This window comes from Ilumatobacter fluminis (assembly GCF_004364865.1).
Taxonomy (GTDB): Bacteria; Actinomycetota; Acidimicrobiia; order Acidimicrobiales; family Ilumatobacteraceae; genus Ilumatobacter; species Ilumatobacter fluminis.
The window spans coordinates 2,540,226-2,597,654 of the sequence record NZ_SOAU01000001.1 but is presented as its reverse complement, the minus strand read 5'-3'; the positions used below and the strand labels follow the sequence as shown (position 1 = coordinate 2,597,654).

Here is a 57,429-nt window from a genome sequence, read left to right as displayed (position 1 = left end):
GGTGGCGGAGGTGCTGGTCGTTGCTTCGAGGCGTTCGGGTGCGGTGAGGCGACGGGGGGTCACCGGGCCTCATGCCCCCGGTTCTCGGTGAGCTGGGTCCGGGATACCGGACGGCAGCCCGCGAGAACGGTGCGTTGGCTCAGGAGCCGGGTTTCTCGGCGGCCTGGGTTCGGGATGTCGGACTACAGCCGCCGAGACCGTTGGTCGCAACGGTGACCCGGGGTCAGCCGAGGTCGGGCCAGACTCGCTTCTGGCGGCGGCGGAGGCCGGCGGCGCCGAGCTTGCGGCGTTCGCCCAGTTCCCACTGGCGGCGCCAGCCGTTGTACTCCGGGCCCGTGAGCGCCGGGTTCGTGCCCTGCGCGGCCCGCTTGGTGGCGGTCCAGTAGTCGGTCAGTGCCTCGTCGCCGAGACGCGTCACCGCTGCCTCGATCCGGCTGTTGAAGCGACGCGTGTTCTCGTCGTCGGCCTGTCGGAGCGGGGCGCCGAACACGACCTTGGTGCGCCCCGGCTTCGGGCGCTTCATGCCCTTGCCGTAGATCGCGCCCGTCCCGTCGATGAACACCGGCACGACCGGCGCACCGGTGCGGGCCGACAGGTACGCGGCGCCGCCCTTGAACTCCTGACCCCAGCCGTCGGGGGAACGCCCGCCCTCGGGGTAGATCAGCAGGCTGTGGCCGTCGGCGATCAGGTCGCGGAACATGTCGCTCGACTTGCGGCTCGTGACCTCGCGGTCGATCGGGATCGCATTCAGCGCGAGCGCCGACATGGCGGCCTTCCAGTGCGAGTCGAAGAAGTAGTCGGCCGCTGCCGCCACGACGAGTTCACGACGCCAGCAGCGGGGGATCGCGCTGATCATCAGCCCGGTGTCGAGGTGGCTGTGATGGTTCGGGGCGAAGATGACCGGCGGTGGCTCCTCGAGTTTGCTCAACGAGTCGAGGCGGTCGAGGCCGGTGATGTCCGGCATCGCGACGCCACCGATGAGGAGCCGCAACGGCCCTTCGGTGATCACGCCGCGCGCCGCGCGTGCCAACGGACGCCGCGCCCACTCGGTGTCGTAGTCGGCGCCCAGCTTCGACGGCTCCTCGGGCACCTCGACGCCTTTCGGCACGTTCGGGGCGCGGTACGGGAACCCGTACGACCGCAACGGCATTGCGGCCTTGCGGGCGGCGTTCTCGGCCCGTCCGGCGAACCGTTGCCCGGCTCGGAGGTATCGCTTCGGCAGTTCCACGACGGATCAGCGCCCGATCACTGGACGTCGGCGACCAGAACGCCGGGGACGTGGAGGTGGGAGATGCTGGGGGAGCGGCCGACGACATCGGTGGCGATCTCGTAGGCGTCGTCCATCGTGCTCGCCGGCGTGAAGCCGAGGCGGCGCACGGTCGGGGCGTCGCCGCCGACGATGATGACCTTGCCGGCCCACTGCTGTCCATGTGCGCCCCAGTACCAGGCGTAGAACGGGTGCACGCCGTGGTAGGCGTTGCCGGTGCGGTACAGGTGCTTGTACCACTCGTCCTCGGCGTACTTCTTCTCGTACTTCTCGGCCATGACGACCGGGTCGGTGGTGTCGGCGAGCACCTCGTCGAAGAAGTCGATGTAGCTCGGGTGGTGCACCGGGTTGAACTCGCGGTACGTCGGGTGCGTCATGATGATCACACCGCCCTCACGGACCAGCGGCTTGTTGCGGTACATGTTGAACATGTAGCCGAGCCCCATGCACATCACGAGGATCGGGTTCATGATGCCCTCGGGGTTGTACGGGCAGATGAACGGGATGCCCATCGTGAGGATGTCGGTCTGGCCCTCGACCGGCACGAGATGCTGCTCGTAGACGTGTTCGAGCGTGATCTCGTGCACGCTCGGCGTGTAGCCGGCCTGCACGCTCGTCATCTCGTACGGCGCCTCGATCGAGTGGAAGATCTTGCGCTTGGCCCGGTTGGGCATGCGCTTCAGCGACTTCTCGGTCGCGAGGTAGAGCGCCCGGTCCTTCGCCGTCCACTCCCACTCGCGCTTGCTGAGGAAGCCGAAGGTGTCGGGGAAGGCGTTGGTGTTGATCGACGTCTCGACCTGGAAGATCTTCGGACCGTTGTCGCGCAGCACCTTGCCGAGCCGCCAGATGCTCTTGTGGAGCGCCGAGTGGTCGCGGTGACCCATCAGGCTCTTGGTCTCCTGGAGGTGGGTCGGCGTGTGGTGGTTGGCGAGGCAGCGGTACGAGGCGAAGCCGGTGGTGATCGACTTCCACCCGCCGTCCATCGCCACCTGGTTCACGTTGGCGTAGACGACGAGGTCGCTGTCGGCGACCCGCTTGTTGATCTCGAGCACCTCGCCGTGGTCGGTCTCACCGAGCACCGCCAGGTTGTCGGGATCTTCGGCGTCGTGCTGGTACAGCAGGCCACGTGGGTGGAACGCGTCGAAGATGCGGTCGCCGAGCACGTGGCGGAGCTCGTAGTCGTGCATCCGGCGGTGCAGGCCGAGCGCAGCGATGATGTGGATGTCGTCGACGCCCGCCTCGGCGGCGTGGTCGAGAACGGCCTCGATGATCCGCTGGCGGATGTCGGGGCGGCGCATCTTCGGCAGCGACAGGCTGGCGTCGTCGAAGCAGATCGTCAGCTTCATGTCGGGACGCAGCAGGGCCGGCAGCGGCTCCATGTCGTGCGGGTTCAGCAGCGCATCGCGGATGTGGCCGTCGGGGTCGTCGAGACCGGGGAGGGGCTCGGCGGGATAGATGATGCGGCTGCGGTCGGCGGGCAGCTTCTCGAGGCTGAACCCCTCGCCGCGCCAGAACAGCACCGGCGGCGTCGACTTGTCGACGTCGAGCACGAATCCAGGACGGGGCATGTCAGGTGTCTCCTCGGAGGTCGAAGGCGATCTTCACGGCGCCACGGCGGCCGGCTTCGGCGGCGTGGGCCAGGGCATCGACGTGGTCGTCGAGCCGGTAGGTGGCCGACAGCAGTCGTTCGGCCTCGTAGTGGTTCGCGGTGTCGATCGCGAGATCGAACGTGCGAGCCGTGCTGCCATCGGGCAGCGTCTCGGTGCCGTAGGTGTAGGCGCCCTTGAGTTCGGTCTCACGGTGCCAGAGCCCGGTGAGGTCGACGCGCACCTCGGCCGGCATGCCGAGCAGCACGACCCGACCGCGCGGCCGGGTGATGCGGAGTGCGTCGGTGATCGAACCGCTGTTGCCCACGGCGTCGATCGTGACATGGGCACCGGAGCTGAGCACGCCGCCGATGATGTGGCAGCCGGCCGCGCGGCGGACCGCCCGGTCGAGCTTGCTCGCCTGCACCACCTCGTCGGCGCCGAGCGCCGTGGCGAGTGCGATCTGGTGCGGGTACCGGGCGCCGACGATCACGTGGGCGTTCGGCAGATACCGCTTGAGTCCGGCGATCGCGGCGAGCCCCATCGTGCCGGCGCCGAGCACGGCCACGATCGGGTCGGCGACGTCGGCGATGGTGGGGGCGGCGAGCAGCGCAGCGTGCACGCCACCGGCGATCGGCTCGATGAGGACGGCGCGCTCGTCGGGCATGGCGTCGTCGAGGCGGTGCAGCTGCGTCTCGTGTGCCCAGAACCACGGTGCCCAGCCCCCGCCCGTGGAGCAGCAGAAGCCGGTCTGGATACCGGGCTCGAGCCGGCCCGTCGCCAGGTGTGCGTAGTCGTCACCGTCGCCGGGTGAGGCGCCCTCGAACGGGGGCGCGAACCCTCGGGCCTCATGGCCGAGCACCGGTTCGATCGCCACACGAGTGCCGTCGTCGAGTTCGCCGACCACCTCGTGGCCGGGCACGAACGGAAAGCTGACGTAGTCGTCGAAGTAGGTGGAGGCGTGCCCTTCGACCAGTGACAGGTCGGAGCCGCAGATGCCCGCCAGGCGGGTCTGCACCCGGTGCCATCCGTCGCCGGGGCACTCGGGATCGTCGATCGTGCGGTACTCGAGCGGCCCGATACGAGCCGACGTGGCGGGCGCGACAGCGGACGCGACGCGGGCCAGGCCGAACTTGCCGGCCGAACGCCGGATCTGGAGCGCCTTCATCGTCCGCCTCCGCTCGACACGAACCGGCGGCGACGTTCACGGTCGTTCAGCATCGGCCCGATCGGCAGCAGCGGCTTGGGTGCGCCATCGGCCTTCGACCAGTGCTCGACGAGCCAGCCGCGCTTGCGGGCGATGGTGGCGAGCCGGGTCTCGGGGTTGACGGCGACGGGGAAGCCGACGGCCTCGAACAGGGGCAGGTCGGACGACGAGTCGGCGTACGCCACGCACTCGTCGAGACGGAACCCTTCGGCGGCGCAGTAGTCCTCGAGCAGCTGGGCTCGTGTCTCGCCGGTGGGCGGGACCGACTTCATCTCGCCGGTGTAGCGGCCGTCGTCGGTCGTGGTCATCTCGGCGGCGATGATCTCGTCGAACAGGGGCTTGAGCGGCGCCACGTTGAACTCGAGCGCTCCGGTGATCAGCACCGTGCGGTGGCCGGCGGCTCGGTGCTCGCGTACGCGCCGCATGCCCTCGGGGAAGCTCTTGGTGAGGATCAGTTCGTGCATCATCGCCTGCACGTCGAGTTCGATCTGCTCGATCGGAGCGTCCTCGTACCGGCGGTAGAAGTGGCGCAGGAAGTCGGTGCGGTCGCGGCGGTCCATCCGCAGCAGCCCGGGTGCCTCCGACAACGTGCGCAACACGTAGCGAACCCGCTCGGGCGTGTTCAGACGGCGCGTCGCGAGGAACGAGTAGCTCTCGACGACGTTCGAGGCGATCAGGGTGTTCTCGAGGTCGAACGCGGCGACGTGCCGCTTGGGGTCGAGCACCTGCTTGCGGAGCCGGACCATGCGGTCGGTCGAGCGCGACTTGCCGGGCGTCGTCTTCACACGTGCGTGCTGCACGATCGCCGGCAGGTGGATGTTGGTGGCGTAGTGCTCCCAGTCGACGATGCGCGGATCGAGCTGGAAGACCTCGTGGTCGACGTCGTCGAGCATCCGGTCGACGGCCAGCAGGTTGTCGACCTGGTAGATCGCCTCGCACTCGGTGTAGAGGCCGTACAGTTCGACGTACTGCGTCGCTGCCTCGACCTCGGCGCGGCGGGTCTCGATCGTGGCGGCGAGTTCGGCCTGCTTGCCGCGCAGCGGCAGTGCCTGCAGGGTCTTCTCGCTCCATCCGAGCACCCGGTTGGCGCGACGGAGTTCGCCTTCGACCTTGCCGCGTCCGGGGAATCGCCACTCGGGCAGCACGATCGGCTGGCCCTTCGGGTCGTACAACGGATGCTCGCCGAACCACGTGCTCACGTAGTCGATCAGCATGCGATAGGTGAGCGGGTTGATGCCGCCCGACGCGACCTGGGTGATCGGCGGAGCGGCCTCGGGTCCGACGGCGGCGACGGCGATGATGGCGCTCACCACGATGTCGACCGGGATCACGTCGATCGTGCCCTCGGGAACACCGGGGAACTGGCTGAGCAGCCCCTTGGCGTACGACAAGATGACGGGCTCGGCCATGCGGAAGCCGCGGATCCAGCCGGGATGCGGTTCGGCCCACGCCGACTCGATGATCGAGGGGCGGACGATCGACACCGGCACGTCGCCGCCGTGACTCGCAACCGTGTCGGTGAGCGCCTGCTCGCCGAGCGCCTTGGTGAATGCGTAGGCGTCGGGCCAGCCGACGCTGGCGGCGCGCGACCGTCCGGCCTCGACCAGCTGGTCGCGCACCCAGCGTTCGCGGAGCTGTTCGGTCTTGGCGGCGAGCGCCGGGGCGCCGGCGGCGCCGAGCTCCGTGCGTGCTTCCTTGCGGAAGCGGGCGAGTTGGTCGGGCTGGCGGCTCAGCGCGTCGTTGTCGCTGCGGAGGCGACGGGCGGCGTCGACCTCGGCCTTCCACGACAGCCCGATGTCGAACGGTCCGTCGCTGACGAGCACCTCGGGGGCCTTGCCGCGACGGTTGCCGGCGACGTAGCAGGTGCTGACGGCGACGAGGTGCGGCGTCACGCCGAGGTCGTGACACAACTGGGCGATGCGAACCGGGCCGAGCAGGTTGATCTCGACCGCCCGGTCGAGTGGTGAGTCGAACGAGACCGTCGCCGCCGAGTGGATGACCACGTCGGCGGTCGAAAACGTGCGGCGGTCGTCGTCGTCCAGGCCGAGACCGTCGCTCGACACGTCGCCGGTGATCGTGGTGATCCGGCGTGCGGTCATGTCGGTGAACGACTCGGTCGAGTCGGGCCCGTTGTACTGCTCGCGCAGTCGGTCGAAGGCGTCGTTGCGGAGCAGCTCCTTCTCGACGCGCTTGGCGGCCTTGGTGCGCTTGCCGTCACGAACGAGCAGGACCAGCTCACAGTCGGGAACACTGCGGAGCAGGCGCTCGACGAGCGCCGTTCCGACGAACCCGGTCGAGCCGGTGATGGCGATGCGCTTGCCAGCGAGCGATTCGGCGATCACAATGGGACTGTCTACCACTTGGTAGAGAGTTCTTCAATGGTCTCGCCGCCGAACACGAAACCGAACGTGGCGGCCGACTCGCGTTCCCGAACGATCATGACGACGACACCGACCCGACAGCGCATCCTCGACGCCGCGATCGACCTGTTCGGCAGCCGCGGCGTCGACGCCGTGTCGCTCGACGAGATCGCACGATCGGTCGGCATCCGCAAGCAGACGGTCCTGTACTGGTTCCCCTCGAAAGACGAGCTGGTCGACGCCGTGCTCGAGGCGGTCGCCGCCGAGCTGCACGTGTCGATCGAGGCGGCCATCCGGTCGGCCGACGACGACCCGCTCGACCGGATCGACGCCGTGATCGAGGCGGTCTTCCGTCCGGCCGTCCGCCGACCGGCGTTGCTCGGTCTCGTCCGCGAGGTGAGCCGCTTGCCCGATGCTCGCGCCGACCGGCTCCGTCAGCACGTGCAGCCGCTGGTCGATCGTGGGGTGGACTACCTGCGCCTCGAGATGGACAAGGGTCGCCTGCGCCAGGGCGATCCCGGGTTGGTTGCCGGCCTCGCCTACGCCACGGTCACCGGCATCGCGACCGAGCCGGAGGTGCTCAGGGCGGTCGGGTGGAAGCCGAGTCTGCCCGACCTCCGCCGTCTCCGTGACGAGCTGCGGTCGTTCCTGCGGGCGGCCCTGTCGCCTACGACCTGACCGTCGACGGCGAGCGGCTCAGCCGGCGGCGAGGCCGGCGTCGATCTCGGCTTCGAGGCGACGCAGCGCCTCGTACTCGGCCGCCAGGATCTCGGGATCGGTCGGGCACTCGAACGCGATCTGTTCGGCCTGCTCGGTCCACGCGTCGACCGCGTCGTCAAGGCCCTCCGACGGCGTCGGCATGAGGTCGTCGAAGCGCTCTCGGTACAGCCCGACCAGCTCGTCGCACAGGTCGCGCCCGCCGGCCGTCAGCTCGGCCTCGGTGGGAACCAGCCCGCGCTCGCCGTCCCAGATCACGCTCCACGCCGCGTCGGACGGCCGGTCGTCGCCGCCGCAACCGGCCAGCACGCCGCCGACCAGAACGGTCGCGAGCACGAGCGAGCGGAACGTCATGACCGGATCTCGACCGGTGTGGCTGGCAGCTCGAATCGGAAGTCGCAGTGGTCGGCGCCGCCCATGATGGTCTGGGTGCGGGTGAACACGACGTCGGGGTTGAAGCCCTCGATCAGCGACCCGTCGCGATTGCACGACATCGTCGCCCCTAGATCGGCGAGTCCGAGCGCCCGGTACATCTCGGCGTAGCGGCAACGCACCACGTCGAACGCGAACACCTCGTCGGACAGCTCGCGCATCTCGGTCTCGAGTGCCCCGTCGGCCGACCAGGCGCCGAGTGCCGACGCGAATCCGGGTAGCGAGTCGTCACCGACCAGATCGGCCAGCGCGGCACCCTGCTCGCGCGCCACGTCGACGATGACGTCGCGGGCCGTGTCGTACACCTCGGGCCCGAACCGCTCCGAGAGCCGCTCCAGCAGCGGCGCGACGATCCGCGCCTCGATCTCCCGCCGATTGAGGACGCCGACCTCGTTGAGCCGATCGATCGGTGGCTCGCTCGTCATGCCGCAACCATACGCCTCCCGTGGCTGGTCGACCGTGAGCTCATCACCCACCTCGGGGCTCGAGTTTGACGAGTCGGCACCGGATCATGACGCGAATTGAGGTCGCCCGGACACGCAAAGTGGCAATGATGGTGCTCGCCTCGACCGGACGTGCACGGACGCGGTGACGGGAAAATCTGCACGCTTCACGACAGGGAAGGGTTACGTGATGATCGGTTCCACCCACCGTCGATCGCGGCGCGCCGCCGCGATCGCAACACTCACCGGAGCACTGGTGCTCAGCCAGGTCGGCTACGGCGCGCCGACCTCGGCGCAAGCCGACGTGCCGCTGGCGCCAGGCGAGACGGCGAGCACGCAGAATCTCGACCTGGTGCTCAACATTCCACGTCAGGGGGTGAACGACGGCACGTTCCATTCGGATCTCGCGTTCCACGGCGATCTGGCGATCCAGGGCAGCTACGGCGGTCTGAACTTCTACGACATCAGGCATCCCCAGAAGACGGAGTTGGTTGCGCAGATCGCCTGCCCGGGCGGCCAGGGCGACCCATCGGTCAGCCCGGATGGTTCGCTCGTGTTCATGTCGGTCGACTCGCCACAGACGGACCCGTCGTGCGAGAGCAGCGGAACGTCGGCGGCGAACCCCGACGGTTGGGAGGGCATGCGGATCTTCGACATCAGCGACCTCTCGAACCCGGCATACGTCGGCAACGTGCGGACCGACTGCGGATCACACACCCACACGCTCGTGCCGGGTGACACCGACGACATCGTCTATCTCTACATCTCCTCCTACGGACCGAGGTCGTCGTTCCCCAATTGTCAGCCTCCGCACGACGCGATCTCGATCGTCGAGGTGCCCATTGCCGATCCTGCGTCGGCATCGGTCGTCAACAAGGCGGTGCTGTTCCCCGACGGCGGTGCAGTCCGAACGGCGGGTTGTCACGACATCACCGTGTATCCCGAGCTCGACCTCGCCGCAGGGGCGTGCATGGGGCAGGGCGTGTTGATGGACATCTCCGATCCGGTGAACCCGTATGTCATCACGAGTGTCGAGGACGCGAACTTCGCCTTCTGGCACTCGGCGACGTTCAGCAATGACGCCTCCAAGGTCGTCTTCACCGACGAGCTCGGCGGCGGTGGTGGCGCGACGTGCAACGAGGCCGTCGGTCCCGAACGCGGGGCCAATGCGATCTTCACGATCAACGGAGAGGGTGACGACCGCACGCTCGAGTTCCAGAGCTACTTCAAGATCCCCCGCCACCAGGCGAACACCGAGAACTGTGTGGCCCACAACGGGTCGATCATCCCCGCCGACGGTCGCGATCTCATGGTCCAGTCGTGGTACCAGGGTGGCGTGCTGGTGATGGACTTCACCGATCCCGCCAATCCGTACGAGATCGCCTGGTTCGACCGCGGAGCGATCGACCCGCCGGCGCTCGGCGGGAGCTGGTCCGCCTACTGGTACAACGGGTACATCTACTCGAGCGACATCACGCTCGGTCTCGACGTGCTCAAGCTGACCGGTACACAGGGCGTCAGCAGCGCCAACCGGGTGAAGCAGGACTACTTCAACGCGCAAACGCAGTACGCGCTGAAGGACTGAGCCGGTGCCGGCGGTTCGGTCCGAGTCGGACGGACCGCCGGCACCCCATCGGTCCAGCGCGAACACGTTTCGCAGTCACTGAGGAGAACCATGAAGTTCGACAAGAAGTTCCGCCGCGTTTCGGCGATCACGGTCGCTGTGGGTGCACTTGCCGTTGCCGCCGTCGCCAGCGCAGGTCCGCCGTCCGGAAAGGGCGGCGGGAAGAAGCCCAAGGACCCACCGGCGACGACGACCACGGTTGCGTCGCCTCCTGTGGCCACGTACAACGGCGCCGACATCGACTTCGTCGCCATGATGATCCCGCACCACTTCCAGGCAACGGTGATGGGCGACCTCGCACCCGAGCGGGCAGCCGACGAGTCGGTTGCTGCGCTCGCCGATCGGATCGGAGTCGAGCAAGACGTCGAGATCGGCATGATGCAGAACTGGCAGACGTGGAACAGCTTGGTGGTCACCGACGCCGAGTCGTCCTACGAGATGATGCTCTCGATGCCGATGATGGTCGAGCAGATGGGCATGGCCTCGCCCGACGAGATGGACGAGCTCGCGGCGTCGTCCGGCGTCGCCTTCGATCGGCTCTACCTCGAGTTGATGATCGGACATCACGAGGGCGCGCTGGCCATGCTCACAGAGGTGCTGATCGACGGCAGCGACACCACGCTCGAGTTCTGGGCGACCGACATGCTGTCGGCGCAGGGAGTCCAGATCGATCAGATGGAGGCGATGCTCGCCGAACTCGGGTGACGTCGGGTCGTCGCCGCCTCAGTGCTTGGTATTGCGGCGGCGACGGCCGTGGCGCTCGAGCGCGAGTTCGACGAGCCGGTCGATGATCTCGGGATACGGCATACCGCTCGCGATCAGCATCTTGGGGAACATCGAGATCGGCGTGAAGCCGGGCATCGTGTTGACCTCATTGCAGAGGAAGCCGCGCGCCGGACCCGACTCCTCGAGGAAGAAGTCGCACCGGGCGAGTCCCTCGCAGCGCAGTGCCCGGAACACGGCCAGCGCCTGGCGTTGCACGTCGGCCGTCTGGTCCGGGGTGAGCGGCGCCGGGATCACACCCGACGATGCGTCGTTCACGTACTTGTCGTCGTAGCTGTAGAACTCGTCGCCCGGGAGGATCTCACCCGGCACCGACACGAACGGATCGTCGTTGCCGATCACGGCGATCTCGATCTCACGGCCGACGATGCCTTCCTCGACGACGATCCACTCGTCGTACGTGAGCGCGTAGTCGATCGCGTCGCGCAGCTCCTCGACCGTCTTGGCCTTGGTGACACCGACGGACGAGCCCATGTTCGCCGGTTTCACGAAGCAGGGGAGTCCGAGGTCGGCCGCCAGTTCGGCCGGCAACGCCGGGGTGATCTGATGCTCGGCGAAGGCGCGGTAGCGGGCCTGCGCGATCCCTGCGGCGGTGAGGACCTGCTTGGCCATCGCCTTGTCCATCGCCACGGCCGAGCCGAGGACGCCGGCACCGACGTAGGCGACGTTCGCGAGTTCGAGCATGCCCTGCACGGTGCCGTCCTCGCCCATCGGGCCATGGAGGAGGGGAAGCACGACGGTGCGCTCCGGGCGTTCGGCCGCCTCGCCGAGCATCGTCGTGGGCGACAGGGTGTCGCCGCGTGGGTCGAGTCGACTCGGGAGCGCAGCGGGGCCGGAACGCAATGCGTCCGCTGCCTCCGTGGCGACCGCCCATTGGCCGTCGGTGGAGATGCCGACGGGGGTGATGCGGTACTTGTCGGGGTCGGCCGCCGCGAGCACGTGCGCCGCGGTGGTGCAGCTCACGTCGTGCTCGGCCGACTGGCCGCCGAACAACACCACGAGGTTGATGCGCTCGTTGCTCACCCCCACGACGGTACCGTTCGGAACCATGCGGATCATGGCATCCCAGGTCGCTTCTGCCGTCGGCGGCACCCTGCACGGGCCGGACGTCGCCGTCGACGGCGCGTCGTTCGACTCCCGCTCGGTCGCCACCGGCCAGTTGTTCGTGCCGATCGTCGCCGAGCGCGACGGTCACGAGTTCATCGACGGCGCCCTCGCAGGCGGTGCCGCGGCGTATCTGACCGAACGCGAACCCGGTGGCGGCACGGCGATTCGTGTCGACGACACGGCAGCAGCGCTGATGGCGCTGGCGACATGGTCGCGCCGACAGCTCGACATCCCGGTCATCGGCGTGACCGGCAGTGTCGGCAAGACGTCGACGAAAGACTTCATCGCTGCCGCGCTGGGCGCCACCCGGCGGGTGACGGCGAACCTGCGGAGCTTCAACAACGAGCAGGGCCTCCCGGTCACGATTCTCGGCGCACCCGACGGCGTCGAGGCGCTGGTGGTCGAGATGGGCATGCGCGGCTTCGGTGAGATCGTCCGGCTGTGCGATGTCGCACACCCCACGATCGGTGTCGTGACCCGGGTCGCCGCCTCGCATACCGAGCGGGTCGGGGGGATCGACGGTGTCGCTCGGGCCAAGCGAGAGCTGATCGAGCAGTTGCCGGCCGACGGTGTCGCGGTGCTCAATGCCGACGATCATCGGGTCGCAGCGATGGCCGCTGCCGCCGCAGGCGACGTGGTGACGTTCGGCGTCGACGCCGGTGACGTGCGCATCATCGAACTCGAACTCGACGCGCTCGCTCGGCCGAGGTTCACGATCGAGACGCCGTGGGGGAGCGGTCGCGTCGAACTCGCCGCCAGCGGTGTCCACATGGCGAGCAACGCCGCCGCAGCGATCGCCGTCGCAGGTGTGGTGGAGGGGACGATTGACGCCGCAGTCGTTGCGCTCGCGGCCGCGACCGTGTCGGGCATGCGCATGGAGCTGCACACCCTGACCTCTGGCGCCGTCGTGATCAACGACGCCTACAACGCGAACCCCGACTCGATGCGGGCCGCGCTCGACGCGGTGGCGGCGATGGATGCGACCCGGCGGATGGCGATCCTCGGCCCAATGGGCGAACTCGACGATCCGGCCGCCGGTCATGCCCGGGTCGCCGACGACGCACGAGCTCGGGGCATCGAGGTGATCGCCACCGGCACCGACCTGTACGGCGTCCAGCCGACCGACGACCCGGTTGCGGCGCTCGGCGAACTCGGCAGCGGCGACGTGGTCCTGGTGAAAGCCAGTCGAGCCGGCGCCCTCGAGCGCTTCGTCGACGAACTCCTCGGCTGACGAGGCGACCAGCGGGTCAGAAGGCGCGGTTGGCGTTGACCGGGACGAAGGGCTCGCCGCCCTCGTCGACCGGGAGGAAGTCGTCCTCGTCCAGGCGGGCCAGGTTGGCCCACCAGGCGAGGAACAGGGCGAACGCGGCACCGAAGCCGAGGACCCACCGGGCACCGACCGCGTCCATGATCGGACCGCCGATCAGGTTGCCGACCGGAACGGTGCCGCCGAATGCCATGAACCACAGTGGCATCGCCATCGCCCGTTCGTTGTCGGCCAGGTTGCGCTGCATCACCGAGGCCAGCGCCGTCGCAGTCATGAAGTACACGAAGCCGAGCGCGAACGCGACGGGCAACGCCAACACGAGTGACGACAGGAGCGAGAAGACGCCCAGCGACACGGCGAACAGGAGGAGTCCGAACGGGATGAGTCGCCGCGTGTCGCGGCGCGACAGCCAGGTGCCGACGGCGAGGGCGCCGAAGAACGCACCCAGACCCCACACGATGTAGAGCAGCCGGTAGCCGTTGCCCTCCGGGTCGAGGTCGAAGTTGAGCCGGGCGACCGAGGGGAACAGGCCGACGTAGGGCAGGCACACCAGCGAGAACATGAACATCGTGCCGATCACCCGGGACAGCACCCGTCGGCCTCGCACGATGTCGACGCCGGCGCGGAGCTGTCTCCATCCCTTCGCCGTCGACTTGCCGGCCACCTGCGGGAGCGCCACGAAGAACAGCGGCACGATCAGGAAGAGGAACGTCGCCGAGTTGACCAGGAACAGTTGGGCGATCGACACGCCGAGCGCGGCCAGCAGGGCGGCGAACGCCGGACCCAGGATGCGGCTGCCGTTGATCATCGCCGAGTTGAGGCTGATGGCGCCGGGCAGGTCGGCCCGGTCGACGAGCATCGGGATGCTCGCACTGAACGCCGGGGCGTTGACGGTGTTCGCGATGCCGATCGCGAGCTGAGCGGCGAAGAGCGTCCACAGGGGAGCGTCGGTCGCGACGAGCCCGGCGAGCACCAGCGAGAACACGAGCATCGTGGTCTGCATGGCGATCACGAGACGGGTGCGGTTCACACGGTCGGCGAGCATGCCGGCCGGGATCGACAACAACAGCAGCGGACCGAGCTGCGCGAAGACCATCAGGCCGACGAGGCCTGCCGAACCGGTGCGCGAATCGAGGTAGGCCGGCAGGGTGAAGTTCTGCATCCAGGTGCCGACGCTCGACAGTGCGGTCCCGATGAACAGGGTGCGGAACGCCGGGTAGGCGAGCGCCGCCCGGGCGGTGCCGGGTCGGTGACGTTGCCGAGGTGTGGCCTCGGTGGAGGTGGAAGCGCCCATTGACCCGTCAGTCAAGCTAGTGCGGACCATCCGCGACCGGCGGACGGGAAACGCGCGATCGTGGAGGACTCATGTCACAGCAGCACGATCCCGCCCCGCACGTCGCCCCGTCGGTCCTGACCGCGTCCGACACCACCGGTGGATGCCGATCGGTGCTCGGGACCTACCCCGAGTGCCCGATGTGCGGCAGCGATCTGTTCCCCGAGCACGCCCACTTCAAGTGCTCGGGCTGTGGCTGGCGCGACAGCTGTTGCGATTGATCCCGCCGCCACGTCGACCGAGCTGCCGCGTCTGCTGAACTGGCGCCATGTCGTCAACGCTCGTCCCGCCCGCCGAGATCGCCGCCGATGCGACCCTCGGCGACTGGCGCTACGGCGTCGGCGCCATCCGTGCCGAGTTCGTCGCCACCTCGTTCCCCGGCGGCGCGGCGTTGCTCGCCGAGATCGCCGCCGCCGCCGAGGCGGCCGATCATCATCCCGCTCTCCACCTCCGGTGGCCCGGCGCCGTACGAGTCGAACTGTGGTCGCACGACGCCGGCGGCGTGACCGACCGCGACGTCGACCTGGCCCGCACGATCTCCGGTCTGGCGGCGGTCGCTGGTGCCGAGGCGCGGCCGCTCCGGGTGCAGGCCGTCGAGTGGACGATCGACACCGAGGACGCCGATCGCATCCGGCCCTTCTGGTTGGCGGTGCTCGGCTACTCCGACGACCCGGCCGCCTTCGTCGACGATCCGGCCGGCTTCGGCCCGGCGATCTTGTTCCAGCCGATGGGTGACGGGCGGACGCAGCGCAACCGCATTCATGTCGACATCAGCGTCCCGCACGACGTCGCCGAACGGCGAGTCGCCGAGGCCCTGGCCGCCGGTGGCACGCTGGTGAGCGACGAGCACGCCCGGGCCTGGTGGGTCCTCGCCGACGCCGACGGCAACGAAGCCTGCATCTGCACCTGGCAAGACCGCTGACGATTCCTCCATCAGCCGTTGATGAGCTCGGCGAGCATCTCCAACTGGTCGGCGCGGGCGGAGAGCAGGACCGTCGTGAGACATGTCTCCTTCCACTTGGCCATCTCGTCCTTGATCTTGGCGGGCGGGCCGACGAGGGCGACGTCCTCGACCATCTCGAGCGGGATGAGGCCGGCCGCCTCGTCCTTCTTACCCTGCAGGTAGAGCTCCTGGATCTCGGTGGCGACCCCGCCCCAACCCATCCGGTCGAACACGTCGAAGTGGAAGTTGGCGCCCTTGGCGCCCATGCCACCCGCGTAGAGCGCGATGAACGGCCGCATCAGGTCGGCGCAGGCCTCGGCGTCGTCGCCGGGGATCACCGTCAGCATCGACGCGACCTCGAATCGATCGGCCTTGCCCGACTCGCCGCTCGCGTCGAACCCGATCTGCAACCGCTCGCGGTACCAGGCGTCTTCCTTCGGTGAGAAGAACAGCGGCAGCCAGCCGTCGCCGACCTCGGCCGCGAGCGACACGTTCTTCGGTCCTTCGGCGCCGAGCCAGATCGGGATCTCCTGGCGGAACGGGTGGACCGTGGGCTTGAGCGCCTTGCCGATCCCCATCCCGTCGTCGCCCGCATAGGGCATGTCGTAGTGCTTGCCGTGGAACTCGACCGGTGCCTCGCGACGCACGATGTCGCGAATGATCTGCACGTACTCACGCGTGCGTTCGAGCGGGCGCGGGTACGGCTGGCCGTACCAGCCCTCCACGACCTGCGGCCCGGAGGCACCGAGGCCGAGCACGAACCGGCCACCGGAGAGGTGGTCGATCGTCATCGCCGACATCGCGGTCGCCGCCGGGGTACGGGCCGACATCTGCACGATCGACGTGCCGAGCCGGATGTTCTGGGTCTGCGACCCCCACCAGGCGAGCGGTGTCAGTGCGTCCGATCCGTACGCCTCGGCGGTCCACACCGAGTCGAAGCCGAGCCGGTCGGCCTCGAGCACCGCCTCGGCGGCGCCGGCGGGCGGTCCCGACGACCAGTATCCGGTGGAAAGTCCCAACTTGAGGTCAGCCATGACCCCCAGCGTGGCAGGCTGGATCCATGAGCGACGACCTGGTCGTGACCCGATCGGTGCGAATCCCGCGCCGCGAACTCGAGGTCTCGTTCAGCGCGTCCGGTGGACCGGGCGGTCAACACGCCAACAAGAACGCGACGCGCGTCGACCTCCGCTTCGACGTCGAGTCGTCGTCGGCGTTCAGCGCGAGTCAGCGTGACCGCGTTCGGTCGAAGCTCGGGCCGGAGGTCCGCGTGAGCGCCGACGACGAACGCAGCCAGCTCCGCAACCGAGAACTCGCCGAGCAGCGCCTCGCCGACCGGTTGCGAGACGCGCTCCGTGTCGAACGCAAGCGCAAGGCGACCAAGCCCACGAAGGGATCGAAGCGGCGACGCCTCGATGCGAAGAAGCGGCGCGGCGAGACCAAGCGCCAACGTCGCAAGCCGACCCGCAACGATTGGTGAGCCGACTCACATCACGGCGAGGAGTTGGGCGAAGAGCGCCTCGCCGTCGGTGTCGACACCGCGTCGACCGAACCAGTCGCACACGTTGACGACGTCTCGGTGGAGGAAGTCGAGCCCCATCGGGTTGGCGGCGATGTCGACCGCCTGCGGGAAGTCGATGAACCACAGCCGGTCGTCCCACCACAGCAGGTTGTAGGCCGACAGGTCACCGTGGGCCCAGCCCGCCGAGACGATCAGCGTCAAACCGTCGACGAGCTGTGCGTACGCGTCGGCGAGTCCGACGGCGTCGAGTCGGGCCGAGCGCAGCTGCGGTGCCGCCCCGTCGCGGTCGCCGACGAACTCGAGTTCGAGGACGTCGGTGCCGTACTCGATCGGGTACGGCACGGTGAGGCCGGCCTGCCACAGCGCCGACATGACGTCGTACTCGTGACCGGTCCAGCGGTCCTGGAGCAGGTGCTTGCCGTAGGTGGTCATCCGTTCGACCGCGCGTCGATCGCGGCTCTTGCGGAACTGCCTGCCCTCTCGGTAACGGACGTCGTGGCGGAACGTGGAAGCGCGTTGGAAGCCGAGGGCTTCCAGTTCGCCCTTGTTGTGGACTTCTCGCGGCAGATACCGCTTGCGGGCGACGAGACACGTCCGCCCGTCGTGGCCGGTTCGTTCGACGAGGTCGATCTGGGCTTCCTTGCCGGTGGTGACGACACCGATCTCGGTGTCGGAGACCGACTCGACGACGAGCCAGTCGGGAATGGGTCGCATTGGTGCGTTGCTCCTGGTGCGGTGTGCAGAACGATGGACGTTCGGCCGCTCGGAGCGGGGCGTGGCGCAGTGCGCGGTCAGCCCGAGGCTGCTCGACGAGCGCGGCCGAAGAGGGAGTGCGCAATGACCGTCATGTGCATCGACCTCCTCCGGCTCGTCGTGTCAGGAACGTTCGCACCGTACCGCGATCGGATCGGTGGAGCAGGGTGGGTTTCGGTGCTGAGCCGCGTCAGGGGCGTCAGCCGAAGGCGACCGGCAACGCGGCCGGGCCCCAGATGCCGAACGAGTTCGGCTTCCACTCGACCTCGCCGTCGAGCCGCAGGTTCGGGAGCCGATCGGCCATGATCGTGAGCGCCTCCTGCTGCTCGGCGCGGGCGAGCGCGGCACCGAGACAGAAGTGGATGCCGGACCCGAACGTCAGCTGCGGCTTGTTCGACGGTTCACGGGTGATGTCGAACACGAATGGATCGTCGAACGTGTCGGCATCGAGGTTCGCCGCGCTCAGCGACGTCGCCATGATCGTCCCCTTGGGGAACACGACGTCGCGGTACTCGATGTCCTCGCTCGCGATCCGCACCGTGCCGCGAACCGCACCGAGGAAGCGCATGGTCTCCTCGACGGCGCGCGGCGCGAGCTCGGGTCGCTCGCGGAGCAGCGCCCACTGCTCGGGGTGCTTCGCGAACAGGTAGGTCGAGCAGCCGAGCTGGTTGCGGGTCGTGTCGGTGCCCGCCATCAGCACGGCGACGCACAGCGAGATCAGCTCGTCGTGCGACAACCGGTCGCCCTCGTCCTCGGCGGCGATGAGCGTCGTGACGAGATCGTCGGTGGGCGTGTCGCGCCGCCGGTCGATCAGCTCACCCAGGTAGTCGTCGAGTTCGATGTTGGCCGTGACGATCGCCGGCAGATCTTCTTCGAGATTGTTGTTGAAGATCCGGAAGATGTCGGTCGCCCAGTGCGAGAACTGCTTCCAGTCCTCCTTCGGGGCGCCGAACAGCTCGCAGATGATCGGGATGGGGTACGGCTCGCAGAAGTCGACGGCGATGTCGGCGCGTCCCTGCTCGACGAATCCGTCGATCAGATCGTCGACCACCTGACGCATGAACGGACGCAGCGAGTCGGCGTGGCGCGGCGAGAACGCCGGTCCGACGAGGCGACGCAACCGGACGTGTTCGTCGCCTTCCGCGGACAGGATCGACTGCCGACGGCGGGCGGTCCACTCCGAGTCCTCGATCCCGGCCATCTCGAGGATCTGGCCCGACGCCGAATGCCAGCGCTTGTCACGCAGCACGGCCACGACGTCGTCGTAGTGCAGGACGGCGAAACCGAGCAGGCCTCGTGCGAGCCAGTGCTGTCGGGCCACCTCGTCGGCGGCGTCGCGACTTTCCTCCCACGTCCGGTCGGCGTCGTCGAGATACGACAGATCGGGCAGGTCGAGTTCGGTCGCGAGCGTCCCCATGGGTCGAGCGTACGCCCGGGCTGCAAGTGGGGGAGAGCCGAGAGGCCGGCCGGAGCGGCCGGAGCGTCAGCCGGCGAGCGCGACCAGCGGGTCGACGAACGTGTCGTTCAGGAACTCGGCGACGGGCTCGTTCGTGACCTTGCCGGCGACCGTGTTGATCCCGAGGGCGAGCGCCCGATCGCGGCGTGCTGCCTCTTCGGGGCCGTGGACGGCGACGTCGAGGATGTACGGCAGGGTCGCGTTCGTGAGCGCGTAGGTGGAGGTGTGGGGCACGGCGCCGGGCATGTTGCCGACCGCGTAGTGGACGACCCCGTGGAACTCGTACACCGGGTCGTCGTGGCTGGTCTCGTGGATCGTCTCGATGCAGCCACCCTGGTCGACGGCGACGTCGACGATCACGGCGCGCGGCTTCATCGAGCTGACCATCGCCTCGTCGACCAGCACGGGGGCCCGGCCACCGGCCACGAGCACCGCGCCGATCACGAGGTCGGCCTCGGCGACCGAGCGTTCGATCGCGCCGCGGTTCGACGCCAGCGTCATGATGCGACCCTTGTGGATCTGGTCGACCCAGCGCAGCCGATCGAGGTTCTTGTCGATGAGGACGACCTCGGCCTCCATGCCGGCGGCGATCCACGCCGAGTTCCAGCCGACGTTGCCGGCGCCGAGCACGACGACCTTGGCCGGGCGGACGCCGGGAGCGCCGCCCATCAGCACACCCCGGCCGCCGTTGTGACGCTCGAGGTAGTGGGCGCCGATCTGGGTGGCGAGCCGGCCGGCCACTTCCGACATCGGGGCGAGCAGCGGGAGGCCGCCACCGTCGACCTGGACCGTCTCGTAGGCAATGCCGGTCGTGCGGGCGTCGATCAGGGCGCGGGCGACCTCGGGGTAGGCGGCGAGGTGGAGGTAGGTGAACAGCGTCAGGTCGGGGCGCAGGTAGCCGTACTCGCTCTCCTGCGGCTCCTTCACCTTGACGACCATCTGCTTCGACCACGCCTCGGCGGCGGTGGGCACGATGTCGGCGCCGGCCGCGCGGTAGTCGTCGTCGGTGATGGAGGCGCCTTCGCCGGCGCCGGTCTCGACGAACACGTCGATGCCGTGCCGCTCGAGTTCACGCACACCGTCGGGAGTCATGGCCACCCGGTGTTCGAGGGTCTTGATCTCCTTGGGGACGCCGACGGTCGTGATCGCTGCACCTGCCATGATCAGATTGTCGTGAGGTCAGCGCCGCGTGTGCGAGTGAACTTCCGTGACAAACTGGTCCGATGGCCGCCGAATCGAGTGCTCTCGACCAAATCGACCTCCGAATTCTGCGTGAGCTGGAACGAGGCGCACGAATCAGCTGGCGGGAGCTGGGCGAGGCCGTGCATCTGTCGCCGACGTCGGCCGCCGATCGCGTGCGCCGTCTCGAACGTGACGGCGTCATCGAGGGCTACACCGTCCGGGTCGACCCGGATGCCCTGGGTCGCACGGTGCAGGCGGTGGTCGACGTGAAGCTCGGCCCGGGCGACGTCGAGGAGTTCGAGGCCCGACTCGCCCAGCGCGACGAGGTCACCTTTGCGGCCTACGTCACCGGCACCGCCGACTACTCGATCAATGTCGCCTGCCACGGCGCTGACGGACTCGACACCTTCGTGCGCTGGCTCCGTTCCGAAGCCGGCGTCGCCAGCACCGAGACCAAACTCCTCCTCCGAGTCGTCCGCCCCTGACCACCCACGACCCGACGAAGGCGTGAACAAACTGAGGAACTATTCCGCAGTTTGTTCACGCATTGGGCGGGCTGGGGGCGGGTGGGTCAGTCGACGTGGTCGGCGGTGCAGGGGGCGCCGTTGCAGATGTCGACGTACTCGCCGTCGAAGAGGAAGGCGGCCTTCTGGGCCCTGGCGTCGGGGTCGGCTCGGGGATCCTCGTGCGAGTCGTCGCCCTCGCGCGGTGCCGTCGCCTCGAACGGGATGGGGGCCATGCCGGAGTCCCAGATGACGATCGCCGACGTCGAGACTCCGTCGATCGCGTCGTCGAGCCCCCACGCCGGATCGCCCGGGTAGCGGCCGTCGGCAGCGATCGGGCGGTGGATCGGGACGCCCATCGTGCGCGCCTGCACGAGCGCCGACAGTTCGGTCACCTGGTGGTCGCCGTACGCGACGTGCATCAGGACGTCCTTGGCGTTCGTGCCGGGCAGCGGATCGCTCACCACGTGGCGCACGTAGCCGGCGCCCTCGGCGCGGTCCCACAACATCTGCATCAGCGAGATGGTGAGCATCCGGTCGAGCGTGCTCGGGTAGGCCGGCGTCATGATCGCTTCGTACGTGTCGAAGTCGACCGAGCGGGGGAGCAGCATCGAGTAGTTCATGCCGGGCACGCCCAACACCGCCCGCTCGAAGTCGGGCGAGACGCCGGCCAGCATCAGGCCCATGATCCCGCCCTGGCTGTTGCCGTCGTAGTACAGCGTCGTGTGGTCGATGAGCGGCGATCCGTCGGGCCTCGCGAACGCCGGATCGGCGACGAGGCCGTCGTCGGCGAGCATCAGCCGGCCGAGCACGATCTGGTTCAACACGCCCTGCTGGAGCCGGTCGGCCATCGTCGGGAACGCCGACACCTCGGTCAGCACACTGGCGGCGTTGCCGATGTCGTCCTCGCTCATGCCGGCCCACTTGGTCGCGCAGTGGACCACGTCGTGCTCGTTCGACATCGCCCGCACGTTGCCGGCGTTGATCTCGAAGTTGCTGCCGAGCAGGCCGTGGCCGTACTGGACGATGTGTGCGGGCTCGGTGCCGTTCATGGTCGTGTCGGACACGTTGCACACGAAGGGCGCCTCGACGGTGCCGTTGCGGACGGGGAGCCCGTCGGCGCCGGTCTCGAACCGGTTGCCCGGGCCGCCGTCGCCGGTCAACCAGTTCGGGACCGTGTACGTGCCGACGATCTGGCGCGCCAGCCCGTCACGATCGAGTTCGGGCGGCTCGATCACGTCGGTCACCGTGAACGTCGGTGCCGCGTCGCCGAGCTCGGCGAGTGTCTCGTCGCGGATGTGCAGCATGCGTCCGGTGATGTTCTCGGTGGAGGCGACCGTGAACGTCCAGGCGAGCTGGAGATCGTCACGGGCGATGCCGGCCGCGGCGAGGTCGTCGAACATCGCCTCCATGTCGGGGCGCCGTCGCTCGATCTCGTCGATCTCGGTGGTGAGCGCGTCGCGATACGACGTGAACGTCGCCGATGGGTCGATCGTGGCGCCTGTGCCGTCGACGAGGCCGCGGAGGGCCACGTGGTAGAGGCGGCCTTCCTCGAGCGAGACAGCCGGATGGATCACGAGCACCTCGTCGTCGGGGCCGGTGACGTCGACGTCGGGTTCGGCCCAGAGCGCGACCCGCTCGCCGGCATCGTCGACGATCACCACGGTCGCCTCGTCGGAGAGCGATCCCTCCAGGTCGTCCCAGCGCGGGAGCGACGATGCCTCGGCGTCGAGGCCCGGCACGTGGGTCAGGATCGACGAGTTCGGCGAGAAGCCGTCGTTGCGGTTCCATTCGGCCGGGTCGATGTGCACGCCCTCGCTGTTCGCCGGCAAGCCATCGGTCGGGAACGCCACCCGGAGTCCGGTTGCCGACGTGTCGTCGCCGGCCGTCGTCGCGTTCGACGGGTAGGGGAACACGCACTGGCGGGGATCGAGCGGATCGCAGCCGGCGGGTGCGCCGTCGAGATCGGCCTGGATGGCGGCGACGAGGTCGGCGTCGGCGGGCGACGGTGACGGACCGCTCGGCTCGGTGGTCGGGGGCGCGATGGTGGCGACGGTGGTGGTGTCGGTGGTGGTGGCGGTCGATTCGCTCACCTCGGTGGTCGGCGGTGCGACCGACGGCGCCGGTTCGCCCGATGACTCGCTCGTGTCCGTCGTGTCCGTCGACTCGCTCGTCGCCGTCGTCGCCTGGTCGTCGTCACCCGAGCACGCCGTGAACACGCACGCGACAGCCAGCAGTCCTGCAATCTTCCCCCGCATGAACGGGCAACCTATGCGACGGCCGCAGCGGCGGCGAATCAGAGCCAGTCGTTCTTCCGGAAGAACCGGTACAGGCCGAACACGATGAGGCCCATCGCGGCCATGACGATCGGGTAGCCGAGCGCCGAGTCGAGTTCGGGCATCTCCCGGAAGTTCATGCCGTAGATACCCGCGATCAGCGTCGGGACCGCTGCCATGGCGACCCACGCCGAGATCTTGCGCATGTCCTCGTTCTGCTGGATGCTCGTCTGCGCGAGGCTCGCCGTGAGGGCGGCGTCGAGCAGGTTCGACAGTGACCGGGTCCGGATCACGGTCCGGTCGAGCTGGTCGATCGCTTCGTTGAGGTCCTCGACCACGTCGGGGTGAGCGAACCGACGAAGCAGTCGACTCAACCGGGCGAGCGGCTCGGGGAGCGCCTCGAGCGGACTCTGGAAGGTGCGGACCTCGGACTTGAGGCGGAACAACCGTCGGACCGGCTGGGGTCCGCCGTCGGAGAACACATCGCGTTCGACCTCGATCACGTCCTGCTCGAAACCGTTCAGTGCCGGGCTGTAGTCGGCGATCACCTGCTCGATGATCGCGACGAGCACGGCGGGCGGGCCGGCGTGCAGCAGCTCGGGTTCGGACTCGAGTTCGTGGCGCAGCTTCGAGAGCGGACTCGCGTGGCCGTACCGGATCGAGATGACCGCTCGTTCGGTCACCAACAGGGTCAGCTCGCCGAGCGAGATCTTCTCGTCGCGGTCGACGTACCGGGCCGTCCGCAGCACGACGTGGACGACCTTGCCCTCGACGCTGAGCACCGGCTGGCGGTGCGGAGCGAGGATCTCGTGCACGTCGATCTCGTCGCTGATGCCGAGCCGGTCGCACGCCTCGCTGAGCTCGTCGACGTTCGGCATCGCGAAGCCGATCCATGCGAACGACCCCGGGTGCTCGTCGAGCTGTTGCAGCGTGTCGATCTCGGGGTCGTACGCCAGGCGTCGCCCCTGGTCGTACAGCGCACAATCGACGATCACACCCATCATTCTGGCAAGCGGCACGGTCGCCGGCGGGCACCGTTGCCGACCCGGCGACACGAGCCCCGGGATCTGATAGACCAACGCGCGTGAAAGCGTTCAGGAACTTCATCAATGGGGAATGGGTCGACGCCGCCAGCGGCGAGACGAGCGCCGTGATCGATCCGTCGACGGGCGAGCAGTACGCGGAGGCCGCCCTGTCCGGGCAGGCCGACGTCGACGCCGCGATGTCGGCGGCGAGCGCCGCCTACGAGGGGTGGAGCAACGCCACGCCGTCGGATCGAGCCCTGGCGCTCATCCGAGTCGCCGATGCGATCGAGGCCGCGGGCGACGAGCTGATGCAGCTGGAGTGCGAGAACACCGGCAAGCCGTACGACGTCCACCGTGACGAGGAGATCGGCCCGATGGTCGATCAGATCCGCTTCTTCGCCGGTGCCGCCCGCCACCTCGAGGGCAAGGCGGCCGGCGAGTACATGGAGAACATGACGTCGTTCGTCCGTCGCGAACCGGTCGGCGTGTGCGCCCAGGTGGCGCCGTGGAACTATCCGATGATGATGGCGGTCTGGAAGTTCGCCCCGGCGATCGCCGCCGGGAACACCGTCGTGCTGAAGCCGAGCGACACGACCCCGGCCACGACGGGCCGGATGGCCGAGATCGCGCAGGAGTTCCTGCCGCCCGGCGTCCTCAACGTGATCTGCGGCGACCGCGACACCGGCCGCGCCATGGTCGAACACGCCACGCCGGCGATGGTCTCGGTGACGGGGTCGGTGCGTGCCGGAATGCAGGTCGCCGAAGCCGCATCGAAGAGCCTCAAGCGAGTCCATCTCGAACTCGGCGGCAAAGCCCCCGTCGTCGTGTTCGACGACGCCGACATCGAAGCCGCGGCCGAGGGCATCGCGATCGCCGGCTACTTCAACGCCGGCCAGGACTGCACGGCGGCGACGCGCGTCCTCGCCGGTCCGAAGATCTACCGCGACTTCGTCGACGCGCTGTCGGAGCAGGCGAAGAACACCCGCACGAGCGCCGGGGGAGCGACGGGCGACGACGTGCTGTTCGGGCCGGTCAACAATGCCAATCAGCTCGCCCACGTGCAGGGCTTCCTCGACCGCACACCCGATCACGCCTCGGTCACCGCCGGCGGCAGCCGGATCGGCGACGCCGGCTACTTCCTCGAGCCGACCGTGGTCGCCGGGCTCCGCCAGGACGACGAGATGAGCCAGCGCGAGATCTTCGGTCCGGTGATCACGGTGCAGCAGTTCGACGACGAGGACCAGGCGGTTGCCTGGGCGAACGGTGTCGACTACGGCCTGGCGTCGAGCGTCTGGACCCGCGACTTCGGCCGGGCGATGCGCATGTCGAAGCGGCTCGACTTCGGCTGTGTCTGGATCAACACCCACATCCCGCTGGTGGCCGAGATGCCCCACGGCGGTTACAAGCAGTCCGGCTACGGCAAAGATCTGTCCGCCTACGCGCTCGACGACTACACGCGCATCAAGCACGTGATGGCCAATCTCGACAGCTGACGCGAACGGAGTGTGATGATCACGGCGTGATCGCGCCCGTGTTGGTCAAGCCCCGCTGAAGTCGCTTGCCGTTTCGAACACGGGCGCGGTACCGTAGAACCCGGCGATTGCGATGTGAGCGACGGTTGTGGTCCCGGAGCTCGCGGGAACGTCGCACTACGCCCCGTGGCCGGAGGATGCGCTGACTGGCAGTGTCCTCCGGCCACGATTGGTTTTCGGGCTCTACGCTGCTCGTATCCCCACCCACTACGACACCCTCGGCGTCCGACGCGACGCGACGGCTGCGGAGATCCGCGAGGCCTACCTCCGTCGTGCTCGGGTCCATCACCCCGACGTGGCGACCGGCGACCAACGCGCCACGAGCGCCGCGATGGCCGACCTCAACCGGGCGTACGACGTGCTCCGACGCCCGGCCAGCCGGGCGACCTACGACCGCTCGCTCGACCAGCCGACGGCGGCCGCCACCGAGCAGGCCGACCAGCCGACCGCGACGGGGTTCGCGAGCGACGGCGACGAGGAGTTCCGCCCGCCGTCGCCGGGGAGCCGCACCATGGGCCGGGTCCTCAGCCCGAGCGGTCCGGCGAAGATGCCGTGGCGTTCGATGGCCGTCGCGGCCGTGATCGGCGCCGTCGTGATCGTCGCCAGCGCCGCCCTCATCGAATCGCCTGAGGACGAGCCGCCCGACGGCATCCTCCGCATCGGGTCGTGCGTCGCGGTCGAAGCGAACAACGACGTGCGCGAGATCGCCTGCGGACCCGAGGCCGAACTCGTCGTTCGACTGGTGATCCCCACCGACGCGACATGTCCGGCTGCCTACCTGGCCTATCGAGACCGGCTCGGGCTCGGTACGGCCTGTGTCGAACCGTACGAGCCGGCGGATACCTGACGTGCGCGTGGTGTGGTGGACCGTGGCGGCGGTGGCCCTGTTCGGCATCGCTGCGCTGGTGCTGGCACTCGCCGTCGGCGAGCTGACGAGCGACACCTACGACGTCACCGATCTCGACGTCGGCGACTGCTTCGATCTCGACCCCGACGAGGACGGCGCCGTCGGACTCGTCGACGTGATCGACTGTGACGAGCCACACAACGCGGAGGTCGTCGCGATCGCCGAGCTGAACCCGAACGGCGACCAGCCGTACCCGGCCGACGACGAGCTGTTCGCCATTGCGGATGCCGCATGCCTGGGCGTGCCGGCCGATCCGCGCTTCGGCATCCTCGCCGTCGCGCCGACCGAGGCGACCTGGGACGGGCGTCGCGGCAGGGTCACCTGCGTCGGTCTCGTGTACGGCGGCGGGGCGACCGATCGGCCCTACGGGAGCCCGTTCGATGCGTGAGTGAATCCAGCGAGGGGGTGCTACCCTTCGGTCCCCGCATGGGCGATTAGCTCAGATGGCTAGAGCACCGCCTTCACACGGCGGGGGTCGTTGGTTCGAGTCCAATATCGCCCACCATGCGAGATCGCCCGCCTGCGCGCTGCGGAGGCGGGCGATTGCACGTTTTCGGGACCTCTGACACTTCACACCCGGTTCGCCCGGCGCGAACAATGGGGTATGAACGGGGCCATCGAAACGCACAGCGATCAGATCCGAGAACTCACCGAATCCGAGTGCTGGACGCTGATGCGATCGGCCGACGTCGGACGTCTGGCGGTCGCGATCGGTGATCATCCAGACATCTTCCCGGTCAACCACTTCGTCGACGGCAACTCGATCCTGTTCCGCAGCGCGGCCGGCACCAAGCTCGCCGCTGCCGTGCTGGGCCGCTCCGTGGCGTTCGAGGTCGACGGCTACGACGCCACCGACGGCGAGGCCTGGAGCGTGGTGGTGAAGGGCACGGCGCGGCTGATCGAGAACATGTTCGAGTACCTCGAAGCCGAGGAGCTCCCGCTGTTCCCCTGGCACCTCGGCCCGAAGCCGAACATCGTCCGCATCGACCCAGACGACATCACCGGCCGCCGCTTCTTCGCCGCCGGCCGGCAAACCGGCGCCGACTGACGGCCGACCGACAGGCCGGCGCAACGGTCGACGCGGGCCGATCGACGAGGATGCATCGGCTCCAGAACCGGGAACGGCATCATCGGAGCCGGTAGATTCGGGCTCGTGGCGAGATTGTGCGGACGTCCCGGATGCTCCGAGACCGGTGTCGTCGCCTACGGCATGGTCCCCGAAGACCTGCTGTTCTGGATCGCCCCGTTGGCCGACAGCCCGGTCGACGAACCGAGCGTGCTGTGTGCCCGTCACGCGGACGCCATGGTCGTGCCCCGCGGCTGGACGCTCGACGACCGTCGCGAGAGCACCCTGCGCCTGTTCAAACCCCGGCCCACCGAGCCGGCACCGACGACGCCGAGGCGATCGACCCGACGTGCCGCCCCCGCCGACTCGCGGCCCGAACAGCTCCAGATCGACGGCACCGGGGAGATCTCCCGCCCCGCCGAACTGCCCGACGACATCGTCGACACCGTTCCCGACGGCGTTCACGACGGCGATCACGACACGGCCTCCACGCCTGCTGATGGGTCGACGGAGGAGGCGTCCGGCCCGTCGGCTGATCCCTGGGCGCCCGCGTTCGACCACGACGACGACCTGAACGGCCTGCTCGAGGTGTCGAGCCCGTTGCTGTCGCGCGCCTTTCGCGGCACCGATCGCCCGCGCCACTGATGCAGACGACCGAGATCGCCCGGGTCGCTGCTTCGCCGGCCGACGTGTTCCCGTTCGTCGCCGACCTCGCTCGCTACCCTGCCTGGATGCCGCTCGTCCATGATGCGACACCGGTCGACGGCGGCGGCAGGCCCGCATGGAACGTCGAGATCCGGGCACGCATCGGGCCGTTCGCCCGCTCGAAGCGGCTGCGGATGGAACGGACGGAGCTGGTGCCCGACCAGCTCGCCGTGTTCGAACGCGCCGAGACCGACGGTCGTGATCACGCCGGCTGGGTACTCCGCGTCGAGCTCCGGCCCGACTCGGGCGCAGCCGTTCCGGATTCGACGTCCGGCGCGACTGCGACCGAGGTGACGATGCACCTGGCCTACGACGGCTCGCTGTGGACGGGCGGACCGCTCGCTCGCGTCTTCGACGAACAGGTGCGACGCGGGCGCGACGGCCTGGTCGCGGCTGTCGGCGACCGGTCAGTGTGACGACCAGGCGGTGAACCGCCCGTCGCCGCGCCGCTCGAGATTGATCGGCATGTCGAAGCAGGCGCTGAGGCTCTCGGCGGTGAGCGCCTCGTCGATCGGTCCGGACTCGATCGCCCGGCCGTCACGAAGCAGGAGCGCGTGGGACACCCCGGCCGGCACCTCGTCGACGTGATGCGTGACCAGGACGAACGGTGGTGCGTCCGGATTGCTCGCAAGATCGTCGAGCGCATGGACGAGACGCTCCCGGCCGCCCAGATCGAGCCGGGCCGAGGGCTCGTCGAGCAGGATGACACCGGGGTCGGTCATCAATGTGCGGGCGAGGAACACCCGCTGTTGCTCACCGGACGACAGTGAGCCGAGCGGGCGATCGGCGAAGCGCTCGACGTCCATCTGCCCCAGACAGTCGAGTGCCCGGGCCCGGTCGGCGTCGTCGTATCGGTGCCACCAGGGCTCGAGGGCTGCGTACCGTGCCGTCATCACGATCTCGACCGCCGTGAGCTCCGCGCGGAACTGGGCGGCGAGAGCCGCCGAGGCGTAGCCGACGCGTCGACGCAGCTGCCGGACGTCGGTGCGGCCGAGTTGCTCGCCGAGCACGCGTACGGTTCCGGTCGTCGGATGCTCGTACATCGAGGCGACGCGCAGCAGCGTCGTCTTGCCGGATCCGTTGGCGCCGAGCACCAGCCAGTTCTGGTCGGGGCTGACGACGAACGAGACGTCGTCGACGATGTTGCGGCCGTCGCGGCGGACGACGATGTGGTCGAGTTCGAGGGGGAGGGTCATCGGTCGCGTTCGGTGGCCGGGGAGTCGTCCCCGAACGCATTGACCGTAACGCGGCGAGGGTCGACGTTAGGATTTCGACGTGTCCTGGGCGGCCCACACCCGGTTGCGGCGCGTGCGACGCGCCCGAATCCACCGACGTCGTCGGTCGATGGTCGCCGCCTGCCTGGCCGGAGCGATGCTCCTGACGTCGTCTCCCGCCGTCGCCCAGCCCGACGACACCACGACCTCGGAGCCCCCCACCACCGAGCCGATCCAGGGCGAGGACACCGCCGAGCGAGCGGCGCGCGAGATCGCCGAGGCCCGAGCACGTGCCAATCAGGCCGCGGAGGACTACTTCGCCGCCGAGTCCCGACGCGACACGCTCGAACTCGAACGCGAACGCCTGGCGACCGAATACGACGAGCTGGCGGCGGAGGTAGAGGCGCTCCGGCTCGCGCTCGAGACGGTCGCTGTCGACCGATTCGTCGCGAGCGGATCGTCGGGCATCCCGATCCTCACCGATCTGCGCGAACCGACGGAGCAGCTGCACGGGGGCGTGCTCGCCGACGTGGCGGCCCAGACGGGCGCGATCTCGCTCGACGACTACGACGAGGCCCGCCGGCGTCTGGCCGACAAGGGCGACGAACTCGACGACGCCGAGGTCGAACTCGACGAGCAGAAAGCCGCGCTGCTCGCCTTGCAGAGCGACGCCGAAGAGGAGGTCGAACGCCTGCGTTCGATCGAGTCGCAACGGCTCCAGGACGAGGCGGTCGTCGCCGCGCTCATCGCGCAACAGCGCGAAGAGGCCCGTCAGGCGTCGGAGTTCGAGCGTCGACAGGCCGAGGCCAACCGAGTTCGTCAGGAGACCGACATCGCACGAGCGGCGGCCAGCACCGTCGACGACACGGTGTCGGGCAATCAGGGAGCGAGCGGCGGTGAGGTCGGCGGACGCACCGGCGGTGGTGGCCCGGGCACCAACCCGCGCGCCGGCGGCTCCGGGTTCACCGACCACACGATGATCTGTCCGGTGCAAGGAGCGTCGGCGTACGGCGACACGTGGGGCGCTCCGCGCAGCGGTGGTCGTCGTCACCAGGGCGTCGACATGCTGGCGCCGACCGGCACGCCGCTCCAGGCCGTCATCGGCGGCATCGTCGAATTCCGCAGCAACGCGCTCGGCGGCGTCACGCTGGTGCTGTTCGGCGACAACGGGCACCGCTACTACTACGCCCACCTGTCGGCGTACGAGGGTGTGCCGGGTTACGTCGTCCAGGGCCAGGTGATCGGCTACATCGGCGACACCGGCAATGCGACCGGCGTGCCGCACCTGCACTTCGAGATCCGACCCGGGCACGGTGTACCGGTCAATCCGTATCCCTCGGTTCTGTACGCGGGCTGCTGAGCTGCCAACCTGACGGCGTGACCGAACGCCCGACCTCGCAGGCCGTCCGCGACGTCCTCGCGACACTGTTCCCCGGCGCCTCGATCGACGAACCGACGAGGCTCACCGGCGGCGCCTCTCGCTCGACCTGGCGGTGTGCCGTCGACGGCGAGGGCCTGGTCGTGCAACGCCAGACTCCCGAGGCTGCCCGGGAGATGGCGCTCGAGGCCTCGGTGCTCGCCGCTGCTGCCGAGGTGCCGGCACCGCCCGTGATCGCCCACGTGGTCGGCGATGACGGCATCTCGAACCTCGTGACCCGGCACGTCGACGGTGAGACGATCGCCCGGCGGATCCTCCGCGACGATCGCTTCGAAGCAGCACGCGGGCGCCTCGTCGGGCAACTCGGTCGCGCGGCGGCGCGGACGCACCGGATCGATCTCGCCGACGTCGAGGGCGTCCCGGCCGCCGATCCGCTCGCGACGACCAGGGTGAGCCTCGACGAGCTCGGCGAACCGCACCCCACGTTCGAGCTGGCCTTCCGGTGGCTCGACGATCACCGTCCGCCCGACCGACCGCCGACGCTCGTGCACGGCGACCTCCGGCTCGGGAACGTGATCGTCGACGAGTCCGGACTGGCGGCCGTGATCGACTGGGAGCTGGCCTTCGTCGGTAACCCGATCGCCGATCTCGGCTGGCTGTGCGCTCCGGCATGGCGCTTCGGGTCCCCGCTGCCGGCGGCAGGTCTCGGCGACCGTGAGACCCTGCTCGCCGCCTACGCCGACGAGTCGGGCGTCGACGTCGGTCTCGACGAGCTCATCTGGTGGGAGATCGCCTCGTCGCTGCGCTGGGGTGTGATCTGCATCATGCAGGCGTCGCGTCATCGATCGGGCGCCGTGCGCAGCCACGAACTGGCAGCGATCGGCCGCCGGACGTGCGAGACCGAACACGATCTCCTGCTCGCGCTGGAAGGACGCTGGTGATGGCCGCTCCACACGACAACCCGACGGCAGCCGAACTCACCGAGGCGGTGCGCGACTGGCTCGCCGACGACGTCGGCGCGGCCGACGAGTCGCCCAACCGCTTCCATCTGCGAGTGGCGACGAACGTGCTCGACATCGTGGCGCGAGAGATCGAACTCGGCCCCGGTCAGGCCGAGGCGCACGCGGCCCGACTCGAGCACCTCGGCGTGTCCGACGATCGCGAGCTTTCCGACGCCCTCCGGTCGGGTGCGATCGACTACCGCGACGAGTCGGTGCGCAGCCTGATCTGGGACTCGGTCGTCGACAAGCTCACCGTCGCGAACCCCCGGTACCTCGAGCGCAACCCGCGCTGATCGCTCAGTCGGTCTTCTTACGGCCGAGCGTGACGGGTTGCCCGGCGGCCAGCTGGCCGCACGCCGCGTCGATCTCGGTGCCGCGGTTCTGACGCACCGTGGCGTTCGCTCCGAGCGACTCGAGCAGATCACGGAACTCGTGCACCCGCTTCAGGGTCGAACCCCGGGTCGGGTAGCCCGGTGTCGGGTTGAGCGGGATCAGGTTGACGTGGGCCGGGAGCCGGAGACGCCGACACACGGAGGCGAGTTCGGCGGCGTCGCGGTCTCGGTCGTTCACCCCGTCGATCATCGCCCACTCGAAACTCACGCGACGGTTGCGGACCGCGAGGTAGTCGTTGCACGCGTCGACGAGGTCGTCGATCGGGTAGCGCCGGTTGATGGGCACCAGCTCGTTGCGGAGTTCGTCGTTCGCGGCGTGGAGCGAGACCGCGAGGTTGACCGGGAGCGGCCGGTCCGCGAGCGCCCGGATGCCCGGGAGGAGGCCGACGGTCGAGATGGTGATGTGGCGTGCCGACAGCCCGAAGTCGCCGTGGAGACGCTCGACCGACTCCCAGACTCGCGACTCGTTCGCCATCGGCTCGCCCATGCCCATGTACACGACGTTCGAGACGCGCCGGTCGACGTCCTTCGCGCGCCGGGTCGCCCGTGCGATCTGCTCGACGATCTCGCCGACGGTGAGGTGGCGGCTGAAACCGGCCTGACCGGTTGCGCAGAAACCGCACGCCATGGCGCAGCCGGCCTGGCTCGACACGCACACCGTCGCACGGTCGCGGTAGAGCATCAGCACCGTCTCGACGCGCTCGCCGCCGTCGAGTTCCCACAAGAACTTGACGGTGTTGCCGTCGTTGCTGACCGATTCGGTCACCGAGGTGAGCGCCGGCGGTAGCTGCTCGTCGAGTTCGGCGCGCATCGCCTTCGGCAGGTTCGTCCAGTCGGACGGCTCGGTGCAGTGCTCGTACAGCCCCTGCCACACCTGATCGACGCGGTAGCGCGGCGTACCGTCGAGCACGTCGGCGAGCTGGTCGCGCGTGACGTCGTATCGGGTGACGGTGGTGGTCATCGCTCGATCACCGTGCGTCGACCAGACGCTCGTACTCGGTCATGCGGGCCCGGAGCACGTCGAGGCTCGACGTCCAGAACGCCTCGTCGGTGACGTCGAGGTCGAACCGCGCGCCAAGCACCTCGGCGGTGTCCATGCCCGCTCGTGACAACAGGTCGTCGTAGCCCAGTCGGAACCGTTCGGGATCGTCGCGGTACGCGGCGTACAGCCCGAGTCCGAACAGCAGTCCGTAGGTGTACGGCCAGTTGTAGAAGTGCGATCCGTAGTAGTGCGGCTTGAGGAGCCACATGTACGGGTGTCGGGTGTCGAGATCGATGCCGTCGCCGTAGGTGTCGGCTTGCGCCCGCAGCATCATCTCGTCGAGTTCGGAGGCGCCGAGCGTGCCACGACGACGACGTTCGAAGACCTCGGTCTCGAACTGCAGGCGGGACTGGATGTCGACGACGACCTGGTTCGGGCCGGTGAGGCTGACGTCGAGCAGCCCGAGCCGCTCGTTCGGGTCGGTGGTGACGCCGAGCCGCTGCTCGATCGCGAGCGTCTCACAGAAGATGCTCGCCGTCTCGGCCAGCGCCATCGGCAATCGACGCTGCAGCGGCGTGCGGCCCGCCAGTGTGACGTTGTGGTAGGCGTGGCCGAGCTCGTGGGCCGTGGTCTGCGCCGAGTCGATCGACCCCGACCAGTTGAGCAGGACGAGCGAGCGATCGTCGCGGAACGAGGCGCAGAACGCGCCGCCGGTCTTGCCGTCGGCCGGGGGCGCGTCGATCCAGCGTTCGTCGAGTGCCCGATCGACCAACCCGCCCAGCTCGGTCGAGTACGACCCGAACGCCGACCGCACCCAGTCGATGCCGTCGTCCCAGCTGAGCGTCGTGTCGCCGGTCGGTGCCGGCGCGACGAGGTCCCACCACGGGAGGCCGCCGTCGTGACCGTGCAGTCGTGCCTTGGCACGCATCCAGCGGCGCCAGTCGGGGAGCGACGCCGTGACGGCGGACTGCATCGCCTCGTACGTCGGGCGGCTGACGCTGTTGGCGTACAGCGATGCATCGATCGGGTCGTCCCAGTGGCGACGGCGATTGACGATGACGGCTTCGCCCTTGATCGCGTTCATGGCGGCGGCGACGGTGGTCGCCACTTGCGGCCAGGTCTGGAGTTCGGCCTCGTAGCCGGCGCGCCGCATCGCCGGATCGGCGTGCGTCGCCAGGCCGCGTACGGCGTTGATCGGCATGTGTTCGGTCGAGCCGTCGGGCATCGCCACGTCGGCTGCCAGCTGTGAGGTGACGACCTGTTGGAGCGAACGCCACGCCGACGATCCGGTGGTCGAGAGTTCGGCGTACAGCTCCTCCTCGCGCTCGGTCATCTGATGGGCGACACGTTCGTCGAGGCGCGTCAGCGGTCCGACGTGCTCGGCGACCTCGGTGCTGAGGCCGGCCAGTGGCTCGACGCCGAGCGCGTGCACCCATTCGGCGAGGCGGGCGAGCAACGGCGTGAGCCGCGAACTCTGCTGCTCGACCCGGCTCATCAGGGCGCGGGCGGCGTCGTCGCGCGAGTCGGTTGCAGTGACCGACAACGTGGCGACGCCGAGCTCGCTCATCAACGCGCTGACCTCGTTGAACATGCGGAGGGCGACGTCGGCGGCCTGGCCGTCGGCTGCCGTCGGTGCGCGGGGGTCGGTCTGGCGGATGTCGTGCTCGTCGAACAGGGCGATCAGACGGGTCACGTCGGCGTCGAGCGTCTCCATTGCATCGGTGAACGATCGGTCGTCGAGCGACGGGTAGACGTCGGCCACGCTCCAGCGCGGGAGCTCGGTATCGCCGGTGCGGGTGCTGTCGTCGGTGAGGGTCATGGTGTCCTGTCGAGGGATCGGGTGGGACGGGTGCGGATCGGGAATCGGGTATCGGGTTCTCAGGCGGTGCCGTGCTCGGGCGGAGCGAACGCGACGCGCCGACGATGGATGGTGAAACCCAGCCGCTCGTAGAGGCCGACGGCGGCGGTGTTGCCTGCATCGACGTAGAGGTTGGCGACGGTGACACCACGATCGGAGATCGAATCGAGGCCGGCGAGGGTGAGCTGCTTGCCGAGACCGCGGCCGTGTGCGGATGGATCGACGGCGATCACGTAGATCTCGCCGACGACCGGCGATCCGTCGGTGTGGAGCTTGGTCCAGCAGAACGCCACCGGGGTACCGGTTTCGTCGTCGAAAATGCGGAACCCGTCGGGGTCGAACCAGGGCTCGTCGAATCTCGACCGGAGCGTGTCGAGTGTCCAGCCGCCCTGTTCGCCGTGGGATGCGAACGCCCGATTGTTGATGCCGAGCCAGGCTTCGTCGTCGATGCCGGGACGGAACGACCGGGTGGCCACATCGGCTTGCTGCGGATGGGGGAGCGGCCGGCGCATCTCGTACAACTCTCGCCAGACGGCGAGGCCGAGTCGGGCCGCGACCTCGTGGTCGTGGGCGGACGGATCGTCCAGCCACCACACGACGGCGTCGTCGCGTCGGCGACGATGGGCGTCGACGGCGGTGTCGGCGATGTCGTCGCGAACGGCGATGTCGTCGTCGAGCGCCGGGTCGACCACGGTCTCGAGCACCCAGGCGTCGTTCGCGCCGGAGAGCTGTGCGAACGCGATCAACCGGTCGTCGTCGTGCATCGTGACGAGGAGCGGGCCACCGTGTGCGTCACCGCTGTCGCGGCCGAGGTCGATCCGGAGGTGGTCGCTCAGTTGCGGCCGACCCGTCGTCGTCTCGACGCCGGCGACGAACGCGAGGGCGCGCTCGCGTTGTTCTGCGGTTGGTGTTGCAGCGATCTCGGTGATGCGCACCCGTGTCAGGGTACCTGCGCGGTGGTCGGTCGTCGTCCGACCGCGGACCGTGACGTGACGGAGGTCATCACGCCGAAATCGGCCGGTTCTGGCGGACGATGTTTGAAGTCGGGGTCGGTCCCTGAGAGGATGATGGTCACCAGGTTCCCGCCACCTGGTGTCGAGCGCATACAGGGATCCGCCGCCCTGCGCTCAGGGTTGATGGCCCCCGGTTCGCCGGGGGCCGTCCCCGTTTTCGGCGGCGATTGCACGTCGGGACCGGCTCCGGGTACGTGGCCGTGCTGCGTTCAGCGGAGGGTGCGGATCGCGCGCTGCAGCGCTCGGCTCGCCATCAGGAGCTGGCGTTCGGCCTCGTGGACGGTCGTGACGACGTCCTCGCGCTCGGTGCCGAGGAACGGTTCGGCGATCGCACCCACCCGTTCGCGTTGCCGATCGATCGTGTCGGCGATCACCGAGAGTTCGTTGACGGCGGAGGTCGGGTCGGGGGAGGGCACGAACCCAACCTAGACCTCGACCGGCACAAACCGCTTTCCCGTCAGGCACGGGGTGCTCGGTAGCCTCGGCCTGGTGATCCCCGTCCGTGACGACCTTCGAGTGCTCGAGGGCTATCACTCCCCGCAAGTCGACGTCGACGTCCGACTGAACACCAACGAGTCCCCGCTGTCGCCACCCGACGCGTTCCGCGACGCACTGGCGGCCGAACTGTCGCGGATCGAATGGCATCGCTATCCCGATCGTGCCGCGACCGAGTTGCGGCGCGCGATTGCGGACTGGCACGGGGTCGACCCGTCGATGGTGTTCGCCGCGAACGGATCGAACGAGGTCCTGCAGACGATCCTGCTCACCTATGCCGGCGCGGGCCGGCGGGTGGCGACCTTCGAGCCGACGTACCAGATGCACGCCCAGATCGCCCGGGTGGTCGGCAGCGAGGTGGTCGAAGGCGAGCGCAACGCCGACTTCACCCTCGATCCCGACGAGCTGCGGCGCGTGGTCGACGAGTACGACCCACACGTCACGTTCCTGACGTCGCCGAACAACCCGACCGGACTGGTCGAGCCGTCCGAGCGGATCGGCGAGCTGCTCGACGTCACCAACGGCCTGGTGGTCGCCGACGAGGCGTACGCACAGTTCGCCGACTGGAGTGCGCTCGAGCTCCTCGACGACGACCGGCCGCTCGTCGTCACCCGCACCTTCTCCAAGACGTGGAGCATGGCCGGTGTCCGGCTCGGCTACGCCATCGGACCCGCGTGGTTCGTCGACGAGCTCGAGAAGGTCGTCTTGCCGTATCACCTCGACGCCGTGAAGCAGTTGGCCGGACGAGTGGCCCTGCGGTTCGTCGACGACATGAACGAGAGGGTCCGGCTCATCGTCGATGAACGCGAGCGTTTGTCGACGACGATGCGCGGCATGCCGATCGATGTGACACCGAGCGGCGCCAACTTCATCCTGTTCCGGCCGACCTCGATCGGCGGGCGAGACCTGTGGCAGCAGTTGCTCGACCGGAGCATCCTCGTCCGCGACTGTTCGGGGTGGCCACGCCTCGCCGACTGCCTCCGAGTCACCGTCGGCACGCCCGACGAGAACGACGCATTCATCACCGCGCTGAAGGAGATCCTCACGTGAGCGCCCGTACCGCCAGCCGTAGCCGCAGCACCAACGAGACGTCGATCGAGATCTCGATCGATCTCGACGGCACCGGACAGACGAACATCTCGACCGGCATCCCGTTCTACGACCACATGCTCGATCAGCTGGGCCGCCACGGTGGCTTCGACCTGACCGTGCACGCCGACGGCGACCTGCACATCGACACGCATCACACCGTCGAAGACGTCGCGATCGCGCTCGGTGAGACGTTCCGCGAGGCGCTCGGTGACAAGGCCGGCATCCGCCGATTCGCCAGCGGCCGGTACCCGCTCGACGAGGCACTGGTCGACATCGCCCTCGATCTGTCCGGGCGCGCGCACGTCGAGTGGATCGTCCCCATGCCCGAGAGCCTGCCGCTCGGCGATCCGGCGTTCGATCCGCAGTTGGCCGAACACGCCGTGTCGTCGTTCGCGCAATCCGCGGCGATGACCCTCCACGTCGAGCTGGTCCGCGGTCGCAACGTGCACCACATCATCGAGGCGACCTTCAAGGGGCTCGCCCGTTCGCTCCGCGACGCCGTCCGCATCGATCAGCCCGGTGGTGTCCCCTCGACCAAGGGCGTGTTGTGAGCGATCGCCCGCTCGTCGCGGTGCTCGACTACGGCATCGGCAACCTGCACTCGGCACACAAGGCCATCGAGAAGATGGGCGCAGACGCCCGTCTCACCGCCGACCCGGCCGTGGTCGCCGACGCCGACGGCGTGGTGCTGCCCGGTGTCGGAGCGTTCGGCGCCTGCATGTCGACGCTGCGGTCCGTCGGCCTCGAAGAGCCGGCGCTCGCCGCCGCGTCGTCCGGTCGGCCGTTCCTCGGGATCTGCGTGGGTATGCAGATGTTGTTCCACGGGTCCGAAGAAGACGCCGCGGCACGCGGACTCGGGATCGTCCCGGGCACCGTGCGATGGATCCCGCCGGGCGTGAAGCGGCCCCAGATGCAATGGAATCGACTGGAGTTGCAGTTGCCCGACGACCCCATGCTCGCCGATCTCGGCGACGACCCCTGGGTGTACTTCGTGCACTCGTTGCACGGGGTCCCCGATGACCCGTCGGTCGTCGCCGCCACCTGCGAGTACGGGACCGACCTCAATGCGGCGTTCCGACTCGACAATGTGTTCGCCACACAGTTCCACCCCGAGAAGTCGGGTCCGACGGGCCTCCGCCTGCTACGCAACTTCGTCCAGGTGTGTGTCGAGGCGAGGGACGGAGCAGCAGCATGACGACGATCTGCGATCTGTATCCGGCGATCGACCTGCGGGGCGGCAAGGTGGTCCGCCTCACGAAGGGCGACTACGACGCCGAGACCGTCTACGGCGACGACCCCGTCGCCGTTGCCGGCTCGTTCGCCGACGCCGGTGCACCCTGGGTGCACGTCGTCGATCTCGATGCCGCCCGCTCGGGCGACCCCGTCAACCGACCCGTGGTCGCAGCGGTCGCCGCTGCGCTCGATGGTCGGGCTCGTCTCCAGACCGGCGGCGGCGTGCGCGCCGTGTCCGATGCCGAGGCGCTGGCCGCTGCCGGTGTCAGCCGGGTCGTCATGGGGTCGGCGGCGGTGGCCGACCCCGACCTCGTCGTGGCGGCGAGCGATGTCCTTCCTGTCGCGGTCGGCCTCGATCACCGTGACGGCGAACTCGCCGTCCACGGCTGGACCGAGGGGAGTGGCGTCCAACTCACGGACGCACTCCACCGGTTTCCGACCGCCGCTGCGTTCGTCATCACCGACATCAGCCGTGATGGCATGCTCACCGGCCCCGACGTCGACGGTCTCGCGGCAGCCGTGGCAGCCACCGATGTGCCGATCGTCGCGAGCGGTGGCGTGGCGACGCTCGACGACATCGTGGCGCTCGCGTCGATTCCGGGACTGGCCGGCATCATCACCGGCAAGGCCGTGTACGAGGGGCGCTTCACCGTCGCGCAGGCCATGGCCGTGTTGGAGGTCGAAGGATGAGGGTCGCACGAGTCATCCCGTGTCTCGACGTGACCGAGGGGCGCGTCGTGAAGGGCACCAACTTCGTCGAGCTCCGTGATGCCGGCGACCCGGTCGAACTGGCGGCTCGCTACGACGCCGAAGGTGCCGACGAGCTCGTCTTCCTCGACATCACGGCGTCGTCCGACAACCGCGACACGACGGTCGACATGGTCTACCGGGTCGCGGAACAGGTGTACATCCCGTTCACCGTCGGTGGCGGTATCCGGTCGCTCGAAGATGCCCGCCGCATGCTCCGGGCCGGGGCCGACAAGGTCAGCGTCAACACCGCGGCGGTGCAGCGACCGGAGCTGATCGGCGAGATCGCCGGCGAGTTCGGTTCGCAATGCGTCGTGTGTGCGATCGACGCCAAGCGGCGCGACGACGGCGATCCGGCGTTCGAGGTGTTCCTCCACGGTGGCCGCACCCCGACCGGCATCGACGCGATCGAATGGGCGCGGCGCGCGGTCGAACTGGGAGCCGGCGAGATCTTGCTCACCTCCATGGACCGTGACGGCACCAAGATCGGCTTCGACAACGAGCTGACGCGAGCGATCAGCGACGCCGTGTCGGTACCGGTGATCGCCAGCGGCGGCGTCGGCACGCTCGACCATCTCGTCGACGGCGTGGTCGACGGTGGCGCCGACGCCGTCCTCGCGGCATCGATCTTCCACTTCCGCGAGCACACCGTCGCGGACGCGAAGCGCGCGATGATCGACGCCGGTGTCACGGTGCGTCCACCGGATCGCTGAGCACCCGCTGTGAGCTGGTGTTATCAGGTTGAGAACACCAGCGTTCAGGTCGAAGAATAGGGCGATGGATGCCTCCGAGATCCTGGCGAGCGTTCGCCCGCTGGTGCTCGTCGTCGATTCGTCGGGCGTCATGCTCGACGCCCGGGGCGGAGCGGGAGGCTTCCTCGGTCACGAACCCGCCGACCTCGTCGGTCGCCTGGTGTTCGACATCGTCGCCCCGGATGCGCTCGCCGACGTCGCCGGCTACTTCGCCAGGCTGACTGCGACCCCGACGCACCCGGTGCTGATGCCGATGCCGTTCCGTTCGGTGATGTCGGGCTCCGACGGCCTGCCCTACGGCGTCGACGTCATCCCGACCGGTGTGGTCGCCGGCGACGGCGAACGGAACTGGGTCGTGATGCTGGTGCCCCAGTCGATGGAGACATCGGTGTCGGAACCGCTCAACGCCGAACTCACCGGCGCCGGACGCGACGTCGTCCGGAGTCGGCTGTGCGACGAGCTCTGCTATCACAACCAGTACGGGTCGCTGCGCTGGTACTTCGTCGCGCTCGAGGACGAGCCGCAGGTGTTCGGACCGCGCTCCGACCCCGGTCTGCTCCCGGTGCTCCAGCGGGCCGTCGATCGCGGGTGGCAACCATGGACCACGCCGACGCTGGCGGTCGACGAGTCGGGCCGCCCGCGCTCGGCCGACGACGTGTTGCTGCCGTGCACGGCGCCCTCGAGTGTCACTTCCGCCGCGTTGCGCCACGCCGAACCCGACCAGGCGTTCCGCCTCGGCTTCGTGCCCGTCGAACTCGACGGGGAGCTGATCGGGGTGTACCTGGAGCTCCGCTGGGTCCCGGCGTCGGGCGAGCTGATGGTGCGAGCCAACGTGCTGACGCGGATCCAGAACCTGTGTCAGGTGACGGCGCTGCTCCACGAGCGGTGGCGCGACCGTGACCGGCTGGTGCTCGCTGCGACCCGCGACACGCTCACCGGTCTGGCCAACCGCGACGCCCTGACCGACGCCATCAGCGCTGCAGTCGAGCCGAGCGCCGTGCTGTACGTCGACGTCGACCGGTTCAAGTCGGTGAACGACCGATATGGGCACGCCGTCGGTGACCGGGTGCTGGTCGAGATCGGCCGTCGGATCGTCGCATCGTGTCGTCCCGGCGATGTCGTCGCACGGTTCGGTGGCGACGAGTTCGTGGTGCTGCTCGACGGGATCGATCTCGCGACGGCGGAGGCGATCGGGCAACGGATCGTCGACTCGTTCACCGAGCCGCTCGAGGTGGTCGGCGCACCCGATCACGTCTCGCTGAGCGTCGGCTTGGCCGAGTGCCGACCCGGCACCGACCCGGTCGATCTTGCCGATCGAGCGATGCTCGTCGCCAAGCGATCGGGCCGCGCCCAGCTCGTCGTCGCCTGACGATGAGGGCCGACTCGCCGGTCACCGTCCAGTCGCAGACCGGTCGCCGGTCGGTCAGATGTCACGCCTCGGGGAGCCGAGGTGTCGTCGTCGCCTGTACGGGTACAGTCGCCACCATGGCAATCCCGAACGAATCGATGGAATACCGACGCCTCGGTAACAGCGGCGTCAAGGTGAGTGCACTCGGCTTCGGCAGTTGGGTCTCGTTCGACACCCAGATGGGCACCGACATGGCGCTCGAGTGCATGCAGGCCGCGCACGACGCCGGGGTCAACTTCTTCGACAACGCCGAGGCGTACGCCGGCGGCAAGAGCGAACAGATCATGGGCGAGGCGCTCCGTCAGCTCGACTGGCCCCGCTGGTCGTACGTGGTGACCACGAAGCTCTACTGGGGCATCCACGGCCAGGACCCGAACATGCGGAACACGCTGAACCGCAAGTACCTGATGCAGGCGATCGACGGATCGCTCGAGCGCTTCGGCCTCGACTTCGTCGACGTCGTCTACTGCCACCGCGCCGACCCGAACACCCCGATGGAGGAAACCGTCTGGGCGATGAGCGACATGGTGGCGCAGGGCAAGGCGCTCTACTGGGGCACCAGCGAATGGTCGGCCGACGAGATCCGCCATGCGATCGACATCGCCGAACGTCACCACCTCCACAAGCCCGTCACCGAGCAATCGCAGTACAACCTGCTCGAGCGCGACAAGGTCGAGGTCGAGTACGCCCGCCTCCACGCCGACACCGGCTACGGCAACACGATCTGGAGCCCGCTCGCATCGGGCCTGCTCACCGGCAAGTACCGCGACGGCATCCCGGAAGACTCCCGTGCAGCCCTCTCGGGCTACGAGTGGCTGAACGAGCGCATGAGCGACCAGGACGCGGTCGCACAGATCGAGCGCCTCCGCCCGATCGCCGAACGCCTCGACTGCTCGATGGCACAGCTGGCCATCGCCTGGTGCACGAAGCACCCGATGGTGTCGAGCGTGATCACCGGCGCCAGCCGCGCGAGCCAGGTCGTCGAGAACATGAAGGCCGTCGAGGTGATGCCCAAACTCACCGACGATGTGATGGCCGAGATCGACGACGCCCTCAGCTGAACCCGTCACTGTCCGAACAGCGACGCCCGACCGCTCTGCCGGTCGGGCTTCGTCGCGCTCGGGCGCGGGTCAGGACACGGAGAGCTGGCGGCGCAGCACCTTGCCGGTGGTGTTGCGGGGCAGTTCGTCGATGAAGCGGACGTGGCGCGGGACCTTGTGGGTGGCGAGCTGTGCTTTGACGTGATCCTTGACCTCTCGGTCGGTCAGGTCCTCGCCCGGAGCGAGCACGACGAATGCCGCCAGGACCTGTCCGAACTCGTCGTCGGCGACGCCGCTCACGACGACGTCGATGATCGCCGGGTGGGCGTGCAGGAGCTCCTCGACCTCGCTCGGGAAGACGTTCTCGCCGCCCGAGACGATCATGTCGTCGTCGCGTCCTTCGACGAACAGGAGCCCGTCGCGGAACGACCCGACGTCGCCGGTCGAGACGAGGCCGTTGATGCGTTCCTTGTCGTCGCCGTTGGTGTACCCGTCGAACTTCAAGGCTCCGCCGACGAAGATCCGTCCCGACGAACCCTCGGGGAGCCGTTTGCCGTCGCCGTCGAGGATGGCGACGTCGACCCAGCGCACCGGGCGACCGGCCGTGGTCGGGTGGGCAGCGAGGTCGTCGGGGGTCGCGATCGTGGCCGAGGCGACCTCGGTCGAGCCGTACAGGTTGTAGAGCACCGGACCGAATCGGTCGAGCACGTCGGTGACGAGCTGTCCGGAAATCGCCGAGCCGCTCGATGCGATCACTCGCAGCGACGGCAGACGGAGCTCGCCGTCGTCGGCCTGCAGGATGCGGCTCAGCATCACCGGCACGACTACGAGGACATCCGCGCCCTCGTCGGCGACGGCGTGGAGGGTGCGCTGCGGATCGAACTTGCGGGCGACGACGGCGGTCGCGCACCGCGAGAAGCCGAGCAGCAGATGGCTGAGCGCCCACGCGTGGAAGAGGGGAGCGGCGATCACCTGGACGTCGCCGAGCTTCAGCGGGATCCGATCGAGGAGGGCCGCCACGCCCTCGAGCGCCGACGGGCCGCTCTCGCGAGCGGCTCCCTTGGGTCGGCCGGTCGTCCCCGACGTGAGGATCACGACCCGGCCGACGTCCTTGGTGGGCTCGACCGTGCCCCCGAGCGATGCCCGCCGTTCCAGGTCGGCCTCGTCGATCGACGCCTTGACCATCGAGTCGGCGACCATCTCGGCGTACTCGTCGTCGTGGATGATCAGATCGAGCTGTTCGGCGTCGGCGACGTCGGCGAGCTGTGGTCCGGCGAAGCCGGTGTTGAGCAGGATCGCGTCGGCGCCGACGGCGGCCACCGCGCCGAGTGCCTCGATGAAGCCACGGCGGTTGCGGGCCAGGATGCCGATACGGGTGCCCCGGCCGATGCCGTCGGCGTGGAGGCTCGCGGCGATCGACTGGGTACGGGTCCACACGGTGGCGTAGGTCGTACCGCCGTCGTCGTCGATCACGGCGAGACGGTCGGGGTAACGCGCCGCGGCACCGGCGAGGAGGCCGGCGATCGACGACCCCCACGGTGCCATGGCCTTGAGCGCCCGCGGGAAACGATCGGGGCGTTCGAAGGGGGTGAGGAACGAACGCGCCAGGGTGACACCGACGCCGACTGACCGGCCGAGATCCATGACTCGGACGATAGTGGTCCACCCGCCACGGTGGGCGCGGTGGCGAAACCTCCTTCGGTCGACGCGTCCCGAAGGGTGAGAATCACAGGTATGTCGTCCGATCGTCGCGTGAGCGCCGTGCTACCGCTGCTCCGGCCCCAGGCCGGTCGCTGGGCCGCGCTCGGCGTCCTCACGGCGTTCGGTGCCGGCCTCACGGTGATCGGTCCGTTGGTCGTCCGTTCGATCGTCGACCGGGCGGTCGAAGGCACCGACGCCGACACGATTCGTCGGCTCGCGTTCGTGTTCCTCGTGATCGTGATCGCCGCGCAGGTCGTGTCGGTGCTCGTCGCCCGGTCGGCGACGTACGCAGCCTGGGCGACCACCAACGAACTCCGGATGCGGATGGCCCGTCACGTGCTCGGTCTCGACCACGAGTTCCATCGCCAACACACCCCCGGTGAGCTGATCCAGCGCGTCGACGGCGACGTCACCTCGGTGTCCGACCTGCTGGGTCGCGTCCTCCCCAAGGCGGTGGGTTCGGCGATCCTGGTCGCCGGCATGGTGATCGTCGTGTCGGCGATCGACTGGCGGATCGGCGTCGGAATGGCGGTCTACGTCGTCGCGGCCGTCGCCGCGGTGCTGGTGATGCGGCACCGTGCGGTCGAGGAGTCGGCCGACGAGATGGGCGCCTACGCCCGCCTGTACGGCGGCATCGAGGAACGGCTCAACGCGTCCGAGGACTTGCGGGCGAACGGTGCCGGCTCCCACGCCATGTGGCGGTTCGTCGAGGACTCGGCGGGTGCGCTCGACCGGTCGGTGCGGCGCGAGTCGGCGTTTCTCGGGATGTGGTGGGGCGTGCAGGGCGCTGTCGTCGGTGGCGTCGTCGCGTCGGTGCTCGCCGGTGCCGTGCTGGTCTCGAACGGTGCGATCACCGTCGGGACGGCATTCCTGTTGTTCCAATACGTCTTGCTCATCCAGCGCCCGCTCGAAGAGGTCGTCCACGAACTCGAGACCGTGCAGAAGGCCACCGGAGCGATGCGGCGCGTGCTGGCGTTGATGCAGGTCGAGCCGACCGTGCTCGACCACGGCCGGACCTCACCGGCGGCCGGTCCGTTGGCGATCGAGTTCTCGTCGGTGTCGTTCGACTACGGCGACGACGACCCGGTGCTGCACGACGTCGATCTGACCCTGCAGGCCGGGCGGTCCGTCGGCGTGGTCGGTCGCACCGGAAGCGGCAAGACGACGTTCTCGCGTCTGGTGCTCCGGTTGGTCGAGGCGACCGCCGGTCAGGTCAACGTCGGTGGCGTCCCGATCGCCGACGTGCCGATGCGCGAGCTCCGCCGTCGGGCGGCGCTGGTGCCGCAGGAGGTCGAGCTGTTCAACGGGACGATCCGCGAGAACGTGACGCTGTTCGATTCGCGTCACTCCGACGCAGCCGTCGCCGACGCTCTGCACTCGGTCGGACTCGGCGCGCTCGCCGACGGTGGCATCGACCGGCCGCTCGGCGGTGGCGGTGCCGGACTGTCGGCCGGCGAGGCACAACTGCTCGCGATGGCACGTGTCTGGTTGCGCGACCCCGACCTCGTCGTGCTCGACGAGGCGACGGCGCGGGTCGACCCGGTGACCGAGCGACGGATCGAGGAAGCGATGCGCGAACTCATGCGCGGTCGGACGACGATCGTCATCGCGCATCGGCTCTCCACGCTCTCGGAGGTCGATGACATCGCCGTGTTCGAGGCCGGTCGCATCGTCGAGTTCGGTGCGCGCGAGACGCTGGTCGCCGACCCCGACGGGCGGTTCCGCCGCCTGCTCGACTTGGCGCTCGAGCCCGACCGTGCTCCTTCGGAAGGGATGCTGGCATGAACGCCTGGACGCTCGCATGGCGCGTGAGCCAGCACGATCGCCGCACGTTCTGGGCCGGCGAAGGCCTGTTCGTGCTGTTCTTCGTCTTCCCGGTCGGCATCGGCTGGGTGCTCGGACGCGCCTTCGACGCCGTGGAGGCCGGCGACGTCGACGCAGCGGTGTGGTGGGTCGTCGCGCTGGTGGTCCTCGAGATCGGGCGGATGGCGACCATCCACGCCGCCGCCCTCGTCTGGACCCGGGTGTGGCTGCAGATGCAGACCTTCCTGCGTGCCAACCTGCTCACTGCGCAGGTGGCGAGCGGCGGCGTCGAAGCGGGGCAACCCGTCGGCTCGGCGGGGGAGGCCGTCACCCACTTCCGTGACGACGCCGAGGACGTGGCTCGCTTCGTCGACGGCATGGTCGACGTGTCGGCGGGCCTCGTGTTCACGGTCCTCGCCGGGATCGTGATGGGGCTCACCGACCTGGCGGCTGCGTTGATCCTGATCGTGCCGCTCGTCGTCGTCGGTGTGGCGACCAAGGCACTCGACAGTCGCATCAAGCAGTACCGGGTCGCCGACCGAGAGGCCACCGCTGCGGTGACCGGGCTCGTCGGCGACATGATGGCGGCGGCGACGACCGTGAAAGCGAACGACGCGACCGAGCCGCTGCTCGATCGTCTGGACGATCTGGTGGAGCGGCGCCGCACCACCGCCGTGCGAGATCGCGTGCTCGAGGAGTGCCTCGAGGCGTTCACCCGCGGCGTCGCCGACGTCGGGTTGGCACTGGTGCTGCTCGTCGGTGCCGGCTCGCTGGCGGCCGGAACCTTCAGCGTGGGCGATGTCGCACTGTTCACCGCGTACCTCGGTTGGCTCGGCTTCCTGCCGCGGATGATGGGCCGAGCGCTGGCCCGCCAGAAGCAGGCGGCCGTCGCATTCGAGCGGATGCGTCATCTCGTCGCCGACGGCGACGTGCGCCGCACGGTCACCCCTCGCCACCTTCCGATCAAGATCGGCGACGAACGGGTACGACCCGCGGTCGAACGGCCCGAGCGCGTGCCGCTCGACCGACTCGACGTCGTCGGCCTGTCGGCCCGGTACCCGGGCGGTGGCGGCGTGACCGAGATCGACCTGTCGGTCGGCAGGGGCGAGTTCGTCGTCGTGACCGGTGAGATCGGTGCCGGCAAGAGCACCCTGCTGCGAGCGATCCTGGGCCTTGCCTGGCAGGCCGACGTGACCGGTGACGTTCGATGGAACGGTGACACCCTCGACGATCGGGCAGCGTTCCTCGTCCCGCCGAACGCCGCGTTCTTGCCCCAGGTCCCACAGCTCGTGTCCGACTCGCTCGCCGAGAACATCGCGTTCGGCGACGCCGACCTCGACGAGATCCGTCGCGCCCTGTCGTTGGCGATGCTGGGCGACGACGTGAACGGCTGGGCCGATCGCGAAGACACCGTGATCGGCCCTCGCGGGCTCCGTCTGAGCGGGGGACAGCGGCAGCGGCTCGCCGGGGCACGCGCCGTCGTCCACCGACCCGAGCTGGTGGTGCTCGACGACGTGTCGAGCGCGCTCGACGTCGAGACCGAACTCCAGCTCTGGCAGAACCTGGCCGACGCCGGACTCACGGTGCTCGCGGTCTCGCACCGAGCGGTTGCGTTCGAACGTGCCGATCGCGTCGTCCGTCTCGAGCGCGGTCGAACCACTCCGGCCTGACGCGTCTGACGCCGCTGGTCCCGCAGGCATCCTGCCCGCGCTCTGGATCTCGACACGAGGTCGAGGGTCGATGCGCGGTCGAGGGTTCGCTGGGAGCGCACGTTGTATCACGAATAGTGGTGTACGGGCGCGATGGCGTCTGGTGCTTCTCGGCGCAAGTGGACTCATCGTTCGCGCGAAAGCCCTGGTCAGCGCGCTTCTTTGCGAAAATTTGTCGTTGGCGTCACGATTCGGGCGTGGTCACCCTCTGTGTTTCTCGGGTGCGACGAAGCGCCCTGCCGAATCCACGACACCGAGGAAGCCATGACACACACCACCCCACGACGACGGCCCGCCGTAGCCATCGTCGCTGCGCTGATGCTCCTGATCACCGGCATCGCCCTGCCGGCCGGAGCCGCCCACGCTGGCGAGCCGACGCTCGTCAAGTCGTTGGCGCAGACCCAGCCCTTCGCGAACGAGGACGGCACGTTCCCCAGCGGCTCGATCGTCACCTACGAGGTGTCGATCGGCTGCAACGCACCCGGTGACTGCAACGGGTTCGAGTTGCACGATCTGGCGCCGTCCTACACCGACGTCGACGGCGACCCTGCCGTGTTCGAGTTCGTCTCGGCGTCGCCCGGCGGCGTCGGACCGTCGTTCGAGGTCGACACGAGCGACCCGTCCGACATCGTGTTCACGTTCCCGAACGGTTTCGCCGCCGGCACCTCGGCCAACCTCCAGATCTCGTTCGAGATCCCGGCCGGTGTCACGCCCGACCTCACCACGGCCACGAACACGGCGGTGTGGGGTGAGTTCGACGGCGACGGCAACCCGCTGCCCAACACGGTGATCGACACCCAGGACGTCACGGCCCGCGCCCGGACGTCGTTCGACGTGACGAAGACGGGTCCGGCCCGCGTCGCGCCGAACGAGCCGGTCGTGTTCACCGTTGCCCTGTGCGGCGACAACCCGGACGACCCGTACTACGGCCCACTGAACGGCAGCGTCGAGGGAGCGACCCTCACCGACGAGATCCCCGAGGGGTTCGTCGTGGTCGACGCCGGTGGTGGTGTCGACAACGGCGACGGCACCGTCACGTGGTTGCTCGGCGACGTCCAGGTGGGCGTCGACGAGTGCATCGAACGCTCGATCACCCTCGAGTACCCGGCGGACGCGCCGCTCCCGGCGCCGATCGAGACCAGCAACGTCGTTGTCGCCGGCGGCACCTTCCCGCCGGGGAGCGACGGCAATCCCGGCGGTGACGAGTTCCCGTTCGTCGTCGACAACCGTGAACCCGGCGACCCGACGATCGACAAGGCGGCGGGTCGTCCGTTCGTCGACCTCGACCTGAACGACGGCACCAACGGCGACGACGGCGACAGCTTCTCGTCGTATTACCTCCGCCCCGAGAACGAGGGCGAGGGCGTGATCTTCGACGCCGTGCTCACCGATCCGCTCCCCGGACAGTTCACGATGACCGAGCTGCGCACCGGAACGTGGCCCGCCGGGCCGACCGGCCCGAACGGCGACGGACAGGTCGAGTTCGTCGTCACGCTGCAGGACGCCACGACGATCTCGCTGTTCGCCGACGGAGCGTCGAGCCAGACGATCACCGTTCCCGCCCCCGACACGAACCCGGCCGAGTTCGTGGAGGTTCGCTACGGCGACCTGCCCGCCGGCTGGATTCAGGACAACGGCAGTGGGCGCACCGACCTCTACGGCTACTTCATCGACCCGGGCCGCGACGGCGGCGACGGCAACGACTTCGACACCACGCCCGTGATCCCGGTCGTGAACACGGCGACGCTCTCTGGCACGGTGCTCGACCCGGTGACGGGCGCCCCGCTGCCTGCGTCCGACTCCGACAGTGCGACCATCAACATCGAGAGCCCCCAGCCGCACGTTGCGATCTTCAAGGACGTCACGGCGACCGGGAACAACTTCGGCAACGGCGTCTTCCCGTCGAGCGACACGACCACGACGACGTTGACGTGGCGCCTGCGCGTGCAGAACCACTGGACGGCCACGGCCGACTATCCGGACCCCGTGATCATGGATGTCGTCCCGACGCTCTCCCAGAACCTCCTCGCTGAGGGCGGCCTCTCGGCGCCGTACGACTTCACCGTGTCGGCGCCGGACGGTGTGACGTGCCCGGCGACCCCGGTCGACGGCGGCACCGTGCCCAACGCTGGGACGGGTCTCGACGACTCGGTCCTGCGGTGGGAATGCGCCGGCGATCTCGAGCGCAACCGCACCATCACCATCACCTTCAAGACCGATGTGGAGGCGGGCACCCCGCCCCAGAGCGTCCTCAACCGCAACTTCACGACGACCAACGCACTCACCGACGACGCCGGCGGCCAGTACTTCTCGGTCTGGGACAACGGCAACTTCTTCGGCACGTGGCAGGACGACGTGGACGACCTCGACGGCGACGGCGAGACCGACGACCGCATCCGCGCCGACCTGGCCTCGATCGAGGTGCTCGACTTCGTGTTCCTCACCTCACAGAAGGAGGTGCGAGGTGGACCCGACGCGACCTGTGCCGACGGCTTCCCACCCGCCGGCGAGGACAACACGACCTACGGCTCGGAGCGTTGCACCCGACCCGGCGACACGGTCGACTACCGCATGACGGTGGTCAACGAGGGCAACACCGACGTGATCAACGTGATGGTGATGGACATCTTCCCGTACGTCGGCGACACCTTCGTCGTGCCGAACCAGAACACCGGCGCCGTGTCGCCCCGTGGTTCGCAGTTCGACACCAACCTCACCGGCCCGGTCACCAGCCCCGATCCGAACGTGGTGATCGAGTACACAACCGAGCGTCAACCGTGCCGCTACGACGACTTCTACCCGGCCTTCGCCGGCAACGCCGAGGTGCCCGGGTGCGCCGAGGCGGCGTGGTCCACCACGCCGCCGTCGCCGATCTCGAGCGCAGCCGCGATCCGTATCTCGTATGTCGACGATGCGACCGGTGAACCGGGCGTGCTCGCGCTCGGCGAGTCGTTCCAGCTCGAGTGGCCGATGCGGGCATCCGTCGCCGCCGTTCCGGGCGACGTCGCCACCAACGCGTTCGGCTGGTCGGCGCAGTCGGCGACCTCGAACACGGTGAACACGGCAGCGCCGCCGCCCGTCGACATCACGGTCGCCGAACTCGGCGACCACTTCGTCGGTGACCAGGTCTGGTACGACGCCGACTACGACGGCGTGCAGGATGAGGCCCCGCTCGTCGGCGTGCCCCAGGTGCCCGTCGCGATCTTCCTCGACAACAACGGCAACGGCGTGCTCGACGCCGACGACCTGTTCGTCGACGAGACCGTCACCGACTCGTCGACGGGCGTCGAAGGTCAGTACCTGTTCTCGGCGCTTCCCGAGGGCGACTACTTCATCGCGTTCGCGCCGCCGAGTGACTGGGTCGTGAGCCCTGCGTTCGAGGGCGGCGACAGCGCTGCCGACTCGAATGGGACCGAAGAACCTGCGTTCCCGACCGGTCTCTGGGATCCGGCAGCCGTCAACGGGCCGCTGTACGACGACGTGTTCGTCAGCGACATGGTCACGCTCGGACCCGACAACCCGTCGGCCGACAACCCGAACGATCTCACGATCGACCTCGGCCTCTGGCGACCCGACCCGTCGATCTCGATCGAGAAGGCGACCAACGCCATCGACGTCGATGCGCCGACCGCCGCCGATGACGCCGACTCGCCGACGGGCAAGTACATCCCCGAAGGTGAGGACGTGGTGTGGAGCTACGTCGTCACGAACACCGGCAACACCGTGCTGGAGAACGTCGTCGTGACCGACGACGCCGGCACCCCGGCCGATCCCTCCGACGACCTGTCGACGACGGCTGGGACGATCACCTGCCCGGTCGCAACGCTCGCCATCGGCGAATCGACGACCTGTACGTCGACCACGCCGGCGCCGGCCGAAGCCGGCCAGTACGACAACACGGCCGATGTCGTCGGTGATCCGGTGCTCCCCGACATTCCGTGGAGCGAGGAGAGCTACGCCGATCTCGTCCGCCTGGACGGCTCACCGTTCTTCGACGGTGACGGCAACGTCGTCCCGGTCGTCGACGACGACCCGTCGCACTACTTCGGCGCGGTCGCCACGATCGACATCGAGAAGTCGACCAACGACGTCCCCGCCGATGCGGTCGGGACCGACCCCGCCGGGCCGATCGTCCCGACCCTCGACCCGGTCACCTGGACCTATGTGGTGACCATCCCGGCTCCGGGCAATGTCGCACTCGCCGACGTCACCATCGTCGACGACAACGGCACCCCCGCCGACACGAGCGATGACATCACGACCGACGAGATGACGTTCGTCGGCGGCGACGCCGACGGTGACGGCCTGCTCGACGTCGACGAGACGTGGACCTTCGAGGCGGATGCCCCGAACGGGGCGATCCTCGGGATCTACGAGAACTCGGCCGACGTGATCGGCACACCCGTCGAGCCCGACGGCACACCGATCGTCAACCCCGACGGCACGCCGATGGAGCAACCGGTCGACGACGATCCGTCGCACTACTACGGCATCGCCGTGCCGGCGATCGACATCGAGAAGTCGACCAACGACGTCCCGGCCGACCTGCCCGGCAGCGATCCCGCCGGCCCCGAGATCCTCGCCGGCAGCGACGTCTACTGGACGTACGTCATCGCGAACACCGGCAACGTCGACCTCGAGGTGACCTCGTTCACCGACGACCAGATCGGCACGATCGCCACGTGCGAGGAAGACGCCATCGACACGGTGTTCCCGACGGTGATCGCTCCGGGCGCGTCGGTCACGTGCACCGCGCGCGAGGCCGGCGGCGCCGACCTCGGTCAGTACGTGAACACCGCCGACGTCACCGGCACCCCGCTCGACGGCGACGGTGAGGTCATCACCGAGAACCAGACACCCGACGGCCCGATCCCGGTCGAGCCGCCGAGCGACGACGACCCGTCGAACTACCTCGGTGTCGGTGAGCCCGGTATCGCGATCGACAAGGTGACCTCGGGTTTCTTGTGGGACGCCGATCTCAGCGACTTCGTCGAAGTGGCCGCAGGTGACGGGATCACCGTCAGCCCCGCTCAGGAAGTGACGTGGATCTACACGGTGACGAACACCGGTGACTTCGCGTTGGCCGACGTGGCGGTGGTCGATGACAACGGAACCGTCGGCGACGAGTCCGATGATCTGTCGACCGAGGCCGGGACGATCGTGTTCGTCGACGGTGACGTCGATGGTGACGGTCTGCTCGATGTGGACGAGGTGTGGGTGTACCGGGCGACCGGTGCGTCGGCGCTCGGCACGTACGAGAACCTGGCCGACACGGTCGGTACGGCGACCGATCCGGAGGGCAACCCGATCGTCGATCAGGACGGGGAGAACCCGTTCGTCGACGACGAGGGCAACTCGACGATCGTCGACGACGATCCCTCCGGCTACGTCGCCGTCGGTGAGCCGGGTATCGCGATCGACAAGGTGACCGCGGGTTACCTGTGGGACCGCGATCTGGGCGAACTGGTCGAGGTGCCGGCGGGTGACGGGATCACCGTCAGCCCCGGCCGGGAGGTGACGTGGATCTACACGGTGACGAACACCGGTGACTTCGCGTTGGCCGACGTGGCGGTGGTCGATGACAACGGAACCGTCGGCGACGAGTCCGATGATCTGTCGACCGAGGCCGGGACGATCGTGTTCGTCGACGGTGACGTCGATGGTGACGGTCTGCTCGATGTGGACGAGGTGTGGGTGTACCGGGCGACCGGTGCGTCGGCGCTCGGCACCTACGAGAACCTGGCCGACACGGTCGGTACGGCGACCGATCCGGAGGGCAACCCGATGGTCGATCAGGACGGGGAGAACCCGTTCGTCGACGACGAGGGCAACTCGACGATCGTCGACGACGACCCCTCCGGCTACGTCGCCGTCGCCGACCCGTCGATCGACATCGAAAAGACCACCAATGGCTTCCAGGCCGACGACCCTGCCGGCGATCAGGCCGACCCGAACAACACGGTTCCGTACGTGTTGCTCGACCAACCCATCGTCTGGGAGTACGTGATCACCAACACCGGTGACGTCGACCTGTTCGTCACCGGCTTCGGCGACGACCGGATCGATGGCGTGGATGCCCAGTGCACCGAGGGGACGATCTTCCCGGTCACGCTGACGCCGGGAACCTCGATCACCTGCACCGTCGAGGGTGTCTCCGAGGCTCAGGCCGGCGATCTGTACGTCAACGTGTCCGACGTCGAAGGCATCGCCGTCGACCCGGCGGGTGACCCCATCGTCGACCAGGACGGGGTGTACCCCTTCGTCGACGACGAGGGCACGTCGATCATCGTCGACGACGACCCGAGCGCCTACTACGGGGCCAGCCCCGCGATCGACCTCGAGAAGGCGACCAACGGTCAGGATGCCGACACCGGCACCGGTCCGTTCGTGGCGCTCGGCGGCTCGGTCACCTGGACCTATGTCGTGACGAACACCGGCAACACCGACCTCGCCGATCTCGCCGTCGTCGACTCGGTCGAGGGCGACGTCTGCACGATCGAGTTCCTGGCCATCGGTGAGAGCACGACCTGTGAACTCGCGCTCGAGGATGGCTCGACGCTCGTCGGCCAATACGAGAACACCGGCAACGTGACCGGCCAGCCCGTCGACCAGCAGGGCAACCCGATCATCGACCCGGTCACCGGCGAGCCCGAGCCGCCGATCGGCGACTCGGACCCGTCGCACTACTTCGGTGCGGAGCCGGCGATCGACGTCGAGAAGTCGACCAACGGGGTGGACGCCGACGAGGCGCCCGGCCCGGTCGTCCCGATCGGTGACGTCGTGGTCTGGGAGTACGTCGTGACGAACACCGGCAACGTCGCCCTCACGAACGTGGTCGTCACCGACGACCTCGAAGGCGAGATCTGCGTCATCGACCTGCTGCTCGTCGGAGCCTCCGAGACGTGCGAGCTCACCTCGTTCGCCACGGTCGATGGTCAGTACGCCAACGTCGCCGACGTCGTCGGAACCCCCTCGTTCCCCGTCGACCCCGACGGCGACCCCGAGGACCCGACGAACTACACGCCGATCGTCGACCCCGACACCGATCAGCCGATCGATGACGTCGTCGACGACGACCCGAGCCACTACACCGGTGCCGTCGCGTCGATCGACATCGAGAAGTCGACGAACGGTGAGGATGCCGACGAGGCGCCCGGGCCGGAGGTCGACGATCAGTCCGAGGTCGTGTGGGAGTACGTCGTCACCAACACCGGTGCCGTTGCACTGGTCGACGTGATCGTGACCGACGACCGGGAAGGCTTCGTCTGCGAGCTGGCGTTGTTGCTCCCCGGAGAGGTCGCCACGTGCGAACTCGTCGGTGTTGCCGACGAGAGCGACTACGCCAACGTCGGTTCCGTCGTCGGAACGCCGGCGACGCCGATCGATCCGACCGGTGATCCGACCGACCCGACGAACTACGAGCCGATCCCGGGCGCGTCGCCGGTGTTCGACGACGACCCGAGTCACTACGACCGTGTGAACCTCATCGGCCAGAGCCCGGTGCCACCGACGACGCTGCCCCGGACCGGCTCCGACGTCACTGGCACCATGCTCCAGTGGGCGCTCGCAGCCGTCGGTCTCGGCGCCGTGGGCCTCCTGCTGGCCCGCCGCCGCCGGCCCGCAGCGGCGTGATGATCTGCCGCCGTCGGCACCGGACACCCGGACCCGGTGTCGACGGCGGCAGGACTACCATTCGGCCATGAGCGAACCCGTGATCACGGTCGGCAGCGTCGTCATCAACGTGCTCGACTACGAACGGCAGAAGGCCTTCTGGGGCGCCGTGCTCGGCGCCGAACCGGCGCAGGAGTTCGCGCCGCACTTCCTCTGGTTCCGGCCCCAACACGAGGGCGGCATCTCCGTGGCGCTGCAGACGGTCGACGAGGCCACGGAAGGGACCCGCCGTCTGCACCTCGACGGCTCGGTGCCCGACATCGAAGCGGCGAAGGCGAAGATCCTCGAGCTCGGTGGCGCCGTCGTCGCCGACCGGGAGACGAACGGATTCCGCTGGTGCACCCTCACCGACCCCGAGGGCAACGAGTTCTGCATCAGCTCCGATCACTGAGCCACGCAGCGAGGGCCGCAACGGTCAGGTCGCCGACCTGGCCGGTGTGACCGGCGAGGAAGTGATCGGCCGAGGGCAGCACCTCGAGCTCGGCGGTCGGCCACGACGTGACGGTCTCGGTGACGGTCGCGACGTCGGTGATCTGATCGTGGCGCGGCGCGATCACGAGCGTCGGCACGGTCGGTGATTCGACCTCGAACATGGCGAGTGGAGGAGCGACCGCGACCAGGCCGGCGATGCGCGCGTCGACCGTGGTGAGCGCCACCGCCGCCCCGAACGAGTAGCCCGCGACGAACGTCGGCCCGTCGCCGTGCCGTGCCATCTCGTCGATCGCGGCGACCACATCGGCGCGCTCGGCGATGCCGCTCCCGTGCTCGCGACGGAAGTCGAAGCGCACCACCGCGACGCCGGCTGCGGCGGCACGGGTGAAGATCGCCTCGACGACCGGGTTGAAGCGGCTGCCGCCGTAGAGCGGGTGCGGGTGGCAGACGACGAGCGACGCCACCGGGTCGTCGGGGAGTGCCAGATCGGCGGCGAGGGCGTGGCCGTCGGCTGTGGTGAGCTCGACCGTGCGCTGCGTGGTGGCCATCCGCCGACGGTACCCTCCGGTTCGTGGCCGACACCGACCAGAAGCTCCCGATCCAGATGCTCAACGATCGCCTGCTCGTCAGGATCGGTCGTGAGGACGGAGAGCGCACCTCGTCGGGCGGCATCCTGATCCCGGCGACGGCGCAGATGGCCAAGCGGCTCGTCTGGGCCGAGGTGGTGGCGCTCGGCCAGAACGTGCGGGCTGCCGAGGTCGGCGATCGGGTCCTGTTCAGCCCGGATGACCGCTACGAGGTCGAAGTGCAGGGCGAGGACTACATCATGTTGCGCGAGCGCGACCTCCACGCGGTCGCCGCAAAGCGCATCGAGACCAGCACCGGTCTCTACCTCTGATCGAGCCCGCAACTGATTGCCGAGCGGCGACCGGTCGCTCGTAGGCTGGCCGGCATGCCGACCGGAGTTCGCATCGACGCCACGCCCGACCAGCTCGACGCCGTGAAGTACAACGACCACGGGCTCGTCACCGCCATTGCGCAGGATGTCGAGACCAAAGAAGTCCTGATGCTGGCGTGGATGAACGCCGAGTCGCTGCAGATGACGTTCGACGAGGGCCGCATGGTCTACTGGTCACGCAGCCGCCAAGAGCTGTGGCGCAAGGGCGACACCAGCGGCGACCGCCAGTTCGTGCGGGAGGCGTACTACGACTGCGACGCCGATGCCCTGTTGTTCATCGTCGAGCAGGAAGGCAAGGGCGCCTGCCACACCGGCGAGCGCTCCTGCTTCCACAATCGCTTCGGCTCGTGATCGTCCAACCGTCGCGCGACGAGTTCCATCGGCTCGCGGCCGAGCACTCGGTGGTCCCCGTGTGGACCGAGGTGCTCGGCGATCTCGAGACGCCCGTCGCCGCCTTCGTGAAGCTCGTCGGTGACGAACCCGGGTTCCTCCTCGAGTCGGTCGAACACGGTGAACGTTGGGCGCGCTTCAGCTTCGTCGGGCGCGACCCGTCGGCG

General features: G+C 68.8%; 52 protein-coding genes and 1 tRNA gene (1 of these 53 cut by a window edge). 32 read left to right on the top strand and 21 right to left on the bottom strand.

The genetic code is table 11. The annotated features are described in order from the left end of the window. Positions 1-223: 223 nt before the first annotated feature. Genes BDK89_RS11825 through BDK89_RS11810 form a run of 4 tightly spaced genes read right to left on the bottom strand, consistent with a single transcriptional unit; the run spans position 224 to position 6,402 of the window. The gene (locus BDK89_RS11825; RefSeq protein WP_133869134.1) at positions 224-1,228 is read right to left on the bottom strand and encodes a lysophospholipid acyltransferase family protein; all 1,005 of its coding nucleotides are present in this window, start codon (positions 1,226-1,228) and stop codon (positions 224-226) included. 17 nt (positions 1,229-1,245) lie between these two features. Further along, positions 1,246-2,835: an NPN-dependent hydroxyacid isomerase, LarAH14/15/16 family gene (gene larAH, locus BDK89_RS11820; protein ID WP_133869133.1), complete on the bottom strand. Its 1,590-nt coding sequence runs from the start codon at positions 2,833-2,835 to the stop codon at positions 1,246-1,248. A gap of 1 nt (position 2,836) precedes the next feature. Next, the gene (locus BDK89_RS11815; RefSeq protein WP_133869132.1) at positions 2,837-4,021 is read right to left on the bottom strand and encodes a zinc-dependent alcohol dehydrogenase; all 1,185 of its coding nucleotides are present in this window, start codon (positions 4,019-4,021) and stop codon (positions 2,837-2,839) included. Beyond that, on the bottom strand, positions 4,018-6,402 hold the full coding sequence (locus tag BDK89_RS11810) for an HAD-IB family hydrolase (RefSeq protein ID WP_166657543.1): 2,385 nt from the start codon (positions 6,400-6,402) through the stop codon (positions 4,018-4,020). Before BDK89_RS11810 ends, BDK89_RS11815 begins: the two co-directional genes overlap by 4 nt. Positions 6,403-6,498: 96 nt before the next feature. Here BDK89_RS11810 and BDK89_RS11805 point away from each other — a divergent pair, with 96 nt between their 5' ends. After that, complete coding sequence (locus BDK89_RS11805; protein ID WP_166657542.1) at positions 6,499-7,098, top strand: TetR/AcrR family transcriptional regulator; 600 nt, start codon at positions 6,499-6,501, stop codon at positions 7,096-7,098. Between the two features lie 18 nt (positions 7,099-7,116). Here the strand turns inward: BDK89_RS11805 and BDK89_RS11800 are convergent, their stop codons facing one another. Then, the gene (locus BDK89_RS11800) at positions 7,117-7,491 is read right to left on the bottom strand and encodes a hypothetical protein (RefSeq protein ID WP_133869129.1); all 375 of its coding nucleotides are present in this window, start codon (positions 7,489-7,491) and stop codon (positions 7,117-7,119) included. After that, a complete protein-coding gene (locus tag BDK89_RS11795) occupies positions 7,488-7,994 on the bottom strand; it encodes an L-2-amino-thiazoline-4-carboxylic acid hydrolase (protein WP_133869128.1) in 507 nt (168 codons plus the stop codon). The genes BDK89_RS11800 and BDK89_RS11795 overlap by 4 nt, the downstream gene beginning before the upstream one ends. A 208-nt stretch (positions 7,995-8,202) precedes the next feature. On the opposite strand from BDK89_RS11795, the gene BDK89_RS11790 reads away from it, so the two are divergent. Together BDK89_RS11790 and BDK89_RS11785 are read left to right on the top strand one after the other, a co-directional pair. Next, positions 8,203-9,597, top strand: coding sequence for an LVIVD repeat-containing protein (locus tag BDK89_RS11790; RefSeq protein ID WP_133869127.1), 1,395 nt, complete (start codon positions 8,203-8,205; stop codon positions 9,595-9,597). 90 nt (positions 9,598-9,687) lie between these two features. After that, positions 9,688-10,341 (top strand): DUF305 domain-containing protein, encoded by a 654-nt coding sequence (locus tag BDK89_RS11785; RefSeq protein WP_133869126.1) that lies wholly within the window; start codon positions 9,688-9,690, stop codon positions 10,339-10,341. 18 nt (positions 10,342-10,359) lie between these two features. On the opposite strand, the gene BDK89_RS11780 is transcribed toward BDK89_RS11785, so the two are convergent. After that, a complete protein-coding gene (locus BDK89_RS11780) occupies positions 10,360-11,442 on the bottom strand; it encodes a D-alanine--D-alanine ligase family protein (protein ID WP_133869125.1) in 1,083 nt (360 codons plus the stop codon). Positions 11,443-11,467: 25 nt separating this feature from the next. Between BDK89_RS11780 and BDK89_RS11775 the strand changes: the two genes are divergently transcribed. Next, a complete protein-coding gene (locus tag BDK89_RS11775) occupies positions 11,468-12,757 on the top strand; it encodes a UDP-N-acetylmuramoyl-tripeptide--D-alanyl-D-alanine ligase (protein ID WP_243839158.1) in 1,290 nt (429 codons plus the stop codon). Between the two features lie 16 nt (positions 12,758-12,773). Here BDK89_RS11775 and BDK89_RS11770 read toward each other — a convergent pair whose 3' ends face one another. Next, the gene (locus BDK89_RS11770; RefSeq protein WP_166657541.1) at positions 12,774-14,087 is read right to left on the bottom strand and encodes an MFS transporter; all 1,314 of its coding nucleotides are present in this window, start codon (positions 14,085-14,087) and stop codon (positions 12,774-12,776) included. A 71-nt stretch (positions 14,088-14,158) separates the two neighbouring features. On the opposite strand from BDK89_RS11770, the gene BDK89_RS11765 reads away from it, so the two are divergent. Further along, on the top strand, positions 14,159-14,347 hold the full coding sequence (locus BDK89_RS11765; protein ID WP_133869123.1) for a hypothetical protein: 189 nt from the start codon (positions 14,159-14,161) through the stop codon (positions 14,345-14,347). 47 nt (positions 14,348-14,394) lie between these two features. Next, positions 14,395-15,048, top strand: coding sequence for a VOC family protein (locus tag BDK89_RS11760; RefSeq protein WP_133869122.1), 654 nt, complete (start codon positions 14,395-14,397; stop codon positions 15,046-15,048). 11 nt (positions 15,049-15,059) lie between these two features. Here BDK89_RS11760 and BDK89_RS11755 read toward each other — a convergent pair whose 3' ends face one another. Further along, on the bottom strand, positions 15,060-16,103 hold the full coding sequence (locus BDK89_RS11755) for an LLM class F420-dependent oxidoreductase (protein ID WP_133869121.1): 1,044 nt from the start codon (positions 16,101-16,103) through the stop codon (positions 15,060-15,062). A gap of 26 nt (positions 16,104-16,129) precedes the next feature. Here BDK89_RS11755 and arfB point away from each other — a divergent pair, with 26 nt between their 5' ends. Next, positions 16,130-16,546, top strand: a complete 417-nt coding sequence (gene arfB, locus BDK89_RS11750) for an alternative ribosome rescue aminoacyl-tRNA hydrolase ArfB (protein WP_133869120.1) — start codon at positions 16,130-16,132, stop codon at positions 16,544-16,546. Between the two features lie 6 nt (positions 16,547-16,552). Here arfB and BDK89_RS11745 read toward each other — a convergent pair whose 3' ends face one another. From BDK89_RS11745 to ald, 3 genes are all read right to left on the bottom strand, one after another. Beyond that, the gene (locus BDK89_RS11745) at positions 16,553-17,302 is read right to left on the bottom strand and encodes an RIO1 family regulatory kinase/ATPase domain-containing protein (RefSeq protein WP_133869119.1); all 750 of its coding nucleotides are present in this window, start codon (positions 17,300-17,302) and stop codon (positions 16,553-16,555) included. 238 nt (positions 17,303-17,540) lie between these two features. Next, entirely contained in the window at positions 17,541-18,758 is a 1,218-nt protein-coding gene (locus tag BDK89_RS11740) for a cytochrome P450 (RefSeq protein ID WP_133869118.1), read from the bottom strand. 66 nt (positions 18,759-18,824) lie between these two features. Next, on the bottom strand, positions 18,825-19,958 hold the full coding sequence (gene ald, locus BDK89_RS11735) for an alanine dehydrogenase (RefSeq protein ID WP_133869117.1): 1,134 nt from the start codon (positions 19,956-19,958) through the stop codon (positions 18,825-18,827). A gap of 62 nt (positions 19,959-20,020) precedes the next feature. On the opposite strand from ald, the gene BDK89_RS11730 reads away from it, so the two are divergent. Then, a complete protein-coding gene (locus BDK89_RS11730; RefSeq protein ID WP_133869116.1) occupies positions 20,021-20,464 on the top strand; it encodes an Lrp/AsnC family transcriptional regulator in 444 nt (147 codons plus the stop codon). 86 nt (positions 20,465-20,550) lie between these two features. Here the strand turns inward: BDK89_RS11730 and BDK89_RS11725 are convergent, their stop codons facing one another. Continuing rightward, complete coding sequence (locus BDK89_RS11725; protein WP_133869115.1) at positions 20,551-22,740, bottom strand: hypothetical protein; 2,190 nt, start codon at positions 22,738-22,740, stop codon at positions 20,551-20,553. A 38-nt stretch (positions 22,741-22,778) separates the two neighbouring features. After that, positions 22,779-23,753, bottom strand: a complete 975-nt coding sequence (locus BDK89_RS11720; RefSeq protein WP_166657540.1) for a magnesium and cobalt transport protein CorA — start codon at positions 23,751-23,753, stop codon at positions 22,779-22,781. An 89-nt stretch (positions 23,754-23,842) separates the two neighbouring features. Here BDK89_RS11720 and BDK89_RS11715 point away from each other — a divergent pair, with 89 nt between their 5' ends. The 7 genes from BDK89_RS11715 (at position 23,843) to BDK89_RS11685 (ending at position 28,409) form a co-directional block, all read left to right on the top strand. Further along, positions 23,843-25,276 carry a gamma-aminobutyraldehyde dehydrogenase gene (locus BDK89_RS11715; protein ID WP_243839157.1) on the top strand — a complete coding sequence of 478 codons (1,434 nt, stop codon included), beginning with the start codon at positions 23,843-23,845 and terminating at the stop codon, positions 25,274-25,276. Between the two features lie 208 nt (positions 25,277-25,484). After that, a complete protein-coding gene (locus BDK89_RS11710) occupies positions 25,485-26,162 on the top strand; it encodes a J domain-containing protein (RefSeq protein WP_166657539.1) in 678 nt (225 codons plus the stop codon). Between the two features lies 1 nt (position 26,163). Beyond that, complete coding sequence (locus BDK89_RS11705) at positions 26,164-26,610, top strand: septum formation family protein (RefSeq protein WP_166657538.1); 447 nt, start codon at positions 26,164-26,166, stop codon at positions 26,608-26,610. 40 nt (positions 26,611-26,650) lie between these two features. After that, positions 26,651-26,727, top strand: a tRNA-Val gene (locus tag BDK89_RS11700). Positions 26,728-26,826: 99 nt separating this feature from the next. Continuing rightward, positions 26,827-27,270: a pyridoxamine 5'-phosphate oxidase family protein gene (locus tag BDK89_RS11695; protein WP_133869110.1), complete on the top strand. Its 444-nt coding sequence runs from the start codon at positions 26,827-26,829 to the stop codon at positions 27,268-27,270. A gap of 105 nt (positions 27,271-27,375) precedes the next feature. Continuing rightward, a complete protein-coding gene (locus tag BDK89_RS22175) occupies positions 27,376-27,933 on the top strand; it encodes a DUF3499 family protein (RefSeq protein WP_208294054.1) in 558 nt (185 codons plus the stop codon). Further along, entirely contained in the window at positions 27,933-28,409 is a 477-nt protein-coding gene (locus BDK89_RS11685; RefSeq protein WP_133869109.1) for an SRPBCC family protein, read from the top strand. Before BDK89_RS22175 ends, BDK89_RS11685 begins: the two co-directional genes overlap by 1 nt. Here the strand turns inward: BDK89_RS11685 and BDK89_RS11680 are convergent. Continuing rightward, entirely contained in the window at positions 28,401-29,189 is a 789-nt protein-coding gene (locus BDK89_RS11680) for an ABC transporter ATP-binding protein (RefSeq protein ID WP_133869108.1), read from the bottom strand. The genes BDK89_RS11685 and BDK89_RS11680 overlap by 9 nt on opposite strands. Positions 29,190-29,268: 79 nt before the next feature. On the opposite strand from BDK89_RS11680, the gene BDK89_RS11675 reads away from it, so the two are divergent. The 3 genes from BDK89_RS11675 to BDK89_RS22170 are packed head-to-tail and all read left to right on the top strand — an operon-like array spanning position 29,269 to position 31,879. Next, the gene (locus BDK89_RS11675) at positions 29,269-30,567 is read left to right on the top strand and encodes a murein hydrolase activator EnvC family protein (RefSeq protein WP_133869107.1); all 1,299 of its coding nucleotides are present in this window, start codon (positions 29,269-29,271) and stop codon (positions 30,565-30,567) included. A 17-nt stretch (positions 30,568-30,584) separates the two neighbouring features. Then, positions 30,585-31,526, top strand: a complete 942-nt coding sequence (locus tag BDK89_RS11670; protein ID WP_208294053.1) for a phosphotransferase family protein — start codon at positions 30,585-30,587, stop codon at positions 31,524-31,526. Next, the gene (locus BDK89_RS22170; protein ID WP_208294052.1) at positions 31,526-31,879 is read left to right on the top strand and encodes a DUF6285 domain-containing protein; all 354 of its coding nucleotides are present in this window, start codon (positions 31,526-31,528) and stop codon (positions 31,877-31,879) included. The genes BDK89_RS11670 and BDK89_RS22170 overlap by 1 nt, the downstream gene beginning before the upstream one ends. A 4-nt stretch (positions 31,880-31,883) precedes the next feature. Here BDK89_RS22170 and rlmN read toward each other — a convergent pair whose 3' ends face one another. The 4 genes from rlmN to BDK89_RS11650 all read right to left on the bottom strand — a co-directional run bounded on the left by rlmN (position 31,884) and on the right by BDK89_RS11650 (position 36,247). Then, on the bottom strand, positions 31,884-32,939 hold the full coding sequence (gene rlmN, locus BDK89_RS11665) for a dual-specificity RNA methyltransferase RlmN (RefSeq protein ID WP_133869106.1): 1,056 nt from the start codon (positions 32,937-32,939) through the stop codon (positions 31,884-31,886). A 7-nt stretch (positions 32,940-32,946) separates the two neighbouring features. Then, on the bottom strand, positions 32,947-34,779 hold the full coding sequence (locus BDK89_RS11660; RefSeq protein ID WP_133869105.1) for a M3 family oligoendopeptidase: 1,833 nt from the start codon (positions 34,777-34,779) through the stop codon (positions 32,947-32,949). 59 nt (positions 34,780-34,838) lie between these two features. Next, the gene (gene mshD, locus BDK89_RS11655) at positions 34,839-35,753 is read right to left on the bottom strand and encodes a mycothiol synthase (protein WP_166657537.1); all 915 of its coding nucleotides are present in this window, start codon (positions 35,751-35,753) and stop codon (positions 34,839-34,841) included. A gap of 287 nt (positions 35,754-36,040) precedes the next feature. Beyond that, positions 36,041-36,247, bottom strand: coding sequence for a hypothetical protein (locus tag BDK89_RS11650; RefSeq protein ID WP_133869103.1), 207 nt, complete (start codon positions 36,245-36,247; stop codon positions 36,041-36,043). Positions 36,248-36,320: 73 nt separating this feature from the next. Here BDK89_RS11650 and hisC point away from each other — a divergent pair, with 73 nt between their 5' ends. The 7 genes from hisC (at position 36,321) to BDK89_RS11615 (ending at position 42,619) form a co-directional block, all read left to right on the top strand. After that, positions 36,321-37,376, top strand: coding sequence for a histidinol-phosphate transaminase (gene hisC / locus BDK89_RS11645; RefSeq protein WP_243839156.1), 1,056 nt, complete (start codon positions 36,321-36,323; stop codon positions 37,374-37,376). Then, complete coding sequence (gene hisB, locus BDK89_RS11640; RefSeq protein WP_133869101.1) at positions 37,373-37,969, top strand: imidazoleglycerol-phosphate dehydratase HisB; 597 nt, start codon at positions 37,373-37,375, stop codon at positions 37,967-37,969. The genes hisC and hisB overlap by 4 nt, the downstream gene beginning before the upstream one ends. Then, the gene (hisH, locus tag BDK89_RS11635; RefSeq protein WP_133869100.1) at positions 37,966-38,613 is read left to right on the top strand and encodes an imidazole glycerol phosphate synthase subunit HisH; all 648 of its coding nucleotides are present in this window, start codon (positions 37,966-37,968) and stop codon (positions 38,611-38,613) included. Before hisB ends, hisH begins: the two co-directional genes overlap by 4 nt. Beyond that, on the top strand, positions 38,610-39,341 hold the full coding sequence (locus tag BDK89_RS11630) for a 1-(5-phosphoribosyl)-5-[(5-phosphoribosylamino)methylideneamino]imidazole-4-carboxamide isomerase (protein ID WP_133869099.1): 732 nt from the start codon (positions 38,610-38,612) through the stop codon (positions 39,339-39,341). The genes hisH and BDK89_RS11630 overlap by 4 nt, the downstream gene beginning before the upstream one ends. Further along, positions 39,338-40,111 (top strand): imidazole glycerol phosphate synthase subunit HisF, encoded by a 774-nt coding sequence (gene hisF / locus BDK89_RS11625; RefSeq protein WP_133869098.1) that lies wholly within the window; start codon positions 39,338-39,340, stop codon positions 40,109-40,111. Before BDK89_RS11630 ends, hisF begins: the two co-directional genes overlap by 4 nt. A 64-nt stretch (positions 40,112-40,175) precedes the next feature. Beyond that, entirely contained in the window at positions 40,176-41,519 is a 1,344-nt protein-coding gene (locus BDK89_RS22570) for a sensor domain-containing diguanylate cyclase (RefSeq protein WP_133869097.1), read from the top strand. Positions 41,520-41,656: 137 nt separating this feature from the next. Continuing rightward, positions 41,657-42,619: a potassium channel beta subunit family protein gene (locus BDK89_RS11615; RefSeq protein ID WP_133871074.1), complete on the top strand. Its 963-nt coding sequence runs from the start codon at positions 41,657-41,659 to the stop codon at positions 42,617-42,619. 69 nt (positions 42,620-42,688) lie between these two features. On the opposite strand, the gene BDK89_RS11610 is transcribed toward BDK89_RS11615, so the two are convergent. Next, positions 42,689-44,242 (bottom strand): AMP-binding protein, encoded by a 1,554-nt coding sequence (locus BDK89_RS11610; RefSeq protein ID WP_133869096.1) that lies wholly within the window; start codon positions 44,240-44,242, stop codon positions 42,689-42,691. Positions 44,243-44,350: 108 nt separating this feature from the next. Here BDK89_RS11610 and BDK89_RS11605 point away from each other — a divergent pair, with 108 nt between their 5' ends. The 4 genes from BDK89_RS11605 (at position 44,351) to BDK89_RS11590 (ending at position 55,873) form a co-directional block, all read left to right on the top strand. Next, entirely contained in the window at positions 44,351-46,084 is a 1,734-nt protein-coding gene (locus BDK89_RS11605) for an ABC transporter ATP-binding protein (protein ID WP_166657536.1), read from the top strand. After that, complete coding sequence (locus tag BDK89_RS11600) at positions 46,081-47,772, top strand: ATP-binding cassette domain-containing protein (protein ID WP_133869094.1); 1,692 nt, start codon at positions 46,081-46,083, stop codon at positions 47,770-47,772. The genes BDK89_RS11605 and BDK89_RS11600 overlap by 4 nt, the downstream gene beginning before the upstream one ends. 303 nt (positions 47,773-48,075) lie before the next feature. Continuing rightward, the gene (locus BDK89_RS11595; RefSeq protein WP_133869093.1) at positions 48,076-55,443 is read left to right on the top strand and encodes a DUF7507 domain-containing protein; all 7,368 of its coding nucleotides are present in this window, start codon (positions 48,076-48,078) and stop codon (positions 55,441-55,443) included. A gap of 67 nt (positions 55,444-55,510) precedes the next feature. Beyond that, a complete protein-coding gene (locus BDK89_RS11590) occupies positions 55,511-55,873 on the top strand; it encodes a VOC family protein (protein WP_133869092.1) in 363 nt (120 codons plus the stop codon). Here BDK89_RS11590 and BDK89_RS11585 read toward each other — a convergent pair. Continuing rightward, positions 55,857-56,462 (bottom strand): alpha/beta hydrolase, encoded by a 606-nt coding sequence (locus tag BDK89_RS11585; protein ID WP_133869091.1) that lies wholly within the window; start codon positions 56,460-56,462, stop codon positions 55,857-55,859. The genes BDK89_RS11590 and BDK89_RS11585 overlap by 17 nt on opposite strands. Before the next feature lie 56 nt (positions 56,463-56,518). Between BDK89_RS11585 and BDK89_RS11580 the strand changes: the two genes are divergently transcribed. The 3 genes in view from BDK89_RS11580 to BDK89_RS11570 are tightly spaced (at most 54 nt apart) and all read left to right on the top strand, a layout consistent with a single transcriptional unit that may run on beyond the window. Beyond that, on the top strand, positions 56,519-56,812 hold the full coding sequence (locus BDK89_RS11580; RefSeq protein ID WP_133871073.1) for a GroES family chaperonin: 294 nt from the start codon (positions 56,519-56,521) through the stop codon (positions 56,810-56,812). Between the two features lie 54 nt (positions 56,813-56,866). Beyond that, a complete protein-coding gene (gene hisI / locus BDK89_RS11575) occupies positions 56,867-57,223 on the top strand; it encodes a phosphoribosyl-AMP cyclohydrolase (RefSeq protein WP_133869090.1) in 357 nt (118 codons plus the stop codon). Beyond that, a protein-coding gene (locus tag BDK89_RS11570) for an anthranilate synthase component I family protein (protein ID WP_133869089.1) crosses the window boundary here: on the top strand, positions 57,220-57,429 show its 5' end (the start). The gene runs 1,329 nt beyond the window's last position; only the first 210 of its 1,539 coding nucleotides appear in the window; it begins with the start codon at positions 57,220-57,222; its stop codon lies off the right edge, out of view. The genes hisI and BDK89_RS11570 overlap by 4 nt, the downstream gene beginning before the upstream one ends.

Bases quoted from the DNA above. Each gene is read 5' to 3' on its own strand.
- larAH (WP_133869133.1), bottom strand. From the start codon at position 2,835: ATGCCCCGTCCTGGATTCGTGCTCGACGTCGACAAGTCGACGCCGCCG.
- BDK89_RS11815 (WP_133869132.1), bottom strand. From the start codon at position 4,021: ATGAAGGCGCTCCAGATCCGGCGTTCGGCCGGCAAGTTCGGCCTGGCC.
- BDK89_RS11805 (WP_166657542.1), top strand. From the start codon at position 6,499: ATGACGACGACACCGACCCGACAGCGCATCCTCGACGCCGCGATCGAC.
- BDK89_RS11800 (WP_133869129.1), bottom strand. From the start codon at position 7,491: ATGACGTTCCGCTCGCTCGTGCTCGCGACCGTTCTGGTCGGCGGCGTG.
- BDK89_RS11795 (WP_133869128.1), bottom strand. From the start codon at position 7,994: ATGACGAGCGAGCCACCGATCGATCGGCTCAACGAGGTCGGCGTCCTC.
- BDK89_RS11790 (WP_133869127.1), top strand. From the start codon at position 8,203: ATGATCGGTTCCACCCACCGTCGATCGCGGCGCGCCGCCGCGATCGCA.
- BDK89_RS11785 (WP_133869126.1), top strand. From the start codon at position 9,688: ATGAAGTTCGACAAGAAGTTCCGCCGCGTTTCGGCGATCACGGTCGCT.
- BDK89_RS11775 (WP_243839158.1), top strand. From the start codon at position 11,468: ATGCGGATCATGGCATCCCAGGTCGCTTCTGCCGTCGGCGGCACCCTG.
- BDK89_RS11770 (WP_166657541.1), bottom strand. From the start codon at position 14,087: ATGGGCGCTTCCACCTCCACCGAGGCCACACCTCGGCAACGTCACCGA.
- BDK89_RS11765 (WP_133869123.1), top strand. From the start codon at position 14,159: ATGTCACAGCAGCACGATCCCGCCCCGCACGTCGCCCCGTCGGTCCTG.
- BDK89_RS11760 (WP_133869122.1), top strand. From the start codon at position 14,395: ATGTCGTCAACGCTCGTCCCGCCCGCCGAGATCGCCGCCGATGCGACC.
- BDK89_RS11755 (WP_133869121.1), bottom strand. From the start codon at position 16,103: ATGGCTGACCTCAAGTTGGGACTTTCCACCGGATACTGGTCGTCGGGA.
- arfB (WP_133869120.1), top strand. From the start codon at position 16,130: ATGAGCGACGACCTGGTCGTGACCCGATCGGTGCGAATCCCGCGCCGC.
- BDK89_RS11745 (WP_133869119.1), bottom strand. From the start codon at position 17,302: ATGCGACCCATTCCCGACTGGCTCGTCGTCGAGTCGGTCTCCGACACC.
- BDK89_RS11740 (WP_133869118.1), bottom strand. From the start codon at position 18,758: ATGGGGACGCTCGCGACCGAACTCGACCTGCCCGATCTGTCGTATCTC.
- ald (WP_133869117.1), bottom strand. From the start codon at position 19,958: ATGGCAGGTGCAGCGATCACGACCGTCGGCGTCCCCAAGGAGATCAAG.
- BDK89_RS11730 (WP_133869116.1), top strand. From the start codon at position 20,021: ATGGCCGCCGAATCGAGTGCTCTCGACCAAATCGACCTCCGAATTCTG.
- BDK89_RS11725 (WP_133869115.1), bottom strand. From the start codon at position 22,740: ATGCGGGGGAAGATTGCAGGACTGCTGGCTGTCGCGTGCGTGTTCACG.
- BDK89_RS11695 (WP_133869110.1), top strand. From the start codon at position 26,827: ATGAACGGGGCCATCGAAACGCACAGCGATCAGATCCGAGAACTCACC.
- BDK89_RS11685 (WP_133869109.1), top strand. From the start codon at position 27,933: ATGCAGACGACCGAGATCGCCCGGGTCGCTGCTTCGCCGGCCGACGTG.
- BDK89_RS11680 (WP_133869108.1), bottom strand. From the start codon at position 29,189: ATGACCCTCCCCCTCGAACTCGACCACATCGTCGTCCGCCGCGACGGC.
- BDK89_RS22170 (WP_208294052.1), top strand. From the start codon at position 31,526: ATGGCCGCTCCACACGACAACCCGACGGCAGCCGAACTCACCGAGGCG.
- rlmN (WP_133869106.1), bottom strand. From the start codon at position 32,939: ATGACCACCACCGTCACCCGATACGACGTCACGCGCGACCAGCTCGCC.
- BDK89_RS11660 (WP_133869105.1), bottom strand. From the start codon at position 34,779: ATGACCCTCACCGACGACAGCACCCGCACCGGCGATACCGAGCTCCCG.
- BDK89_RS11630 (WP_133869099.1), top strand. From the start codon at position 38,610: ATGACGACGATCTGCGATCTGTATCCGGCGATCGACCTGCGGGGCGGC.
- hisF (WP_133869098.1), top strand. From the start codon at position 39,338: ATGAGGGTCGCACGAGTCATCCCGTGTCTCGACGTGACCGAGGGGCGC.
- BDK89_RS22570 (WP_133869097.1), top strand. From the start codon at position 40,176: ATGGATGCCTCCGAGATCCTGGCGAGCGTTCGCCCGCTGGTGCTCGTC.
- BDK89_RS11615 (WP_133871074.1), top strand. From the start codon at position 41,657: ATGGAATACCGACGCCTCGGTAACAGCGGCGTCAAGGTGAGTGCACTC.
- BDK89_RS11610 (WP_133869096.1), bottom strand. From the start codon at position 44,242: ATGGATCTCGGCCGGTCAGTCGGCGTCGGTGTCACCCTGGCGCGTTCG.
- BDK89_RS11600 (WP_133869094.1), top strand. From the start codon at position 46,081: ATGAACGCCTGGACGCTCGCATGGCGCGTGAGCCAGCACGATCGCCGC.
- BDK89_RS11595 (WP_133869093.1), top strand. From the start codon at position 48,076: ATGACACACACCACCCCACGACGACGGCCCGCCGTAGCCATCGTCGCT.
- BDK89_RS11590 (WP_133869092.1), top strand. From the start codon at position 55,511: ATGAGCGAACCCGTGATCACGGTCGGCAGCGTCGTCATCAACGTGCTC.
- BDK89_RS11585 (WP_133869091.1), bottom strand. From the start codon at position 56,462: ATGGCCACCACGCAGCGCACGGTCGAGCTCACCACAGCCGACGGCCAC.
- BDK89_RS11580 (WP_133871073.1), top strand. From the start codon at position 56,519: ATGCTCAACGATCGCCTGCTCGTCAGGATCGGTCGTGAGGACGGAGAG.
- hisI (WP_133869090.1), top strand. From the start codon at position 56,867: ATGCCGACCGGAGTTCGCATCGACGCCACGCCCGACCAGCTCGACGCC.